This window comes from Chitinophaga sp. Ak27, assembly GCF_012726295.1.
In the GTDB taxonomy this organism is placed as follows: Bacteria; Bacteroidota; Bacteroidia; order Chitinophagales; family Chitinophagaceae; genus Chitinophaga.
This window is the reverse complement of record NZ_JABAOB010000007.1, coordinates 173014-230684: the sequence shown is the minus strand read 5'-3', so window position 1 is coordinate 230684 and position 57671 is coordinate 173014. Positions and strand designations below refer to the sequence as shown.

Sequence of the window (57671 nt, the reverse complement as noted above, 5' to 3'; positions counted from 1 at the left end):
CCGTTCAAAAAAAGATATCCAACACGATCGTAACGAAGTAAAGCAAGACAACCGCGATATTCAACACGATAAAAACGATGTTAACAACGATCGGAAAGACTTGCATCACGACTACAACGATGCCCGTAAAGACAGGCAAGATATCGCAAAAGACCGGAAAAAAGGAGATACCAAAGACCTGGCAAAAGATAAGGCAGACCTGAAAAACGATAACAACGATATTCACCACGATAGAAAAGACTTATCACATGACGGTAAAGATCTTGCGGCTGACAGGAAAGACAGAAATCGCGATAACAAAGACATTCAACAGGATAAACACCAATTGAACCGGGAAAGAAAAGATAAACAGCATGATGTAAAAGACCTGCAGCATGATAAGAAAGACTTGCAAAAGGATCTGAAAAATTCATAACAATACGCTGGCAAGCAATCACCATCCATTTCATCCCCTTTTTCTTAACATCCTGATGGCTGGCCCCAAATAAATGACAGGCGTCCCGAAAGCAATTTTGAGGCGCCTGTTCTATTTTATTCATTCCCTATATGGCATAAAAAAAGAGGGAGTTTCAATATGAAACTCCCTCTTTTTTATTTCGTGAAATGCTCTGCAGCACTATTCTTCTTCATCAAACTGGAACACTTCCTTAGAAGAGGCCAGAATATCGTATTCTTCCTTAGAACCTACGATCATATTTTCGAATTCACGTAAACCAGTACCGGCTGGGATCAGGTGACCTGTGATCACATTCTCCTTCAGACCCATCATATCATCGGTTTTACCGTTGATAGCTGCCTGAGACAGTACTTTGGTAGTTTCCTGGAAGGACGCAGCGGAGATCCAGCTACGGGTACCCAGTGACGCCTTGGTGATACCTTGCAGTAATGGACTGGAAGTAGCCGGCTGTGCATCGCGGAATTCTACCAGCTTCTTATCTGCACGACGCAGTAAGGAGTTTTCTTCGCGAACCTGACGGAGGGTTACTATCTGACCTGCTTTCAGGTTAGTAGATTCACCTGCTTCAGTTACAACCTTCTTATCGAAGATCATATCGTTTTCTTCGAAGAAATCGAACCTGTCTTCTGTATCGCCCTCGAGGAAGCGGGTATCACCCGGATCTTCGATGTTTACTTTACGCATCATCTGGCGAACAATCACCTCAATGTGTTTGTCGTTAATCTTCACACCCTGTAAACGGTATACTTCCTGGATTTCATTTACCAGGTATTCCTGTACAGCAAACGGTCCTTTGATAGACAGGATGTCGGCAGGAGTAGTAGAACCATCGGAGAGAGAAGTACCGGCCTTCACGAAGTCACCATCCTGTACCAGGATATGACGGGTTAATGGCACCAGGTATTTCTTGATCTGACTTTCACGGCTTTCGATGATAATTTCGCGGTTACCACGTTTGATGTTACCAAATGCTACTACACCATCAATTTCAGAAACGATAGCTGGGTTGCTTGGGTTACGGGCTTCAAAGAGCTCGGTTACACGTGGCAGACCACCCGTGATATCTCGCAGTTTACCGATAACACGTGGGATCTTCACAATTACCTGACCTGCTCTCACCTTGTCACCTTCTGAGATAACGATATGAGAACCTACTGGTAAGTTGTAAGACTTCACTTCCTTGTTACCTTCTACCAGGATAGACGGAATCTTATTCTTGTCTTTCGTTTCAATTACTACCTTCTCACGGTGTCCTGTTTGTTCATCCGCTTCTTCACGGAAGGTAATACCTTCTATGATGCTATCGAAACGAATGCTACCTGGTATTTCAGACACGATAACGGCGTTGAACGGATCCCATGTACAGATCATTTCACCTTTCGTTACTTTCTGTCCGTCTTTTACCAACAGGGTAGAACCATAAGGAATGTTGTTGGTTACCAGCAGACGATCGTTTTTCACATCCATGATACGCAACTCACCGGTACGACCGATAACCACCTGTACTTTTTCACCTTCGTTGTTTTCGTAGGTGGTAGTACGTAAGCCATCGAATTGTACAGTACCGTCAAACTTAGCTGGCATACCGGATTCAACGGAAGTAGAACCGGCCACACCACCCACGTGGAAGGTACGCAGTGTCAACTGTGTACCAGGCTCACCGATCGACTGGGCAGCGATGATACCTACTGCATCACCTCTCTGCGCAGTGTAACCACTGGCCAGGTTTTTACCATAACATTTTACGCATACCCCACGACGGCTTTCGCAAGTCAGTACGGAGCGGATTTCTACGGTTTCAATCGCACTTTCTTCAATTCTGTGTGCAATTTCTTCAGTGATTTCAGCACCAGCAGCAACGATCAGTTCCTCATCGTTATGAGGATCAAATACATCGTGCAGGGAAGTACGTCCCAGGATACGGTCGTACAGTGTTTCGATCACTTCCTCATTGTCTTTCAATGCAGAAGTAGCAATACCACGAAGTGTACCGCAATCCTCTTCATTGATAACTACATCCTGCGCAACGTCTACCAGACGACGGGTCAGGTAACCCGCATCCGCTGTTTTCAACGCCGTATCCGCAAGACCCTTACGGGCACCGTGCGTAGAGATGAAGTATTCCAATACGTTCAAACCATCTTTAAAGTTGGACAATACCGGGTTCTCGATGATCTCAGAACCAGTAGATCCACTCTTACGTGGCTTAGCCATCAGACCTCTGATACCAGCCAGCTGTTTAATCTGCTGTTTGGAACCACGCGCACCGGAATCCAACATCATGTATACAGAGTTGAATCCTTGCTTGTCTGTTGCCAGCTCACGGATCAGGGTTTCCGTCACCTTCGTATCCACACGTGACCAGATATCGATGATCTGGTTGTAACGTTCGTTGTTGGTGATCAGACCCATGTTATAGTTATCCCAAACTTCGTCCACTTCGCTGGAAGCACCATCAATCATGTCTTGCTTAACATCCGGGATGATCAGGTCATTAATGTTAAATGACAGACCACCGCGGAACGCCATGCGGAAACCTAATTGTTTGATGTCATCCAGGAACTTGGCAGTTGCAGGGATATTCGTTGCTTTAATGATATCACCGATGATTTCACGCAGTGATTTTTTAGTCAGCAGAGCGTTTACATAACCGGCAGCTTTCGGTACGAACTGATTGAACAGTACGCGGCCTACAGTGGTTTCGATCAGTTTTTTCTCCAGCTCACCATTTGCATTTCTTACATCAGCTTTAACACGGATGTGAGCATGCAGGTCGATGCGGTCTTCATTCAGCGCAATGATCACTTCTTCAGCAGAGTAGAAGGCTTTACCTTCTCCCCTTACCACTACATCACCCATTGTTTTCTTACCCTTGGTAATGTAATACAGACCAAGCACCATGTCCTGTGAAGGCAGGGTGATAGGCGTACCATTCTGCGGGTTGAGGATGTTGTGAGAAGACAGCATCAGCAGTTGGGCTTCCAGGATTGCAGCATTGCTCAAAGGCACGTGTACCGCCATCTGGTCACCATCAAAGTCAGCGTTGAACGCTGAACACACGAGCGGGTGCAACTGTATCGCTTTACCTTCTACCAGTTTAGGCTGGAACGCCTGGATAGACAAACGGTGCAGGGTCGGAGCACGGTTTAACATAACCGGGTGACCTTTCAGTACGTTTTCCAGGATATCCCAAACCACCGCTTCTTTACGATCAACCAGCTTCTTCGCTGATTTTACCGTTTTAACAATACCTCTTTCGATCAGCTTACGGATAATAAACGGTTTGAATAATTCAGCCGCCATATCCTTAGGCAAACCACACTCATGCAGCTTCAGTTCAGGACCTACCACGATTACAGAACGTCCGGAATAATCCACACGTTTACCGAGCAAGTTCTGACGGAAACGACCTTGTTTACCTTTCAGTACGTCTGACAGTGATTTCAGTGCACGACCACCTTCCGCTTTTACCGCGTTGGATTTACGGGAGTTGTCGAACAGGGAATCCACTGCTTCCTGTAACATACGTTTTTCGTTACGAAGGATCACCTCAGGCGCCTTAATTTCGATCAAACGTTTCAGACGGTTGTTACGGATAATTACCCTGCGGTAAAGATCGTTTAGGTCGGAAGACGCAAAACGGCCACCATCCAAAGGAACTAACGGACGCAGTTCTGGTGGTACCACAGGAATATATTGCATAACCATCCATTCAGGACGGTTTTCTACACGACCATTAGCTTCACGGAAAGCTTCCACCACACTCAAACGTTTCAGCGCTTCCGCTTTACGTTGCTGGGAAGTTTCAGTAGCTGCCTGGTTACGCAACTGGTAAGAAAGGCTGTCCAGGTCAATCCGGGCCAGCATCATTTCTACCGCTTCTGCTCCCATTTTGGCAATAAACTTGTTAGGATCTTCATCCGGTAACAACTGATTGTCTTTTGGTAACGTATCCAGGATATCCAGGTATTCTTCTTCTGTGAGCAAGTCACCGTAGTTCATACCCTTTTCCTGTTTCATACCTGCCTGGATGATCACATACCTTTCGTAGTACACGATAGTTTCCAGTTTCTTGGAAGACATACCGAGCAGGTAACCAATCTTGTTAGGCAGGGATTTGAAATACCATATATGTACAACGGGTACCACTAAACGAATGTGTCCCATTCTCTCACGACGTACTTTCTTCTCCGTTACCTCTACACCGCAGCGATCACACACAATACCTTTATAACGGATACGCTTATATTTTCCGCAATAGCACTCGTAATCCTTTACAGGACCGAATATTCTTTCGCAGAACAAACCATCACGTTCCGGCTTGTAAGTACGGTAGTTGATGGTTTCAGGTTTCAACACTTCACCGTATGAACGCTCCAGGATAACATCCGGAGAAGCCAGACTGATGGTAATGCTGTTAAAATTTGATTTAGGACGATTTTCTTTCTTGATAGCCATCTGTAATTAGCTTTTAGCTGTTAGCCGTTGGTGATAAGCCAGCGACAAAAATTTTATTCCTGCGAAATATCCAAGCTATCAGCCATTAGCAATGCTGCTAATGGCTGGTAGCTAAAAGCTCTTAGTCAAATTTCAGATCCAGACCCAGACCACGCAATTCATGAATCAATACGTTGAAGGATTCAGGTACACCCGCTTTCGGAATGTTGTCACCTTTCACAATAGACTCATATGCTTTGGCACGACCTACGATATCATCTGATTTAATAGTAAGCAGTTCCTGCAGGATGTTCGATGCACCGTATGCTTCCAGTGCCCACACCTCCATCTCACCAAAACGCTGACCACCAAACTGGGCTTTACCACCCAGCGGCTGTTGGGTAATGAGACTATACGGTCCGATAGAACGGGCGTGCATCTTATCATCCACCATGTGGCTCAGTTTAAGCATATAGATAACACCCACGGTTGCTTTCTGGTGGAAACGATCTCCCGTTTCACCATCATGCAGGTACGCGTGACCAAAGCTAGGTAATCCAGCTTCGCTGATATAAGCAGCAATTTCTTCGGTAGTAGCACCATCAAAAATCGGCGTAGCAAAACGTACTCCCAGTTTCAGACCTGCCCAACCTAATACGGTTTCATAGATCTGTCCAAGGTTCATACGGGAAGGTACCCCGAGTGGGTTCAGTACGATATCCAGTGGTGTACCATCTTCCAGGAATGGCATGTCTTCATCACGCACAATCTTGGCTACGATACCCTTGTTACCGTGACGTCCCGCCATCTTATCACCTACTTTCAACTTACGCTTGCTGGCCAGGTAAACCTTCGCCAGTTTCAGTACGCCTGCTGGCAGCTCATCACCGATAGAGATGTTGAACTTCTCGCGTTTGTAACGACCCAGCTCTTCGTTGAACTTGATGTTATAGTTGTGCAAGAGCGTATTGATTTGATCGTTCACCACTTCGTCTGTTGTCCAGCCCAGTGGGTTTACGTTCATGAAATCAATATTTACCAGGTTCTTCGGAGAGAACTTGGAACCCTTAGAGATCAATACTTCACCATAAGTGTTGGTAATACCCTGAGAGGTTTTATCCTTCAGTAATACCAGCAACTTGCTCATCAGCACTTCCAGCAGGTCTTCGGCGTTTTTCTGGTGAATTTTCTCCAGTTTCTCGATCGCAGCTTTCTCACGGGTTTTGGAATTCTTATCTTTCTTAGCGCGGCTAAACAGTTTCTTGTCGATTACCACACCTTCTGTTGATGGAGGTGCTTTCAGCGACGCATCTTTCGCATCAGACGCCTTATCACCGAAGATCGCTCTCAGGAGTTTTTCTTCAGGAGAAGGATCAGATTCACCACGCGGAGTGATTTTACCGATCAGGATATCACCTTCCTTGATGTGCGCACCAACACGGATAATACCGTTCTGGTCGAGGTCTTTGGTAGCCTCTTCACTCACGTTAGGAATATCCGGTGTCAGTTCCTCTTCACCCAGTTTGGTATCGCGAACTTCCAGCTCATATTCATCAATGTGGATGGAAGTAAAGAGATCTTCACGTGCAACACGCTCAGAAATTACGATCGCATCCTCAAAGTTGTAACCTTTCCATGGCATGAACGCTACCTTCAGGTTGCGTCCCAGCGCCAGTTCACCACCGCGGGTAGCGTAACCTTCTGTGAGGAAGTCGCCGTCTTTCACGCGCTGACCTTTCTTCACGCAAGGTCTGAGGTTGATACAGGTGCTTTGGTTGGTTTTAACGAATTTAGTCAGCGTGTAAACGATCAGATCGTCTTCAAAGCTCACCAGTTTCTGCATTTCATCACGCTCGTAACGAACATGAATTTCGTTTGCATCCACAAATTCTATCACCCCATTACCATCTGCGGTAATCTGCAAACGGGAGTCCCGTGCAGCCTTGCCTTCCAGACCGGTACCTACGATAGGTACTTCAGGATTCAGCAATGGTACTGCCTGACGTTGCATGTTTGATCCCATCAACGCACGGTTGGCATCATCATGTTCCAGGAACGGAATCAGGGAGGCGCTCAAACCTACGATCTGGTTAGGTGCCACGTCCATGAATTCCACTTCATCTCTGTCGAGAATCGGGAAGTCACCGGTTTCACGGGATTTCACCTTATCATTTACGAAATTACCTTTATCATCCAGTGGGGCGTTCGCCTGCGCAATCTTCACAGAATCTTCCTCTTCAGCGCTCAGGAACTCCACTTTATGCATATCTACTTTACCACTGTTTACTTTGCGGTAAGGCGTTTCAATGAAGCCCATTTCATTCACCTTCGCGTGTACGCAGAGGGTAGAAATCAGACCGATGTTTGGTCCTTCCGGTGTTTCAATGGTACACAAACGGCCGTAGTGGCTATAGTGAACGTCACGCACCTCAAAGCCTGCTCTTTCACGACTCAAACCACCGGGTCCGAGAGCGGAAATACGGCGTTTGTGGGTGATTTCAGACAGCGGGTTTGTTTGATCCAGGAACTGTGACAATTGGGAAGTACCAAAGAAGGAGTTGATAACAGAAGACAAAGTCCTCGCGTTAATCAGGTCTACCGGCGTAAATACCTCGTTATCACGAACGTTCATTCTTTCACGGATGGTACGGGCCATACGTGCCAGACCAACACCAAACTGAGCATATAACTGCTCGCCTACAGTACGCACACGACGGTTAGACAGGTGATCGATATCGTCGATTTCCGCCTTACCGTTAGTCAGCTGTACCAGGTACTTGATGATGGAGATGATGTCATCCTTCGTTAACACTTTCATGTCTAACGGAGTAGGAAGACCTAATTTTCTGTTGATCTTATAACGACCTACGTCGCCGAGATCGTAACGTTTGTCGGAGAAGAACAGTTTATCGATGATACCCCTTGCTGTTTCATCATCCGGCGCATCGGCACCACGCAATTGGCGGTAGATGTGCTGAACGGCTTCCAGCTCGGAGTTAGATGTATCCTTATTTAATGTATTGTAGATGATGGAGAAATCACCGCTCACCTCTTCCTTCTGAACGAAAACACTCTTCAGTCCCATGTCTACGATGGTCTCGATGTTCGCTTCATCCAGAATGCTATCACGCTCAAGCATAATTTCGTTACGCTCGATGCTCACCACTTCACCGGTATCTTCATCCACAAAGTCTTCCACCCAGCTTCTTAAAACACGGGCGGCCAGCTTTTTGCCGGCATATTTATCAAGACTCTTTTTGTCTGCTTTTACTTCATCTGCCATGCCAAACAGCTGCAGAATATCCTTATCTGTTTCATAGCCGATGGCACGTAACAGTGTGGTAACCGGGAATTTCTTCTTACGGTCGATGTAAGCGTACATCACGTTGTTGATGTCAGTTGCAAACTCCATCCACGCGCCCTTGAACGGAATCACCCTTGCGGAGTAGATTTTGGTACCGTTCGGATGTACAGATTGACCAAAGAAAACACCAGGTGAACGATGCAGTTGGGATACAACTACGCGTTCAGCACCATTAATAACGAAAGTACCTCTGGGAGTCATGTACGGAATGTTCCCAAGGAACACATCCTGCACAATTGTCTGGAAATCCACATGCTCCTCATCATTACAGCTGAGGCGGAGTTTCGCTTTCAACGGTACGGAATAAGTAAGCCCACGCTCAATACACTCCTCAATAGTATAACGTGGAGGATCCACGAAATAATCGAGGAATTCCAGATTAAAGATATTTCTGGTATCTGTAATCGGGAAGTTCTCTTTAAATACTTTAAAAAGGCCTTCGTTGTTTCGCTTGTCTGGTGTGGTTTCTAATTGGAAGAAATCCTTGAAAGATTGGATTTGGATAGCCAACAGATCCGGTGTCTCAGTAACTTGTTTGATCTTTCCAAAATTTACTCTTTCGTTTGTTTGGGCTTTTTTTAGAGACATATTCGAAGTTAGCAGTTATATGACTTGTAAGAATTAGGGAAATTAAGATTTCTTTGCCAATACCATCCCAATTTATTTATGCCTTCTGCACGTGGTCAAAGTCACTTAACGTGATTCCCCGTTTTGACTCTCTGAAAAAGACACTTTCCCAAAGGGAATAAGGCCAAAAGTGCAAAAGCACTTTTGACCTTTAAAAGATGTATACTTAAGCAAAGAATTACTGAATTTCAACTTCAGCACCAGCTTCAGTCAGCTTAGCTTTCAGGTCTTCAGCCTCAGCTTTGCTTACGCCTTCTTTCAGAGCTTTAGGCGCGCCGTCAACCAGTTCTTTCGCTTCTTTCAGACCTAAGCCGGTCAGGTCTTTAACGACCTTAACAACGTTCAGTTTGCTAGCACCTGCAGCTTTCAGGATTACGTTGAAAGCAGTTTTTTCTTCAACTGCTGCTGCTTCTCCACCACCTGCTGCAACTACTACTGCTGCTGCTGCTGGTTCGATACCGTAGTCAGCTTTCAGAACGTCTGCCAGTTCTTGTACTTCCTTAACAGTTAAACCTACTAATTGTTCAGCTAATGCTTTTACGTCTGCCATTTTATAATGTTTTAATGTAATGTTTGTAAAATGTTGTTAGTTATATTGTGACTTGGAAGCCAATGTTATATACGGATAGCTGGTAGCTATGCGTACTATTCTGCTGCTGGTGCTTCCACCGCAGCTCCTTCTTTGTTGCCTTTTTCCAGCAAAGCAGCGATAACGCGTTTTGCAGGAGATTGCAACAGACCAACGATTTCGCCGATGAGCTCGTTCTTGGTCTTGATGTTGGTCAGCGCTTTCAGCTGGTTGTCGCCTACGAATACTTCGTCAGCAACAAAAGCAGCTTTCAGTACTGGTTTTTCCAGTTTACCGTTAGCCTTACGGAAAGAAGAGATGATCAATGCCGGCTCTTTAGGGCTGTCAGAGAACATCAGGGCAGTTACGCCATGCAGACTGTCATAAACACCTGCATACTTTTCGCTGTCCAGAGATTCCAGTGCCTTACGGATCAGGGTGTTCTTAGCCACCTTCATTTCCACATTCTTGTCAAAGCAAACCTTCCTCAGATCATTTACCTGTGCAACCGTTAAGGACTCAGTGTTAGTGATATAGAAGTTGCTGTATTGAGAGAACTTGCCTTTCAGCAGTTCGATCACTTCATTTTTTTGATCTTTATTCATATTAAAACGTTTGTAGCAAGCCCCATCTTCACAGATAACGGCTACAACTCGTGATCAATTTAGTTTTGAACAGATTTAGTATCGATAACAATACCAGGACTCATGGTGCTTGCCATAGACAGCCCTTTCAGGTAAGTACCTTTTGCAGTAGCTGGTTTCAGCTTGATGATAGCATTGATCAGCTCCAGGGAGTTCTGCTCAATTTTATCAGATGCGAAAGATACACGACCGATAGAAGCGTGGATGATACCAGCTTTATCTACCTTAAAGGTGATTTTACCGCCTTTAACATCGTTTACTGCAGCTGCAACATCGTTAGTAACAGTACCGGTCTTAGGGTTCGGCATCAGGTTACGAGGACCTAAGATCTTACCCAGTTTACCGATTTTCGGCATTACAGCAGGAGTAGCTACGATTACATCTACATCAGTCCAACCAGCTTCGATCTTCTGGATAAATTCATCCAGACCTACGAAGTCAGCACCTGCTTCTTTTGCAGCAGCTTCTTTATCAGGTGTGCAAAGCACTAAAACCCTCTTGGTTTTACCGGTACCGTGTGGAAGCGTAACGGAACCACGGATAGCCTGGTCTGCTTTCTTAGGATCAACGCCTAAGCGGATATGTAAATCGACAGAGCTGTCGAATTTAGTACAGTTAATATCTTTAACTAAGCTGGAAGCTTCTTTCAGGCTATAAACCTTATTTTTTTCCAGCTTCGCGTCAGCTACTTTTCTCTTTTTAGTTGCCATTTGTCAAAATGATTTTAAGTCCTGCCTCAACAGGGTGAAACAATTAGTTTTCCCAAGGAGCTTTACCATCAACAGTAATACCCATGCTACGCGCAGTACCAGCTACCATTTTCATAGCGCTGTTCAGCGTAAAGCAGTTCAGATCAGGCATCTTGTCTTGTGCAATCGCCTCAATCTGAGCCCAGGAAACTTTACCCACCTTGTTACGGTTAGGTTCTTTAGAACCACTCTGTAATTTAGCAGCTTCCAGCAGCTGTACAGGTGCCGGAGGAGTTTTGATTACGAAGTCGAAAGATTTGTCAGTGTAAACAGTCAGCAACACAGGCAATACTTTACCCATTTTATCCTGGGTACGGGCATTGAACTGTTTGCAGAACTCCATGATGTTCACACCTTTGGAACCCAGTGCGGGACCAATTGGAGGTGCAGGGTTGGCCTGGCCGCCTTTAACCTGCAATTTCACGTACGTTGCGATCTCTTTTGCCATGTTTTTTGATTTAATTTGGTTAAACGTTCCCCGTCAAACAGAGAACTCCCAAAACTAAAAGGAACTTAAAATAACCTTTTAAAGGGGATGCAAAGGTATATATTATTGTGAAATTGTCAAAAAGTATTTGAAATTGGGCATCCTTTTTGCTCTGGTTCACATTTTTTTTACAAATCTATTGCATTCCCCGGAAAATTTCCTTATCATTCGAAGCCGCCAAAGTTACAACTTATCCGCCACTTGTACATAAAACAATTCCTTCCGCTTCTCCCTGGCCGTCTTTATGTATTTATTCACAAAAGCCTGTTCATTTACCACCTTCTCCCTCATCTCCCCTATCGCATCAGATAATTCCTTCATATTATGGTGCATGCTGTCATCCCCCGCAGAAAGCCCGGCAAGCGCCTTCTCTGCTCCCTGCAGCTTCGCTGAAATCCCCTCAATCATTCGCCTGATCGCCTCATCCTTCATTTCCGGCAGAAACTGGTGGTTTTTAAAGGCTACATACTCGTTATACTGTTTCACTACCTCCATATAATTCCTGTTAATTTCATTAAACTGGTCTATACGCTGGTTCCTCTCCTCTATTTGCCGGTTATCTGCCAGCACCTGGATGGTCTGATCCATCCACTCCAGCTCCGATACGATAAATGGATTGCTGGCTCCCCCATAACGCCGTATCCTGGCCGCGGCTCCCTGTAATCGTTCTAACCGCGACTGCCGCGCCCATACGTTCAGGGTATCATTAAAGACGAATACCGGGCGTTTGGCCGCCGCTGCAAAACCCTGAACATTCAACTCATCATGACGCAGCGGAAAAGCCAGCAGCTGCCACAACGGATCGTATGGAATATGCCTTTTTACGGCCAACTGCGGCGATAACTGGAACCAGGTCCAGTTAATACCTGGTACAAACCGTCCATTATCCACGGCGCCAGCTCCCCAGGTAGGATCTGTAATCGTCCAACGCCCGCCATCCTTTACAGCCACCCAATCATGTGATCCTGTAGGCGTCATCATATCAGGCAATAACCCGTAGCCGCTTACCATAACGGCATTAATGCCACCTGCCCGGCAAATCCAGGCATATAACACCGCATAGTCTGTACAAAGCCCTTTCCGGGTGCGTAAAGTCCTGGTCATCGCGACCAACGAGTCACGGTAGCTATTGGGCCTGTTCATATTTTCCACGTCATAGGCAATATGCGTGGATATCCAGTTGAATAAAGATTGTTGAAACGCCTGGCTGCCCCTGGTATGGGCTTTCAGCCAGTTGGCCATCTCCCCTGGCGTAACGGTTGCCGTTTCGGGTATCTGAACAATAGCGGCGGTAGCCACTTCTTTTGCCGGCTTTACCGGCTTACCTTTCTGCGCACCTGCTGATATAAACAATAATAATCCAAGCAGTACAGCAATAGCTGATTTCATATGTAATAAAGATATAGGGAGTATAAAAAAACTATTTGTGCTAAACTCAACATACTAAAATATAAAAATGCCGGCAGTAAAACTACTTCCAGCTCAACTTATAAAACAATCCTTTCCGGAATAATTTGCCTGTTTTGATATACTTGGTTACAAAGTCCTGTTCGGCTGTTATCCTCTGGCGCATGCCAGCCATCGCTGTACTGATTTCGACAATGTTATTCCTGATTGGCGCCTCATTGGAAGTAATGCTCTTCAGCAATTTGTCAATATCTTCCAGTTTTTTCGCCATTCCATCTACCCAGTCCCGGATTTCCTGGTCAGGCCTGTTGGGTGTAAATTGCTGATTTTTAAATACTACGTATTCGTTAAAGGAATTAGTCAGCTCATTATATTGGCTGCTGGCCCGGTTTACTACACTTACCTGTTGATTATACACAGCCACGTGTTCGTTTTGCTTAGTATAGGCTACGAGATTTTTCAAGTTGGTCAGCTCTACGGAGATCATCTGGTTGGTGATCCCGTAGCGTTCCATCCTGTTGATCGCATTTTGCGCCCGTTGACTTTCATTCATCCCTGCAAACGTCGCGAGCGTGTCGGCGTAGGCAAATACCGGATTGCCGGCTGCTGCGGTCCATTTACCGTCCCGGATTTCGTCGTGACGTAACGGATGGTCCAGGAACTGAAACAATGGATCAAATGGTACATGTGTGTGGATGTATTCGGCAGGTACTACGCCAAAGTGTTTCCAGTTAAGCGATGCGGTGTATTTATTGTTCTGTACATAGCCGGAGCCCCAGGTAGGGTCATAGAGCAGCCATTTATTGCCGGTAAATGCGGCTACCCAGGCATGACTGGCGTTATCCATTTTGCCGGCGGTGATGGTATATCCTGTCACCAGCCAGGCGGGAATACCAGCATGCCGGCAGATATCCACAAACAGGCTGGCATAGCCCTGGCATACTGCGGTGCGCGTTTCCAGGGTCTTTCGGACAGCATCGGCGGTATCTTTATAATAGTCGGGTTTGAATGTATTCACCATATCATAAGTGATATGCGAAGCCATCCAGCCGTATAGTGCTTTCAGCATATCCGGCTGACTGGTATGATGCGTGCGCAGGTATGTGCCCATAGCCGCTGAAGAGTTGGTAGCTGCGTCAGGAATGAGGGCATAGGTAATGGCTGTTCCGGGAGCTGGCTTGGCCGGTTGCTTAATGTTGACCTGTGCATAGGTGATGTTACTAAGCGCCATACAGGTGGCTATCGCCAGGTGTCGAATGGTCATAGTTGTGAGTATGGGTAAACAGAAAAAAGCGTCCCGAAATATCGGAACGCTTTTTCAATAAAGAGTTTATAAAAACTTACGCGAGTTTCTCTACCTGCATAAAGTTGAGTTCTACCGGAGTAGCACGGCCGAAGATCTTTACTGTTACTTTCAGTTTCTTCTTGTCTTCGATTACTTCTTCGATGACACCGTTAAAGTCGTTGAACGGACCATCGATGATCTTAATTGTTTCGCCAACGATGAAGGGTTCGCTCATGGTGAGTCCCTGATCGCTCAGTTCGTCTACCTTACCTAACATTTTATTTACTTCAGCTTTACGGAGTGCGATAGGTTTTTCCTTTCCGAGGAAGTGGATAACACCAGATACATTACGTATAGCTTGTATTACTTCATCGGTCATTTTACCATCTACCGCTTCGATCATCACATAACCGGGATAGAAGTTTTTTTCGCGCATTACTTTTTTACCAGCCTGCACTTTATAAACTTTTTCCACCGGCAGGAAAATCTGGCTGATAACGTTACCCCAATCGGAGCGGCGTACTTCAATATCCAGGTATTCCTTTACTTTTTTTTCCTTGCCACTAACAACGCGGAGTACATACCACTTTGTTTCCTGAGCAGGAAGATTGGCTGCATCCATTTATTTAGCTTTGAAAATTTCGTAATAGTGTGTTAACACAAAATTGGAAGCGGCATCCATACCCCAAACCAGCGCGGTAACAAATATTGTTGCTATCAGAACAATCATGGTAGATGACTGGAGTTCTTGCCAGGTAGGCCAGGACACCTTATAAACCAATTCATGATAAGACTCGCGGAAATAATTTCTGATCTTATTCATTATGTAAAGTTAACGATTTATGGTCAATTGTTTAAAGCCTAAAAAATGGTTGACTTGTTTTATTTTGTAATAACAACAATTCAACCATTTAATTATTTTATTAGACCTGGCACGGGTACTAGGATTCGAACCCAGATCAAAGGTTTTGGAGACCCGTATGCTACCGTTGCACCATACCCGTGTATAAAGCCATTAGCGTTGAGCTTTCAGCAGTCAGCAAATCTATATAAATTTTCTGACATTTAATCGCCGAAGCTAATGGCTTTTAATATTGTGAAATGCTTATTTCAGGATTTCAGTTACCTGACCAGCACCTACTGTACGACCACCTTCACGGATAGCGAATTTCAGACCTTTATCCATTGCGATTGGCTGAATCAGTTTCACAGTCAGTGTAACGTTATCACCAGGCATTACCATTTCAACACCAGCTGGTAATTCAACTTCACCTGTTACGTCAGTAGTACGGAAGTAGAACTGAGGACGGTATTTGTTGAAGAACGGAGTGTGACGGCCACCTTCTTCTTTGCTCAGTACGTATACTTCGCATTTGAATTCAGTGTGCGGAGTGATGGTACCTGGCTGGCAGATAACCATACCGCGACGGATTTGAGTTTTCTCAATACCGCGGAGCAACAGACCAGCGTTATCACCTGCTTCACCTTCGTCGAGGAGTTTTTTGAACATCTCAACACCAGTACAAGTAGATTTCAGTGGTTCTTCCTGCAGACCTACGATTTCAACGTTCTCACCAACTTTGATACGACCGCGTTCGATACGACCAGTAGCAACGGTACCACGACCGGTGATAGAGAATACGTCTTCAACAGACATCAGGAATGGTTGATCAACCGGACGAGGAGGCAGTGGGATGTAAGAATCTACAGCATCCATCAGTTGGTCGATAGCAGCAACCCATTTTTCGTCACCAGCGAGAGCGCCAGTTGCAGAACCCTGGATTACAGGAACGTTATCACCGTCGAAACCATTAGAAGACAGCAGATCACGAATTTCGATCTCTACCAGTTCCAGTAATTCTGGATCGTCTACCAGGTCAACTTTGTTCATGAAAACAACGATACGAGGTACACCTACCTGGCGAGCCAGCAGGATGTGCTCTCTGGTTTGTGGCATAGGACCATCGGTAGCAGCAACCACCAGGATAGCACCGTCCATCTGAGCAGCACCGGTAATCATATTCTTCACATAGTCAGCGTGACCAGGACAGTCAACGTGAGCATAGTGACGAGAAGCTGTCTGATACTCTACGTGAGCTGTATTGATAGTGATACCTCTTTCTTTTTCTTCAGGAGCAGCATCGATCTCATCATAACCTCTCTTCTCTGCCAGACCTTTATTTGCCAAAATCGTAGTAATGGCAGCAGTCAAAGTAGTTTTACCATGATCCACGTGGCCGATGGTACCAATGTTTACGTGGGGTTTATCCCGCTTGAAGGTTTCTTTTGCCATTGTATTTTCTTTTTAGATGGTTTGTAAAGATTGTATTGATAGTTGTTTTAAAAAAACGGTTTTACAAACTTGTACCGTTGATGAGAATTGAACTCATGGCCTCCCCTTTTTCTGTTGAAGATGGGTTGCTCTTCCATTGAGCTACAACGCTAAGTTTTAATTTCGGAGTGCGGAATTTACAAATTCGAATTCCGAAATTCGAATTTTATGGAGTTTGTTGAGGCGATTATTCACTCACTACAACTATTCTTCTAAAATTCAATTGAGCTGTTGAAGAGAATTGAACTCTCGACCTCTTCCTTACCAAGGAAGTGCTCTACCCCTGAGCTACAACAGCTTGAAAATTGCATTAATGCGAGCGGGAGACGAGGTTCGAACCCGCGACCTACAGCTTGGAAGGCTGTCGCTCTACCAACTGAGCTACTCCCGCATATGTAATTCACTAAGTTTCCAGCAACACATAGCAACTTTTCACTTATAGAATTATAGAATAAAAAAAAGAGCTTTAAAAGGCTGTTGTAGCACAAGGCCAGGGTAATCTTAGTATCTTAAATTACTCACCTTTCACTTAACAAGTATGTTCCGCCTCTGCGAAGGGCAAAAGCGGAACACGCTGTTTTGGTGGGCAGGATAGGATTCGAACCTATGAAGACGTAGTCAGCGGATTTACAGTCCGCCCCATTTGGCCGCTCTGGAACCTGCCCAAACATTCTTGGATTTTGTCGCTTGTCACATACTGTCAACAAGCAAAAATCGATGAGCCAGCAGAGGGATTCGAACCCCCGACCCACTGATTACAAATCAGTAGCTCTGGCCAACTGAGCTATGCTGGCATCTTTTCAAAAAACATTCTTTCAATTAAAGTATTTCCGTTCATTTAACTCGTTGAAAGAGAGCGCAAAATTAAGAGTTTTTTTCAATTCTCAAAATCTTTTTTTCAGTTTGTTATAAATATTTAAAAATTTATCTACTTCCCTGAAGATGCCCTGCTATAAAGAACTTTGCTACTTTTACCAACCCTCTTTTTGAATCGGGATGGCAAAGGTAGCAAAGAGATTAATATTTCCAAAATTATTTCAGAAAATTATTGAAATTTCTTTTCCTTAGTACGTTTTACCTGGTTAACAAGTGAATCATATGCTAAATCAAACGACTCTTCGAAAGACTTAGACTCGTGCTTGACAAATAGATCCTGACGGGGTATTCGAACTCGGATTTCAGCTATTTTATCTTTAACCTGATGTGCTATATTATCCAATTTTAAAAAAACATCCACGCTTACAATACGATCATAAAAGGTGTTCAACTTCTGAATTTTCTTGTTCACGTGGTCAATCAATTTAGCATCCGCATCAAAATGCACAGTTTGAATTTGTACGTTCATAGCACTAATTTTTTAAATATTTAACAATCTAGGTTCTAGTTAGTAAACCATGGTCATAGGCACTCTCGTTTAGTAGAAAAGAACTTCATTACTAATATAGTCACTTTATTAATGCAATGCTGCTATACCGCGTAATATTTTGTTAAAAGCTGAAAAAAATCTACGCCTTCGGGTGCGCCTGCCTATATACCTTCTTTAACTGCTCGATGGTATTATGCGTGTAAACCTGTGTGGCAGCGAGACTCGAGTGTCCAAGCAACTCTTTGATCGCATTCAGGTCCGCACCATTATTAGCCAGATGAGTAGCAAAAGTATGCCGCAGCATGTGCGGACTTTTCTTCTTTAAGGTAGTAATCTGGTGCTCTGTGAGGTATTTTCGCACCATCAGGTATACGTACTTGGGATACAATCGCTGTCCCGTATGTGGATGCACCAACAATACGCCGCTTTCAAACTCCTCCAGATGAACGCGCTTTTGCTCCATATATACCCCTATCTGCGACAACAGCCTTTCACTGATAGGTATAATGCGCTCTTTCCCTCCTTTCCCCATTACCTTCACCGACAAACTGCTGCGATCCACCCTGAATTCCGGTAAAGCAATCAACTCCGACAACCGCATACCCGTCTGGTAAAAGATCTCAAAAATGAGACGATGCGTCATCCCTTCAAAATCATCGGCGAAAATTTGTAGGGAACTCACAGACACCGGGCTGATATTATCTTCCAGGGCTCGCATTCCCTTTTCCTCAATATATCCCGGTAAACGGCGACTTATTTTGGGCGCGACTACTTTCACCATGGGCGACTGCTTGACAAGCCCCTGGCGAAGACAATATTTGAAAAAGGATTTAAGCGTGGAAATTTTCCGGTTAACGCTTTTAGCTGTCATAGCATCCTCCATCAGGTGGGCCAGCCAGCTACGGATCATTACATGACTGATATCACCCACCGGGGTGTTGCTATAACTGGCAGTAATGTAATCGAAAAACTGGAGGAGATCATTGCGATAAGCAATGCAGGTATGCGCGGAGTAACGCTTTTCGAGCTGGATATAGGAGATGAACCGCTCTGTTAATGAATATAATGGCTCGTTCAACACAAAAAGATTGATGATTGTAAAGTTATTAAATAACCTTACAATCATCAAATATTTTGAGTTGCAGTCAACCTATGGCTAACGCAATTAATTAAGCATCGAATTTACCGGTAGCCAGCTGTTGCTTGTAAACGGCTTTTAACACCTCGTTACGACGTTTAACAGATGGTTTAGTAAAAGACTGGCGCGATCTAAGCTGCAGTAAAATGCGAGCTTTCTCAAATTTCTTTTTATACTTTTTAAGCGCCTTGTCTATGTTTTCGCAATCTTTAGAATCAATGATCAACATAATTTTTGCCTCTTATTTTTAGGAACGCAAAGATAATATAAGATTTATTAAAAAACAAAAGATTGCTGAATTATTCTGATTCTCCGCCGTCCGGGCCGTAAAAGATCACCCACAACAGGATATCGGCTGTAAAATTCCGGAAGCGGTGCGAAGCCCCCGCAGGCACAAACAGGAAATCGCCCGCTCCTACCTGTACTACTTTATCTTCCAGCTCAAATTCGCCACTCCCCCGCATTACCAGGTAAATTTCGTCCTGGATATGTGGTTCTTGTCCATCTATTTCATCGGGGCCGAAAATAATTCCCCTCATAGAACCGTGTTCAAACAATACCGCGAAATCATCATCGCTTTTCTGCAATTGTCTTAAAGACTCGGCAAAAGAAACATGAAACCTCATGGGGTGGTTGATTTAACGTGTGCTGTGATACCCCGAATTTAAGAAAGAAATATGAAACAAAGCGGCATGCGTCTTCCTCCGGCAAGCCACAATTGCCCGGGGGAAATCGCCGTAGCGGCGCTGTTCCGGCAAACAGTGCAACGCGATAGCAGCCGGATCATATTAAACAGCAACAGGAAATAAGGGCACAGGGGGCGTGGTTTATAGTGGAGCAACAGCAGCTCACGGAGCTGGCCTTCTCTCCAGAAAATAGCCATACCCGTGGGGGTATTCAACACAGTCACCCGGGGAGAGCTGACTCTCCCCAATAACTGGTAATACGTTTGTTTTTAGTCTTTCAGCTTCTTTTTCAACAGGCTTACCTGGTCCTGTAACTGGCTGACCATATCGGCCAGGTGGTTAACGCTCATACGGCTTTGCTGGCCGGCTTTACTGATAACGGCATCTGATTGCCAAAGCTCCAGTACTTCTTCCATTTCTACCCCATATGGCTCAAACTGGGGATTGTCGGATACCAGGGTGATTTTTGACTTAGCACGGTTATTCTTCTGGATGCGCTTAAACACAATACCTTCCCGGGAAGTAACTACAATATATGTTTCATTGTTCTTGATCTCTTCCCAGCCATCTACCTTATGGCAAACGATGACAGAGCCGGAAGTAACCGGGAGCATAGAATCTCCGGCAATTTCGAAAGCGCGGTAATCACCTGCGCCCAGCATGGGCAAGGTAAAGGTGTTCAGCTCCTCGATGAATTCATCATCATTATAACCGGCAAGATAACCGGCGGCCGCTTTTACCGGCACAAACTGGATGGCCTGCCTGGAAGTCCCCATTTTGAGCTGGCGGCGCTTTTCCAGGAAGCTGTCTTTCTGGGAACCCAAATCCCTGCGGAGCAGATCATCGATGGATACCCGGAACATATCGCTAACCTGTTCCAGGATTTCCGTACGGGGCTCAGCACGTTCTTCCTCATATGCCCCCAGCAGGGAACGCTTGATACCGAGTTTATCGGCAAACTCTTGCTGCGTCCAGCCTTTTTGCTTACGCAGATATTTCAAATTCTGACATACTACGGACATAACCTAAATAATTTAGTACCTTGCTAACAAAATTAGCAAATATTTTTATGAATTACCAAATATATTCGACATTCATCGCTTATTTTTGCCCGGTAAAATCCAACTCGACATGTTAAATTATGTACACTCGTTCTTAAGATGGGCAATATTATTGGCTGGGATATGGGCAGTGATCCGCTCTCTCAGAGGTGTTACCGGTAAAACACCCTTTACCGCGGCAGACAGTAAAGCAGGCCTTTTTTTTATGATCTTCTGTGACCTGCAGTTATTGGTAGGGCTGATCCTTATGTTTGTGAGCCCGCTGGCCAAACAGGGTTTTGCAGATATGAGCGTGGCGATGAAAACACCAGTGTTAAGATTTTTTACCGTAGAGCATGAAGTCATGGCTGTTATCGCCATTGCACTGGTGCATATTGGTAAATCCAAAATAAAAAAAGCTGCTACGGATGCGCAGAAACACAAGCTGGGGCTGATTTTCTTCGGACTTGCACTGATCGTTATACTGGCGCTCATTCCATGGCCTTTCCGCGAAGCGCTGGGCAAAGGATGGTTCTAGTCAATAGCCTCTCTCTATAAAATGTTAAATGGCGTCCTTGTCAGGGACGCCATTTCTTTTTTGTATGAATTGACCACGGAATCACAAGCAGGCTTATATTATCTATTATCCTTTATCCTTATTATACAACCGGAAGGAATAAATATATGGCAGGGCTGCCAATACAATGGAGAGAAAGAAAAAGATAAACACTCCAGTTATCAATGACAGGAAAAATCCCGCGATGATGGTTACGATACCGGCGCTTGTCCACAGGTTACTCGCCATCAGGTGTGTTTCTTTCCATATCTGCGGGCTCTGCAGCGTCCAGGGTGTCCGGACGCCTATATAATTATTTGGTTTTAACCTGCGGAGATAAAGCCCTATTCCGGTGATCAATATCCCCACCCCGATGAATGCCCAACGCTCCATAACGAATGGGTTTCCCTGGCTTACCAGGAATATGATGACACAGGTAAAAACCGTCAGGCCGGTGTGAATTAAAAACCGGATGCGGTAGTAGTCCTTATGTACAGCTTCTCCTTTCGGCACAGACTGGCTTTCGTCCACAGCGGGGATATACCGGAACAGAAAGTAAAGCAGGCCGTTTGTAAAAAACAGGAAAATCATCAGCAACAGAAAGTCATTTTTTGACCTTATTTCCGGAGAACCCAACGGGCTTGCTGCAGCAGGTATGGCAGTGGGCAAATGATTCCAGATAATGGCGAGGTAAGCCATGGGGACCAGCAACAATGCGAGAATTAGTAATTCTTTGGTTAAATCCGGTTGTTTCATTGGAGATCAGTTTAAAGGTAAAACCATTCACATACTCCCTTTCTCCTTCATTTCCATTCGCTTACTCATTACATATTGAATGCCAGATATGCCATATTAAAGTTACGAAAAATAGCAGCGTTAGATTTTTGAATATTTTTTTGCTAATTTTATTAGTAAAACTAAAATTATTAGTAAATTGCAGGTCCAGATGAAAGTGATTCCGGCTGGCAGGCCTGTTGCCTTACTATCCTTCCCCATTGCCCGGTCCGCCATCCGTATCGCTTTTATACGGTGTACCCGATCTGTCCTTGTTTATCCCTTAAACCAACTTAGTTATGATTACTTTACAACAGCGCACCATTGCGCATTTCGACCTGGACTGTTTTTTTGTATCCGTCGAATGCCAGCGGGATAGCCGGTTAAGCGGGCAGCCATTACTAGTGGGTGGTAGCAGCGATCGGGCCGTAGTCGCAGCTTGTAGCTATGAAGCCCGGCGCTACGGTATTCATTCTGCAATGCCCATGAAAACTGCGCTGCGGCTATGTCCGCATGCTATTGTACGGAGTGGGGATATGGACCTATACAGTGCTAAATCGAGGGAAATCACGGAGATGATCGCAGAGAAAGCACCGCTTTATGAGAAATCATCTATCGATGAATTTTACCTGGATATTTCAGGGATGGATAAATTTTTCGGATCCCTGAAATGGACCACGGCCCTGCGAAGGAGCATCATGAAAGAATCAGGGCTTCCTATTTCCTTCGGGCTGGCATCCAACAAGTTGGTATCTAAAGTTGCAACAGATGAAGCAAAACCAAATGGTCAGCTCGAAATACTGTTTGGTGAAGAAAAAAATTTTCTGGCACCGCTGGCGGTAGAAAAGATCCCGATGGTAGGCCGTGAAACCGGCGCCCTGCTCAGGCGCCGGGGCGTGGAAACCGTGAAGACACTGAGCGAAGTGCCCATCTCCCTGCTGGAAGCATGGATGGGGAAAAACGGGATAGCCCTCTGGAAAAAAGCCAATGGGATCGATGAATCGCCGGTAGTGCCTTTCTATGAACAGAAATCTATCTCTACAGAAAGTACATTCCCTGCGGATACCATCGACCTGCAATTCCTGCATGCAGAACTGGTGAGGATGACAGAAAAAATTGCGTTCGAACTCCGGCAGCAACAAAAACTCACCGGCTGTATCACCCTGAAAATCCGCTACGCAGATTTTGAAACGGTGACCAAACAGATGAGTATCCCCTATTCCTGCGCCGATCATGTGCTGCTGGAAAAAGTAAAAGACCTGTTTAAAAAACTATACGACCGGCGCCTGCTGGTACGCCTGATAGGCGTACGTTTCAGTCACCTGGTACATGGAAATTATCAGATCAGTCTGTTCGATGACAAACAGGAAATGATTGCCCTCTACCAGGCTATAGATCAGATCAAAAACCGCTTCGGATGGGAATATCTGATGAAAGGTACCAATGTAAATGCTCCTGGGAAAAAAGACAGGACGACTCCTCCCAAAGACATTATGCCCTATTTCAAAGCCTAATCCCGGTTTATTGGTATGTATCTCAACTGCAAAACATTCTTTAGTCTCCGTTATGGCACCATGTCTGCCGCCATGCTGGTTAAAAAAGCGCATGAACTGGGCATTGTCAGCCTTGTACTTACCAATATCAACATAACCGCCGATGCATGGGAGTTTGTAGACCTTTGCCGCCAATACCTGATCAAACCTATACTGGGATTGGAATGCAGGAATGGGAACGAATTTAAATACCTGTTATTGGCACGTAACCAGGAAGGCTGGTATCATATCAACCACCTGTTGTCTGACCATCTCCAACAGGAAATTCCTTTTCCTGATATCGCTCCCCAGCTGCCTCATACCTTTGTTATTTATCCCTGGGGCAGCCGGTTGCCCGACAGCCTGGACACCCACGAACTAATAGGCATCCGTCCCTGGGAACGCAATAAACTTTTCAGAACCGATACGCTTGCCTGGAAAAAGAAGCTGGTGATTTTACAACCCGTTACCTTCCAGGACAACGAACACTACGAATTACATCGCCTGCTTCGCGCCATAGATCAGAACATGCTGATCACCCAACTCACACCCGCTATGACGGGACATCCGGCCGAACAGTTAACACATCCGGCGCAGCTGGTTGATCACTTCTCCGCTTACCCCCACATTGTACAAAATACCCTGGAAATAATGGATGCCTGCCAGGTGGAGATGACCATGAACACACCCGGCAATAAAAAACACTTTACCGGCAGCGTAACCGGCGACCGCAAAAAATTGCGGGAGCTGGCCATAGCCGGCATGTACCAGCGATATGGTGAAGATCATTCAGTGGCATTAACACGTATAGAAAAAGAACTGGACATCATAGCTCAACAAAACTTTGAAGCCTATTTCCTCATTACCTGGGATATTATCCGGTTTGCCCGGGAACAAGGATTTTTCTATGTAGGGCGCGGTAGCGGCGCTAATTCCATTATTGCCTACTGCATCCAAATTACGGATGTAGATCCTATTGAGCTGGACCTTTACTTTGAACGATTCCTGAATCCTTACCGCAAGTCGCCGCCCGACTTTGATATTGATTTTTCCTGGCGCGACCGCGACCGGGTGATCCGTTATATTTTTGATACCTATGGACGGGAACATACCGCGTTATTAGGCACGGTGACTACTTTTCAGACGAACGCCATTATCCGGGAACTGGGAAAAGTGTATGGACTGCCGAAAAAAGAAATTGACAAAATACTGGAAAATGGCTTTCAGATTCAGTTGGAGAATGATCCTATTCACCGGCAAATTGCCCGCTATTGTGAACTGATGAATACTACGCCGGCATTCCCCAATCACCTGAGTATTCATGCCGGTGGTATATTGATCAGTGAAGCGCCTATACATCACTACTGCACTACCTATTTACCGCCCAAAGGCTTTATAACGGCCCAACTGGATATGTGGCAGGCAGAACGTATTGGGTTACATAAGTTCGATATCCTCAGCCAGCGTGGGCTTGGCCATATCCGGGATGCTATTGATATTATCCGGGAAAACAGGCAGGTAGAAATTGATATCCATGATGTGAAAACATTTCAACAGGACCCCCGGGTAAAAAATAATCTTAAAACGGTAAATACGATTGGATGCTTTTATATCGAGTCACCGGGGATGCGTCAGCTATTACAGAAACTACAATGCGATAATTATCTCGCCCTGGTGGCCGCCAGCTCTATTATTCGCCCTGGCGTGGCACAATCAGGCATGATGAAGGCCTATGTAGAACGCTATCGTCATCCAGAAAAAGTCACCTATTTACACCCGGTAATTGAAGAACTGCTGAAAGAAACTTTTGGTATCATGGTATACCAGGAAGATGTAATTAAAGTAGCGCATCATTTTGCAGGGCTGGAGCTGGCCGACGCAGATACGCTACGGCGGGCTATGGGCGGGAAGTACCGGGAATCGAATGAGTTTAAAAACATTGAACAGCGTTTTTTTACCAACTGTGCCCAACGAGGACATTCCCCTGCTGTAACAGCGGAAGTATGGCGGCAGATCGCCAGCTTCGCTAACTTTTCTTTTTCCAAAGCGCATTCGGCCAGCTTTGCGGTAGAGAGTTATCAGAGCCTGTACCTGAAAACCTATTTCCCAGCGGAATTTATGGTAGCAGTAATCAATAACTTTGGCGGCTTCTATAACAGGGAACTTTACTTCCGGGAACTACAGAAAACCGGGGTAGACCTGCATCCTCCCTGCATTAATAACAGTAACTACTATACGAATATTAAAGGTCGCCAGGTGTATGTGGGATTCATTCATGTAGAGGGCCTGGAGCAGCAACTTGCAGAACGTATATTGGCAGACCGCCGGGAATATGGTCCTTTTGCTCACCTGGAAGATTTTACCAACCGCATTATGCCGGGGGAAGAACAGCTGGAAATACTGATCCGCATTGGTTGTTTCCAGTTCACCGGTTGTACGAAAAAAGAATTATTGTGGAAAAGTAGCCTGCTGGTGAATAGAAGAGACAACAGCCATACCCATGCACTGCCTTTGTTTGGGGCTGCGACGGTAAATTGTGAATTACCCACGCTGGCGTATCACGCCCATGAAGATGCCTTTGATGAAATAGATCTGCTGGGGTTTCCGCTGCAGTCACCTTTCCAGGTATTACAGCATGATCAACAATCGTATATGCCTGCACGTGAGTTTGACCAACATGTGGGCCTGTCGGTAACCACATTGGGCTACCTGGTTACCACCAAGAATTTACGCAGCGCCAAAGGCGAGCCTATGTGTTTTGGTACTTTCCTGGATAGAGAAGGGACGTTCGTGGATACTGTTCATTTTCCGGATAGTTTGCGGCAATATCCTTTTCAGAAGGGCGGTTTTTATGTATTGAAGGGCAAGGTGGTAAAGGAGCATGATGTGATTACCCTGGAAATCAATAAGATGTGGAAAATCGGTTATTTTGAAGACAAGCAATTGAAATAACGACAAATTGTTGTATTTTTGTGACAAATGTCGGGTATTATGAAACATATTAAAGGATACCAGGTGCAGGAAAATGCGTTGCTGATCGTAGAACAGCCAGGGGCTGCATATGTGGCCAGTAGTGGCTATTTTGATTTTATACAGCTTTCGCGCAGTGGGATTATCAAGCGGGCATTATTAAACCTGAGCAGGCAGATTTCATTTTCCTTATCTGAGCTGGCGCAGGTAGTCCATATTTCAGAGAGAACGCTGCAACGTTATGCCGATGACGCGAAACTGTCGGCCGACACGTCCGAGCGAGCTATCCTGCTTTCACAGCTTTATCAACGGGGCACCGAAGTATTTGGTCACCTGGAAAATTTCAAGGAGTGGATGCGTACGCCGCTACCCGCTTTCAATTATCAATCCCCTATTTCGTTGTTAGACACCACTTTCGGGTTTCAACTCATCCAGGATGAGCTGGGGCGTATTGAGCATGGCATCTTTGCGTAAATCAATGAAAACAACAGCATGGAAGTATACAGGATCAGTAAATGCGCTTACATTAACGACCTGAGTGGAACGGGTGCACGACTATATGGCGGAAGATGGAACAGCCCGGGGCATGCCGTGATGTACACAGCCGGTAGCAGGGCTTTATCGGCGCTGGAAGTGTTGGTACATATTCCGCTTAAAACCATTGTACAGGATTTCTGTATTGCCACCATTCATATCCCGGACAACATTGCCATCAAAGTATTGACCAAGCACGATTTACCTTCGGGCTGGCAATCGCTCGCTCCTTTCCCCGCGCTGCAGCAGATTGGGGACGAATGGATAGATACCGCCCGGTATGCCGTATTAAGAATTCCCTCAGTGGTGATTGCAGATGAATATAATTACCTGTTGAATCCTCTGCATCCCGATGCCACCAACATCACCATCCTGGATACCCAACCTTTTGTGTTTGACCAGCGGCTAAAAAAATAAAAAAAGCAGTGAAGACCTGCTCCACTGCCTTTATGAAAAACAGCATGGTCTTTTATTCCAGACCAAACAATCCTTTATTCAGCACTTGTAATGTTCTCTCTTTATACTGACCGTTGATCAGGATAGAGATGTTATGCCTGCTACCACCATAAGAGATCATGCGTAACGGAATTTCTTCCATCGCATCAAACAATTTAGTGATAATAGACGGCGTGGCGGCCACCTCGTTGCCTACAATAGATACGATGGTTTGGTGATAATCCAGTTCTACCGTACCAAATGGCTGCAATTCTTTCAAAATCTGATCGAGGTACTGGTCGTTGTCGATGGTGATAGATACGGCTACTTCAGAAGTAGTGATCATATCAATAGGCGTACGGTACTTTTCGAAAATTTCGAAGATCTTACGCAGGAAGCCGTATGCCAGCAGCATGCGGCTGGATTTGATTTTGATGGCGATGATACCATCTTTGGCGGCAATTGCTTTGGCACCGTTACCATTAGGTAACTCGGTGATGATAGTGCCTTTTGCTTCCGGCTGCATAGTGTTCAGCAATTTCACCGGGATGTTGAAATGCTGGGCAGGCCAGATAGAAGCCGGGTGGAGGATTTTAGCGCCAAAGTAGGCCAGTTCCGCCGCTTCATCGAAGGAGAGTTGTTCGATCGGGAAGGTTTTCTTCACTACGCGGGGATCGTTGTTGTGCATACCATCAATGTCTGTCCATATCTGTACTTCATCTGCCTGGATAGCAGCGCCGATCAGGGAAGCGGAATAATCGCTGCCTCCGCGTTTCAGGTTGTCTACTTCTCCCCTGGCATTGCGGCAGATATATCCCTGGGTAATAAAGATGGATTGATCTTTATGTTGGCGGATCAGGTCAGCCAGTTTATTTTTTATTTTCGGAATTTCCGGCTCTTCATATTCATCGATGCTCATGAAATCGAGTGCAGGCAACAGTACCGCCTGGATGCCGGCTTCTTCGAGATATACACAAAAGAGACGGGTAGATAATAATTCGCCCTGGGCGAGAATATCTTTATTCAGTGCCTCATTGAAAGATATCTTCAGGATGATATTCAGAAATTCGAAGTGTTCATCAACGATCGCCTTGGCTTTAGCGCGGCCGGCGTCCTGCTTCACTAAATCATTGCAAAAAGTACGGTAATGGCTTTCCAGCTTATCAATCTGCTGCTTCGCCAGTTCCTTTTTACCTCCTGACAATGACTGGCTGATTTCCACAAGAGAGTTTGTGGTGCCTGACAGCGCGGAAAGGACCACAATTTTCTGATCTTTATCTGCTGTGATCAGTTGTGATACCGACTGCATACGCTCTGGTTTTCCCACGGAGGTTCCACCAAATTTTAACACTTTCATCTGAATGTTTTGTTTTTGCTTTAGCAACCTGAAATCCAGCACGGGCTTTATTCCGGGTGTTTTTTATGAATGATGGTGATTTAAAAATTCAAGTTAAATTTCGCCGCTACTTCCTTCATATCTTTTACCACTGGCGCTACTACGGGAATACCGTTTTCCAGTCGCTCCTGGTGCATTTCTCTTTCAGGATCGCCTGGTATCAATACTTTTTTACCGGGGATTGCCTCAGCATTGCGGAAGCGGCCGATCCAGGTATCCATATTGGATTTAAATTCATCGGCTGGCCGGAAGGCGTCTACCCGCATGGCGCCGAAGAAATGACCGAGGCCTTCCCCTACCGGGTTGGGCGACAGCGGCAGAAAACTTACAAATGGCGGCGCCCAGGGCCCGTAGTTGGCTCCCGAAAGAACGGCCGAAAATATGTCAACAATTGCTCCCAAACAATACCCTTTATGGCTTCCGTGTTCCCGGTCGCCGCCGAGAGGCAGCAAAGCCCCGCCATCCTTGAGTTCATGCGGATTCTTGCTGGGATGACCGTTTTTATCCTGTATCCAGCCATAAGGGGCTTCTTCATTTTTACGTTGCAAGATTTCCAGTTTGCCATTGGCAGCGGTGGTGGTGGCAAAATCGGCTACAAAAGCCGGTTGGTCTTTTGCAGGAATGGCCACTGCGATAGGGTTAGTGCCCAGCATACGCTCTGTGGAAAAGGTAGGCGCTACGAGGGGACTGGCATTAGTCATCGCCATGCCGATCATATCTTGTTCCAACGCTTTCATAGCGTGGTAACCGGCAATACCGAAGTGATTGGAGTTTTTAACGCTGACCCAGCCGGTACCTACCGCTGCTGCTTTTTGCATGGCTATTTCCATGGCGTAGGGCGCCACTACCAGGCCCAGGCCGGCATCTCCATCCACCACGGCGGTACTGGGGGTTTCATGTACGATACGGATATTGGGACGGGGATTGATCCGCTTAGCTTCCCATAAACGCACATAGCCCGACAGGCGGGCTATGCCATGAGAATCTATGCCTCTCAAATCTGCTGATACCAGTACTTCACTGGCCAGCGCAGCGTGTTCCAGGCTACAACCTATGTGGATAAACACCTCCCTGGTGAATTCCCTCAAATGATGATAAGAAAAAATATGTTCCATCTGACTTACGAATTATGCCTGAGCGGTAGGTCCACCAAAATTTAAGGGTACAGACACCTGCTCCTGGTCCTGGATAGGCCCATGTATAGATTCGTATTTCTTAATATTATCCAGCATGGCCTTCATAAAGCGCTTGGCATGCTGAGGGGTGAGGATGATACGGGATTTCACTTTCGCCTTGGGTAAACCGGGCATCACATTAACAAAGTCCACTACGAACTCGGCGTTGGAATGGGTAATAATAGCAAGATTCGCATATTGCCCTTCGGCTATTTCTTCATTCAACTCAATATTAAGCTGATTCTGTTCTTCGTGCTGATTTTCCATGTTGTAAGATTTTGCCGTACAAAAATAGAAAAAGAGGGCTCAAATAAGCCCTCTTTTTTTTATTGACCAGTATATTGACCACTAATAATAGTCCTCTTCGTCAAATTTGCTATGCAATATTCCTGCTACTGGCATCAATTAACGCCTGTGCGGGTGTCCCAATACATTTGTGCACCCCAGTAGTTATCTTTTATTGAACCCACCGCTGCACCGCTATTAGCGCCGTTCAGGGTAGTTTCACTGTTAGGATAAGGCAGGCGGAAAGATGTACGGGTATGGCCTGGGTAAGGAGATCCTGAAGCAGCTGGCAATAAAGGCACATCTGTTCTTCTGCTTTCAGCCCATGCTTCATGACCGTCTTTAAACAGGGCAAGCCATTTCTGGATATATATCTTTTTCACGTCGCCATCCCATTTTACGCCGGCACTTGCTTTATATGCTGCATTGGATACCCCATTTTCTTCCAGGGACAGGTCGATACCAGCCTCGTAAGCATCTTTTGCACTTACGCCTACATTCCAGCCATTAGCGGCGGCTTCAGCCAGGATGAATTTCACTTCTGCAGCACGCATAAATGGTGTAAATCCTGTTCTGTTATCCCTGAAACGGGCGCCGATCCTGGAATATAAGGCAATAGAAGGCAGTTTTTCGCTATCCTTGATGCCAATTCCTACGCCACGGTATTTACCATCACCTGTAGCAGGTTTAGCATACACGGGGAGGCGGGGATCGTTTAACTCGAGGAGTTTATTAACCAGTACATCGCTGACAGCATGGTCGTCACGACCATCGTCGTATTTGTTGGAAGACCATGGTTCGTTATTAGGTTTACCACCGGGCCAGTTCAGGAACGCATTATCAGCGTTGCCTGTCATCACAGGGAATTTGGCCGGATTACCTGCAATTTCCTCGATATTTGCTTTGGCAGTTGCCGGATCTTTCTTGCTTAACCGGATAGCTACTCTTAACCGCAGGGAGTTACAGAACTGACGCCATTTGGTTACATCTGTTTGAAACAGCACATCCCCGTCGCCCAGTACATCGGCACTGTTCTTTGCAAAGAGATCATTGGCCGTTTTCAGATCTGCCAGTAAAGCCGCATAAATATCCTTCTGGCTATCATACTTAGGCGTAATTACACCACTGTTACCTTTTATAGCATCAGAGTAGGGAATGTCGCCCCAGGTATCAGTCGCTATTTGTGCTACATAACACTTGAATGTGAGCGCAACTGCCTGCTGGTTTATCTTATTAGTGGCGATAGCATCATTGATAGTGATCTGGAGGTTATTCAACACACTGTAGTGATAAGCCCAGAAATTCTCAATAGCCGCTGGTCTGAATACATTACGGGCTTCATCAATGTATTGTATTTTACCCAGGTGCCCCCCAAAACATTCAGGTTCATTCATGTCAGCTGTCGCATCAAAAAGGTTTTGTGCGTAATAGACAATGGAATATGCCAATGTATTATTACCGGGCACCTTCAATGGTCTATTGGGATCCGTATTTATTTTATCAAAGTTTTTGGTGCAACTCCCTCCAGTCATCATTATCAACGCCCCGACCAGGAAATATTTTGATAGTCTTCTATTATACAGTTTCATAATACTAATTTTAATTAAATCATTAATCTGCTTCTGCATTAGGTTAGAAATTCAGATTCAACTTCAAACCGATACTTCTATTTGAAGGAATTTGGTATTCTTCAAAACCTAGTTGGGCAACATCGTTTCCAAATCCGGTTTCCGGGTCGATATGCGCTTTGTTGCTTTTATCTGTATACAGGAGCGCTACGTTCTGTGCAAATACAGATACACCGGCGCTCTTCAACCAACCCCATCTGCTGATTAAATTAGCTGGAATGGTATAACCAAATTGTATGGTGCGGAGTTTTATGTAAGTACCGTCGATGATATCGAATTTCGTACCGGAGGAAGCACCATCATAAGAGAGATATTTAAAGGCATTGTCGGCTGCTACCACTTTGGTGTTCGGGTTGCCGCTTGCATCTACAAATTTATGGTCTGTCAGGATATCTTTACCCAGTACCACACCAGTTTCACGAATGTTGCCGGCTGCAGTAAAATCCAATACACCGGTATTGGCGCCAAACATATGCGTTACACTAAATATATCGCCGCCTTTTTTCATATCGATCAGGAAGCTGAGATTAAAGTTGCGGTATCTGAAGGAATTATTTACACCGCCAATCCAGTCTGGCATAATATTACCAATCACCTGGTCTTTCTTGAAGGAAGGTAATCCGTTAGCTCCCACTACGATAGCGCCTGATTTAGGATCTGTTACATAATCTGCTCCCCTGATGATACCGTAGGCTTCACCTGGGATAGCACCGATGGTAGTTCCCCAGTTACGTCCCAGCTGGAACCATGTCAGTTGTTGGCCAGTTCTTGGATCGGTATACAGGGTGGTTACCTTACTACTATTTTTTGCCCAGTTAACGGTCATATCCCAGTTAAAACCATTATCGTTACGTAGAATACCTAAATTCAATTGCAGCTCAACCCCCTTACTCCGGATTTCACCCGCATTGATGAAGGCCGTAGTAGCTCCCGATGCAGCAGAGATTGATATAGGCATAATCTGGTTAATAGTTTTCTTGTCATAATAAGTCGCATCCAGGTTCAGCCTATTATCAAGGAAATGAAGCTCCGCACCGATTTCAGCACTCTTGGCACGTTCGGGCTTCAGGTCCTGCGGTGACAGCCGATATGCCTCGTGATAGAGGGTTACCCCATTGAATGTACTTGCTTGTGGTACAAAGGATCTTGCGAGCATATAAGCACCTGTTCCATTACCCACCTCTGCATAGCTCACACGTAATTTACCATAGGTAAAGGCAGATGAATTGCTGATTTTCAATGCGTCGCTGAAAATCCAGCTTAAGCTCGCGGATGGGTAAAAGTAAGAACGATTGTTGGCCGGCAAGCTAGAGTTCCAGTCATTCCTTCCTGTCAGATCCAGGTACAACCAGTTGCGGAATCCCAGTGAAGCCTGCGCGAATACGCTATTAGAGCGGAGTTGGGAAACGAACATTGTATTAGATACCTGCCCTTTTGCATTACCGATGGTATACAAATCAGGAACAGTCAGATCGTTCGCGGTAGCAGAAACATTTTTAGTTTTTGCGTCCCGGTAGTTTCCGCCAGCGGTATACGACAGGGAAAAATCTTTACCCAGTTTTCCACTACCGGTTGCAATCAGGTCGGCATTCGTTTCATTTCCATAAATACTCCAGTCTGTAAATTGACCACCTACGCCGTATAAAAAGTTAGCAGTGGCAAGAGAAGAAGTATTTTGTTTCCTGCTTTCAGAATACCAATCGGTACCAACGCGGCCCATCAGGGTAAACCATTTGTCAAATTCATAAGAAACAGTGGCATAACCGAATAACCGGTTCTTGGTACGTCCATTTAAGTTTCTATATAAGCTCAGGTAGGGGTTATCATGATAGTTCAGGTTCCAGTTATATGGGACCCCTGTAGCAGGGAACGCCGGATTGGGCATCATTTTGTCCCAGTTATTTTTCAGGTCATTCATGTCTATCTGGCGTCCAAACCAGCTACCTATTGACTGCATAGGGTTGAATTCATTATAACCCTGCCCTACGAGGTTGTCGTTGAGCGTTTGTACGTAGTTAGCCGCGGCTTCTACTTTCAACTTATCTGTCAGGTTCTGGCTAGTGCTCAACATCGCCGAATACCTGGTTTGGTCGGTATTGGGAACGGTACCCATTTGGCGTTGATGGCTCAGTGAAAGCCTGGTACTACCCTTGGCGGTGTTACTGGTTAATGCGACGTTGTTATTAAGTGAAAATCCTGTTTTGAAGAAATTCTTCACGTTGTTAGGATGTGACACCCAGGGAGTAGCAGTTCTGTTTCCATTGGCATCCAGCGGGCTATTGTACTGAGGTAATTTCAGTCCTATATCCATTCTTGGACCCCAGCTTTCATCTACACCATCATTTACACCACCTCCTTGTCCATCAACATAGGCAAATCCATTTTGTAATGCCCAGTCCTGGTATGACAATGGGTTATTAGGCGTTTGCGCTTTATACAGGTTGTACCAGTATTCGCTGCTGGTGGAACCCTGTCCGTATTTATTCTGGTATTTAGGCAGTATGTATTGTTTTTCGAATGAAGCACCACCGGTGTAAGAAACCCCTATACCTTTGAAAGCGGATTTCCCATTTTTGGTGGTGATCAGGATTACCCCGTTACCGGCCCTGTAACCATACAAAGCGGCCGCATTGGCGCCTTTCAGGATAGAAACGGAAGCGATATTTTCCGGATCAATATCATTCATACCGTTACCATAATCCACGGCGGATTGCTGGTCTGTAGCGCCAGGCGTAAGGGCTCCTGGTATTACCACCGACTGTGGGTTATTGATAGGAATACCATCTACCACGATCAGCGGCGTATTGGCGGTGAAAGAGTTGTAACCACGCAATACAATGCTGGTACTGGATCCCACGGCGCCACCATTGTTGTTGATCTGTACACCTGCTGCCCTACCAGACAATGAGTTTAAAATATTCGTTTCATTTGTTTGGGTAAGCTCCGTTCCCTTTACTTCCTGCACCGCATATCCCAGTGCTTTCTTTTCTCTTTTAATACCCAATGCTGTTACCACAACCTCATTGATAGTTCTGTCTGATTTTGCCAGAACAATATTCAGTGTATTACCATTTACTGTAACTTCTTTTGTTTCGTAACCGAGGCCGGAAATAACCAGTACCTGGCCTTTTTCGGCTTCCAGTTTAAAAGCACCATTCGGATCGGACACCGTACCCTTTGCCTGTCCTTTAAATTGAATGGTAACACCAAGCACAGGATCGCCGGTTGCATCGGTGATTTTACCTGTGATAAGTTTTGCTTGTCCGATGACAGTGGCTATATATAGCACCAACATCGTTGTTAATAAAAACGATTTTCTCATATGCGGGCTGTTTTGTTTTATGTTATTTAATTGAATAATCCCGGCAGGTATAGCGACGGATTTCTTCTGAAAGCAAACCAACATTGTCTGTATCCGATTTTGGTTGAATACCGGATGCTCCTACTTGGGTAGGGGCATCGGGCGACAATGATGTCAGTATAAACCTTAGCTGTTGTTTTGACTAAATTCGCCGGGTGTTTTTAAATGGTTCGACTTGGTTGAATGTTAAGCATCCTGATTTCTTTTAAAATAATGTACGCAGGGACGTATATCCCAGTAACGCCATGTTACCGGAAGTATCGTTTGCAGTATAGGGCTTAAAAATACCTGGTTGAAATGCGTCAGTGCGTGCTGCAATGACCACCCTTACAACCGCCAGCGGCATGGCAAAAAGGAATGATGTCCTTTTCATAAAAGATTCAAATTTTGGTTGAAAAAGAAAAACTAGTTTACTACCGGCTCAATTACTTGCTTTAACTATGCTTTTGTAAATATTTTTCGTAAATTATAGGCATATGATTCCCCTATACCGTATATACTATCTACACGATTAAAACAATGATAAAAAACGTACTGATCTCCGATCTATAGGAAGCAGTAAGACCGTTCTTAAGCTTCATAGCGTAATGCTATGTAACAATGGAAACGCTGTTTTTCATTGATATCAGATTTTGGTTGTATTATTAACACTTATTCCGCAATTACATCCTATTGTTCATATATCATAGCAAAACGTTCTCTTCTGAGTTGGCACTCCTTCAGTTAGATTGTTGTTTCGTCGTGTGCAAATGATATCGGGTCAAGTCCAGCCGCTTGGTTTAGTATTGTGTTAGTTTTAGTACTCAATTTTTGGTAGAAGTCAATTGTAACAGTATTCTCAGTGTAACCTCTCCTGTCACAACCACAAGCAAATTAACTCGTAGATACAAACTCTCTCATAAAGCAAATTAGAATTTAGATTTTGGTTGACGTCCACAATTTAGAAAAAAAAAGAATTCAGTACTACATCCAGTTAACATTATTTTAACAGCAGATAAAAATATTCACATAAACATCTGAAAATCATTAAATTGTGTTGAAAAATATTTTAAAAACTTTTTTCTTACTTGCCGTTTATCAAATATTGCAACTGAAATTGAAGCATAGTCTTTTTGTTGCCGGCTATCCTATCATTGCCGCTACCCACCTGTTGTACGCCCTGGTAAATGGTTTGATGAAAACGCCCCCAGCAGGAACAGCGTGCATTTACCTTCCATTTCACATTCAGATAATACTGCCAGCCATGGCCATAAAGCTGAGAGACCGCATTTTCATATAACACGCTGTTTTCCGTTGCATAAATACGGATATCATAACTACTGGTTTTAAAACGGGCCAGGCGCCCACTCACCGTAACAGGCACGCGCAGTAACCGGTAGCTGCAATCCTGGTATATCATCCATCCCTGCTGCCCCTCCGCAACCGTCGCAGCCTGATAGCTGCTGTATTCTATCCTTGTTCGGATGCTTAACCGCCGCCCCTGTTGTATAGCTGACTGGAAACGTATATTCCTCGACGTTATATCCGTCAATACTGGGATGGGATTAGCCGGTTCGGGAATATTCTCCTCTGCTTGCCGGTAGTTGTATCGCAGCAACATCGTTATTTGCCTGCCCGGCGTATAAGTTCCCTGCAGAAAAAACTCCTTCCCTCCCGATGGACCACTGGCCCGGTATTTTAGCCAGGGAAAACGGAAGATATCTGCATAAGCATCCAGCTTAAACCGGGAATTCACTTTTACTGTGGTGGCTGTATACAATCCCTGCTCATTTACCGTGCGATAGCCATCTCCAAAACCATTAGCAAATAACGACTGGTATGCTTTATCATAATACCGGTAAACAAGGGATATGTCTACTGAAGGCGCCACACTGGTGAGTAAGCCCTGCACAAAGGCTGGCTGACCACTGCCAGCAGTTGCCAGCTCTCCAAACACATGCACATTTTTCCAGCTGCCCGCATAATCAATACTGGCAGCTGATAACTGTTTACCACTAAAATCGAATTGATTGTACGGCTTACGCTCTTTCTCCCAGGCAGGGTTAAAACGATGCAGGAGCAGGTTACCACCAACTCTCCACCGGGAGCTGTTATACCGGATATTACCTCCGGCACTGATTAGCTGTACCCGCCCCCGCTTCTCTATTTCTGTGGTAGTGCGATGGTAACCATTACTTACCAGGCTGGCAACGGTCATCTCTTCTTGGCTGGAATCGGGGCTGGAACTGGCATCGAGCTTTCGGTGCGAAGCAAAAGCAGTTACTTCCCATCGATGCCGCTGTAAGGTGATAGCTGCTCCCCTGAAGAAATAAAACTCTCCGGGCGAAGTGTACGGCCGGACCACCTCTCCTTCCCTTTTTATCTGCATCACAGCCGCTCCTTTACCAAAGGCATGCGATTGCCAGTTGAGCAACCCCTGCCCTAGGTTCACCGTATAGTCACCCAGCGCCAGTGCTTTTATCCCACGGTAATTCCGAAGAAAGAAATGAACACTGTAAAAATCAAAGCCCCGCTGCTGTGCACCCTTAAAAAAAGCCTCGCCTGCGTCTTTCTCCATTACCAGTCCCCAGCTGAGATACCGTGGAAAATTATACCGGTAGCGTAACAGCAGTTTGTCAGGACCGCCCATGTATGCAGCGGCAGTACTATCGGTATGCAGGTATCCCCTGGCTTTTTCCAGCGTACGTCCGTAGCGCATCAGCAACACGTGATCGCCTTTCCGCAGGTAGTCCTTCATTTCATAATGCGGCGACAAGTCATTACCTACCTCCACATAAGGCAGGATACGCCGGATGATTTCAGGCTCAAATCCCGGTATCGCCTGTAGTTCATAAATGCTTAACAGATCGCCCAGAAGCGATCGATATTGCAGGAAATTACTGATTTGCAAAGGGGTTAGGATCCCAAGCGCCTGGAGGCTGGCCTCATCGGCCGTATTCAGTTGTAGCTGGTGCCGGCGCCATGCATTCAACTGCTGCCATTGCTCATCGTCTTCCGACACTGTTTCAGTGCCCGCTGTCTGATACTCCAGGTTGTTTTCCACAGCGACAGGCATAACGTCTTCCTGTTGCTGCCCATAGGCGACAACATGCATACATGCCAGCGCCAGGCCTCCTATTATTCTGCTGATGGCAGCCATATCAATGCAGTTGAAGGGGTAATTCCTAACCTGGGGTGAAAACCGGCGCCAATATCTATTCTCAGGGAACGCAGGTAAAGAATGCAGGCGGCGGTATGATAAGCGGGGCGGGACGCAATGCCCATTTCCAGTGCCAACGCCCTGGCAATGCGATAATGAGCAGCCGCCTTCATACCCGTGTCCTTACCTGCATGCAGTACTTCGGCCGACAGCAAAAAATCGCCGGATGCTTCAAATCCCGCTCCTCCGATATATAGCCAATCTCCATTCACCAATTGTTGCACCTGCAACCCTGTATGCCATTGTTCACTGATATGCCACAATAGTCCACCTGATATCGTCAATTGGCCGACAGTCCCCAGCCCCTGCACAGTAGTGGTTTCATAGTTAAACTGTAGTCCCAGTCCCACCCTGCGCCCAAGGCGACGACCATATCCTCCGCTTAGCTGTTGCTGATGATAAGCAGTATTACCCAACCGGGTAATACTGCCTCCGAAAGCACCTGCATACACAGGAATAGCTATCATCGCTGCATACAGCGATGCCTCCTTCACCAGAAAGCGGTTTTCTGAATAAATGCCGGCCGTCAGGCGCTGTATACACGACAATGCCGCAGGATCGGACCAGGCAGTAATGATCTGCTGAAAATGGCGGCTGTAGGCACCCATACGTGTATTCTTACCTATGGGCATGAGGGCAGGTTGCGCAGATAGCCATCCTATCCACCCTATGAATAAAAGGGTCAACATCAGTTGTTTCATACGGAAACGAGGTTTAACAAACAGTTCGTCAACAGCAGTAATGCGGGGTTAACCAATGCTGTCGCGTATCATAAAGGTAGATCCTACATAAGGTAAAAGTGTTAATGAAATCTGAACAACGTAAAATAAAATGGGAGATAAAGCGCGGCTTTTATCTCCCATCTCTTTATAACCATATCCTGCGCCGGTTAAAACAAACCGTACAGCTGTGAATCGATCTTGGAAATAATTTCTCCCAGGTCTTCATCACTCTCAGGAAATTTATTTTTATCGATATCTATAATCAACAAAGGACCTTCTTTATATTTTTCGATCCAGTTGTTATAATATTCGTTCAGGCGTTTCAGGTAGTCGAGGCGTATATTTTCCTCATATTCTCTTCCTCTTTTCTGTATCTGGGCTACCAGCGTAGGCACCGATGCCTGCAGGTATATCAGCAGGTCCGGTGGTTTCACCATGCTCTTCAGCGTTTCAAAGAAGTTGAAATAATTATCAAAATCGCGCTTGGTCATCAGGCCCATTTCATAAAGATTAGGCGCAAAAATGTGCGCATCTTCATAGATAGTCCTGTCCTGTATCACGGTTTCTTTACCATTCTGTATTTCCAGCAATTGTTTCAATCTGCCGTTCAGGAAATATACCTGCAGGTTGAAAGACCAACGGGGCATATCTTCATAAAAATCATTCAGGTATGGGTTGTGCTCTACGTCTTCATACTGTGGATGCCACTTGTAGTGCCTGCAAAGCATTTCCGTGAGAGTAGTCTTACCAGCGCCGATGTTACCGGCTATGGCGATATGTTTAATCCTGTTTTGTTTTGCCATGCGATGAGAGGTGGTTAATATTGAAAATAGCTACAGTTGGCGACTTTTTCAATAATAATTTAAACCAATAAGTTTTCTCGCCTGTTGCAAAGTTTGTGCCGCATTCGCTCTGGCCTTTTCTGCACCGGCTTTCATAATTTTTCTTAAATAGTCGGTGTCCTGTTGCAGATCTTTTGCCTTTTCGCGGATAGGTGCAATAAAGTTCACCATATCTTCTCCCAGCTGTTTTTTCATATCACCAAAACGGATAGTTTGATTATCCCAGGCTGCCTCATAGAACTGCACTACATCTGGGGCGGACACTAATTTCATCAGGTCTACCAGGTTCTGTACAGATTCGGGCATAGGCGTACCCGGTGTAACTGCTGCGCTATCCGTTTTCGCTTTCTTTATCTTGTTGCGGATTTTATCATCATCATCTGCCAGGTACAGGGTGGCCATTTCATTTTCACTCTTACTCATCTTACCGGAACCGTCAAGGCTGGGGATACGCACCAGGCTATCGCCGTAGTTAAAGGCTTCCGGTTCAGGGAACAAGTCTGTATCATAACGGTGATTGAAGCGCTGCGCAAAATTGCGGGCCATTTCCAGGTGTTGTCCCTGGTCTTTACCCACCGGTACTTTTACAGCACGCTGAATTAAGATATCTACGCTCATCAACACCGGGTAAGTAAGCAGCCCGGCGTTTACGTTCTGTGGCTGTAAACGAACCTTGTCTTTGAAAGTGGGCACTTTCTCGAGTTCTCCTACATAGGCCAGCATATTCATGAGGAGATACAGCTCAGCAATTTCAGGGACGTCGCTCTGCGCATATAACGTAACCTTTTCCGGATCAAGGCCGGAGGCAATATTTTCCGCCAGCACCCGCATTACATTGCCTGGTAAATCTTTAGGATTGGGATGGGTAGTCAGCGAATGCCAGTCTGCTACAAAGAAGTAACAGTTAAAATCTTCCTGCATCCGGATATAATTACGGATCGCACCAAAATAGTTGCCTAAATGCAAATAACCGGTAGGGCGTATGCCGCTTACCACAATTTCTTTTTCTGTAGCCATAACAGGGCGCAATTTAAGGAAAAAGCTCAAAGCTTTAAGCGGAAAGCAAAAAGCTATTGTAGCGAATGCGGCGCAATTTGAAAATCCGCAAAGAGGACCCGCTATAATAGCTTTTTGCTTTCCGCTTAAAGCTTTCCGCTTTTTCTGGCCGTTTATCATTAATTTTGAAACGCTATCCTTTTTGGGCGCAATAATTTATTATCTTTTGATTTAATTTGATTATGGAAGTGAATGAAGTGCTAGTACAACAACTGGCCGATTTGGCAAGACTGGAATTTAACGACCAGGAAAAAGTGGAGATTCGCGGAGAACTACAGCGGATGATCACTTTCGTGGAAAAGCTCAACGAACTGGACACCACTCACGTGAAGCCCCTGCTTCATCTTACAGATGATTATAATGTTTTCCGGGAAGACAGGGTCATTCCGTCTATTACCCGTGAAGAAGCTCTGCAGAACGCGCCTGCGGCTACTGAAGCATACTTCAAAGTACCGAAAATCATAAAGAAATAACCCACATGCAAAAGTCCGTCATCCATTTGGAAGGAATCAGGAAAAGCTATTTTCTCGGGAAAAATGAACTCCCTGTACTCAAAGGAGTGTCATTAGACATTTACAAGAATGAATACGTAGCACTGATGGGGCCGTCCGGCTCCGGGAAGTCAACCCTGATGAATATACTCGGATGCCTCGATACGCCTACCGATGGAAAGTACGTACTCAGCGGACATGATGTGAGTAAAATGGAAGACAACGACCTTGCCACCGTACGTGGCAAGGAAATAGGCTTTGTGTTTCAACAGTTTAACCTCATGCCCAGACTTACCGCCCTCGAAAATGTAGCCATTCCACTGGTATATGCCGGCGTGGGCAAAAAAGAAAGGGAAGAACGAGCCATTTCCATGTTGAAAAAAGTAGGATTGGGAGAACGTTATAAACACAAGCCCAATGAGCTTTCCGGCGGACAATGCCAACGTGTGGCCATCGCCAGGGCACTTGTCAATAACCCGTCGCTCATCCTCGCCGATGAACCTACTGGTAACCTCGACTCAAAAACTTCCGTGGAAATCATGGAAATCTTCGGCCATATTCACGCCTCCGGTAATACCGTGGTGCTGGTAACCCACGAAGAAGATATTGCAGAACACGCCCGCCGCGTAATCCGCCTCCGCGATGGCGTGATAGAATCCGACCGTATCAACGAAAAAGTAGCCGTACACTAATCCCACCGTGACTGCCCCCGATAACGCCGTAATTCGTAATTTGCAGGACAACAATACCCATCAGACATGTCCTTCAAAATATATACTAAAACAGGCGACAAGGGGAAAACATCACTCATAGGCGGTACCAAAGTACCCAAAAGCGATGTACGCATCGATGCCTATGGCACTGTGGATGAACTCAACTCCTACATCGGGCTGGTGAATGACTATATCGCAGATCCAGATACCAAAAATCTCCTCCGCGAAATACAGGACCGCCTCTTTACTATAGGCTCCGCCCTGGCCTGCGACCCCGATAAAGAAACCAAACTGAAAATACCAGACCTGCACGAGGCCGATATTACCCTGCTGGAAAAAAGTATCGACCAGATGAATGAGGAACTGCCTGTCATGAAATCATTCATCCTGCCCGGAGGCCACGTAGCCGTATCTACCTGCCATATTGCCCGCTGCGTTTGCCGCCGTACCGAACGACTCTGTGTAGGCATGCAGGAACACGATATGTTCATAGAACCCCTGGTATTGAAATATATCAACCGCCTCAGCGACTACCTGTTCGTACTCGCCAGATGGGTAGGATTCAGACTGGGCGTAGATGAAATTCCCTGGAAGCCCCGGGTATAGAAAAATCCTTAAATTCGCTTCATGTTTACAGGAATCATAGAAACACTAGCAGAAGTGGTATCCACTAAAAAAGAAGGTGGAAATCTCTTAATCACCATACAAACACCGCTGGCAGGAGAACTAAAAATAGATCAGAGCGTAGCTCACAACGGCGTTTGCCTTACTGTTACCAGTATACAGGGCAATACCTACGAAACAGTAGCCGTAGCCGAAACCTTGCAAAAAACTAACCTCGGACAACTCGCACCTACCCAGTTCGTTAACCTGGAAAGAGCTATGGTATTTAACGGCCGAATTGACGGGCACCTGGTACAAGGCCACGTGGACAGTGTAGGCGAATGTATATCCGTAAAAGAACAGGATGGCAGCTGGCTCTATCGCTTTCGTTATCCGAAGGAATTTGCCGCCCTCATCGTAGAGAAAGGGAGTATCTGCATGAATGGCGTCAGTCTCACCGTTTTTGATGTATCCAACGATGAGTTTTCCGTAGCCATTATTCCATACACTTACGAACATACGAACGTATCTAAAATAAAACCCGGACACCTGGTAAACCTGGAATTTGACATTCTCGGAAAATATGTTGCCAGGCAATTAGCCGTAAGAAACTAATGCCCGGCCTTTTACAGGATCCGTTACACTTATTCAAACACAAAAGCCGACAGCAGAATGCTAAAATCTTTCCTGCTCTGCTTTGTATGCACCCTATCCCTGCTGGCAAATGCCCAACAGGCACAAGTAGTGCGGATTACAGGCAGCTACGATCCTAATGCAGTAACAGAACTCTATAACGTTACGCCCATTGGTATTCAATTTTTTATGAGCGACAGCAGTAGCCGGCAAACCGCCGGCTACCTGCAGGGCAACTACCGCTGGAACAAGCTGAATATCAGCAGCAGCAACGGCAGCATCCGCAATGGTGTCCTATATTTTAACAGACCCCAGCTAATAAAAGACAATTATCGTATTACCCTCACCGTTAGTACCGACGATCATTCAACCCTCCAAACTTCCCTTATATTACCACATATCGTCGGGATACGCTTTAACCACTATGCCGACAGTGTTAAACGCGATATCCGTTTCTATCTCAACGTAGAAGGAAAATTCAGCAGTGGCAAAGTATTACCCCTGGACACCTCCGCCCTCAGGTTTGCCTCCTCTACAGGCACCATCATCGGGCAGGATCTATTACTCGAAAAAAATGACTCTGCTAAAACAGTTACGGTAGAAGCCTGGTACAAACACAACAATCAAATGTACCTACGGTCGGTTATCCCCGTTAAACAGGCGCCAGATAATGATGCAGGCATTATCAAAAGCCTGCCGGAACTAAATAATAACCGAAAGAGGAAAAGACAATAATTAAATCAACATACGGGATTTCAGCTCCAGGTATTTATTCACTACGTTCAGGGTTAAATGTTCGGGCGTACTTAACAACGACATAATCCCATACTTCGCCAGCTCTTTTACAATGAGCTTCTTATCATAGGCAAATTTCTGGGCAATGGTTTGTTTATAAATATCTTCCATATCGTGCGCCTGCATCTCTGTCACCTTCTTTATCTCTGTATTCTCAAAAAACACCACCAGTAAAAGATGATAGCGGGCCAACCGGCGAAGATATGGCAACTGCCGCTGCAGGCTCGACATAGATTCAAAGTTGGTATATAACATTAACAGAGAACGGGTAGATAAATTACTGCGCAGCTGCACACTTAATGCCTCGTAATCGCTCTCCTGCCAATGTGTTTCCTGCGAATAAAGCGTTTCCAGGATCTTATTTACCTGTACCCTCTTGTTACTGGCAGCCAACGTTTCTACCTTGTTTTCTGTAAAGGTGATCACCCCGGCCTTATCTCCTTTATTAATCGCCACATTGCTGAATACCAGGGAAGCATTAATCGCATAATCCAGCAAGGATAAGCCATTAAAAGGCATCTTCATGGTACGTCCTTTATCAATAACGGAATATACCTGTTGGGATCTTTCTTCTACATAATTATTCACCATCAGGTTGCCACTGCGGGCAGATGCTTTCCAGTTAAGCATCCGCACATCATCACCCTTGGCATATGGTTTAATATGGTCAAACTCCATACTATGCCCTATTACCCGCCGTTTATGGACGCCCAGTTCATTCAACCGGTTCATATAACCATACAATTCAAAATGCCGCAACTGGTGGAAACTGGGATACACACGGACCATTTGCTCATTATTAAAAACAAAACGCCTGGTCACCATCCCCAATGCGCTCCTGACAAATACATTGGTGTACCCAAAATTATACACGCCTCTTTCCACCGGCCTGAGTACATACCGGAAAGTATAGTGTTCACCAGCGCTAACCTTCGCCTTCTGTAAAAAGTTACGGTCCTGGAACTGGAAAGGCAATTCTTCTATCACCGATACAAACACCGGGTAAGGATACCGGTTATGAAATTCCAATAACACTTCATTATCGTCGCCATTGCTGAAACGCGCACTGGCAATACGCTCCATCGAAACGATATCAGCAGGCCGAAACACCAGTAAGATCATATCCAGCAAAAGCAATCCCGCCAGCACAATGACTGCCTCAATGGCAATATTGTACAATTGCGGAATAAAAAACGCAATGATAAATAACAGGATATTTCCTCCTAACAACAGGTATAACCGGTTAGTAAAAAAAAGTACCTGGTATAAATTATTTTTTACGGTGGCTGACATATTTCTCTTCAATGTTTGGCTTATCTGGGTATTTCTATCATCTTCAATATCTGCGCAATGACATCATCTGTTTTAATGCCTTCCATTTCCTTTTCCGGTGTTAATATGATACGGTGACGCAATACATGCGGCACCATCTCCACCACATCATCCGGGATAACAAAATCCCTGTTCTTCATGGCTGCCGAAGCTTTTGCGCAGTTCATAACAGCAATGGATGCACGTGGAGAAGCTCCCAGGTACAGGGAAGAATTCATGCGCGTTTCATTGATAATAGCAGCGATATAATGAAACAGCTTATCATCGACCACCACCTGTCTCACCATGTTCTGGTATTCGATGACCTGGGTAGTAGTAACCACCTTACTGATAATTTTGGTAAGATCTGTTTGGCCATTGAACTGATGCATACTACGCAACACCGCAACTTCCTCCTCCAGGTTGGGATACTTTACTTCTATCTTGAAAAGAAAACGATCCAACTGGGCTTCCGGTAAGCGGTAAGTCCCTTCCTGTTCAATGGGGTTTTGGGTAGCTATTACCATAAATGGCCGGTCCAATGCCCAGGTAGCGCCATCATTGGTAATTTGTCTTTCTTCCATCACCTCGAACAAGGCTGACTGCGTTTTGGCGGGAGCCCGGTTGATCTCATCGATCAAAACGAGATTCCCAAATATGGGACCTTTCTTATATTCAAACTCCCGGGTTTGCGGGTTGAATACTGAGGTACCCAACACATCTGCCGGCATCAGATCCGGTGTAAACTGAATACGGCTAAAATCAGCATCCACACACTGCGCCAGTAGTTTGGCCGTCATCGTTTTAGCTACGCCCGGAACACCTTCTATCAACACATGTCCCTGTGTAAGCAATCCTGCAATCAGCAGATCTACCATTTGATGCTGCCCTACTATTACTTTCCCTATTTGCTCCCGGATAGCCTCCACACCTTCATGCAAGGCAGAAAAATCAGTCCTGGGTTGGAATGTATTGATATCCATTATTTTGTATTTAAATAAAACTGTTGAATGCATTTATAAAATTCCTGCAGGTATTCATCACTTACGTGTTGTTCCAGTTGTATGTGACTGATCATCTGCAATAACAGCCGGACGTCCGATTCAGCAATAGCCGACTTTTTCGACAAGGTTGTTATAAACTCCTCGTTGAGCACGTTGGTATCCATATAGTAACGGGAACGTATATACTCTAACAGGTGAACAATCATCTTGTGGGCCAGGTTATAGTTGTCGCGCCGTTGATAATACAGCTGACCAATGGCATCTACAAACTCCAGCGAAGTATTACTCAGCACCGGTTTATCAGGAATAATCCTTTGCCGGCGTTTGCTTTCAAACACTACATATAACAGCAACAACAGGATGCTTAACCATAATGCCCAGCGCATAGTTGGATAACGCATCAGCACCTGCCATTCGCTGAAATCGCCCGACTGGGCACTACGCTGATGGCTATAAAAGTCGTCCCAGTAAACATTGTCGGCGTAGTCCTTCAGGTAAGACAACTGCGTTTCCAGTGCGTTTATATTCTGCTGATGCAGTAAAAAATAATTGGTAAAAGTATACGGATTTAGCAACAGGTAGATATAACCATGACTGTAGGCAACACGTATAAAGTTAGGTTTGTTTTTGTAGTTGGTGCCCAGCACGGTGGTAGTACTGCTGTCGATAGCCGAAAAATAATTACCGGCCACCATTCCTTTATAGGTAAAGCTGGTATCTAATGGAATAGATGCGTCTGTATAGCGCTGTACCCATCCTACCTGTTGTTGGAAACTGCTGCTTTCCGCTATTGCAAACTTCAATTGCCGGGCCAGGACCGTGTCCGGATTATTGACAGCGATAAACAACTCATTACCTGGAGCTACATATTGCAACATCGCATCAATGTCTTTTTCCGTAGTAAACATATTATCCGACACCAGGATATACACATTACCAGCATGTGCCAGTTCTTTCTCTTTGTTATAAGTGCGTGCAAAAGACTTGGTAACTACCTGTACGGAATGATAGGCAAACAACTGTGGCAATAGCTTAAATGCTGCATAAGCCCCCCCGGCTTTTTTGTCCTTGCTCGAAAAAGAAGACCAGCTCATATCGGTCGATTGTTCTACCGACCGCTTTTTGCGGCTCCCTCCAGCAAAAAGCAGCACTGCTGCCAGTAGTACCACTATGCCTACGATAATATAAATAGGTTTATTCTTCACCAGCTTTTTCCAATTGCGTTATTAAAATCCCTAAACTCCTGGTTCATGCTCCTGAAATTTGCTTCACTCACGTTAAAGCCGCCATACCAGACATACTCATAATCGAGCGTGAGCGCCGCAAACTTTTTGTAATGCGTAGAGTTTCTCATCTCACGCAGGTAATCGTTGTTTGTTTTATCGCGTAGCAGCACCAGTAATTGTTTTTCTGATAGCTGAAATAAGGTATAGAGATACCACCAGCGTATAGCCTGCCTGGTATCGCCGACGGCAATGGCCGCCTTTATTTTCCCTTCATATTCAGCGGCATCCTGCAGCGACTCATCGGCAACATCCGGCAATCCGCCCTTGGGTGCAGGCTTCCGGAATATACTCAGGCCATTGCTTTGCATAAAGCGGAAAATAACATAGGCCAGCCCCAATAGCAATAGGCCCATAATAATATACCTGCCCGCAGATATTACGTGAAACAGCGCTTCCAGTATCCGTATAAACCAGGGAGCCTCCTTAGGAGGTGCTGCCTGGGAATCGTGGTACTGGAGCCATTCATCCGCCTTTAATTCGTTGACAGAAGATGCCGCTACTCTTCTACGCTGATAAACCGGCAGTTCATCTGCATTTTGCTCCGCGGCTGTATCACTCATTATTGAAGGATCGACCGTATCCGGCATTTCCGCGCGCACCGAATTAACAGTACTATCGTATTGTGCTTTGCCCTGCAATGGCAAACAAAGCACGAACAGCAAACAGCTTTTAATCAGGAAATGCTTACTCATAATACCGGCGGGATTACTTTTCCTTCTGTACTTAATCGATATCCCTGTTTATGCAGATATATAGGGTAAAAAATAAAATAGCCCAATATAAAAGCCAGTGAGCCTATGAGGATAGAAAGACTTAACACTAAAGGCATGGACGTATGGCGGGTTACAAAACTTTCCAGGAATGCAGCCACAATAAATACAGGTACTAATGTTACCATGGTCTTTATACCATCTTTCGCTCCTTTTCGTAAGGAATCCAATCTTTTCCTGGTACCGGGGAATAATATACTTTTTGCGAGAATCATTCCCGCACAACCCGCAATTACGATACTCGATATTTCCAGCGTACCATGAATCCATATTACCAGCACCGACTTCCAGCCAAGGCCATGGGCAAAAAACAGGTATTGAAAAACCCCCAGCATCACGCCATTTGTTAACAGCAGGTATAAAGTATATACACCTAAAAAAATGCCTCCCACAAAACAGGAAAAGGCCACGTAAATATTATTAAAGGCAATACTGAGAAACATTACTACCGGGTTGTTGTCTTTATATACGCCAAACGGATCGTTGTTCGCAATATTTCGCTCCGTCATATTTACATATTCATCGCCCAGTACGCCGCGGACAAAAGTTTCATCGTGCGCGGATGAAAAAGCGCCTATGGCCGCAAAAAGTACAAAGAAGCATAAGGTGAATAATAATAAGCGATGATACCGTCGAAATAACAGCGGCAGCTCATATTTAAAGAATAGCTGGAATCGGCCTACATCTTCACGGCGATGGCGGTAAATACCCTGGTAAATAGCTGCTGCGAGCCCATTGATATAACGGGTTACTTTACTAAAACTATAAAAAGTTTTGGCATAAGACAGGTCATCCAATACAGACACAAATCTTTCTGCCATTTCATCAGGGTCATCTGTGGGCTCCTCCTGGTATTGTTTCCATCGGGACAAATTTTTTTTGATAAACAGCGATTCTCTCATAATGAGTTTTCTTCACTTTAAATACAGATATTACCTACAATAATGGGCTACTAATGGGGAATACCAGCAAACATACTAAATCGTTCAACAAAATATAAACAAATATGTAAATTTGAATATGGCCGATATAAAAATACCAACTTCCTTTAATATAGACCTTGAATTTGAGTCGGCAGACATCATGAAAAGGTTTTTAGCCTGGCTGATCGATTTTGCCATACGCGCGGGTTATATACTGGTAGTATATATGGCGTTGCTGTCTTTCCGCCCTAACTGGTCGGGCTTTGACATACTCTTTTTCCTGCTGGTGCTCATCCCGGTAGTGCTCTATTTTCCTATTATGGAAATCAGTATGCATGGGAAAACACCGGGAAAAAAGATCACCCAGTTACAGGTAGTCAGTATGATGGGCAATCCCCCCAGCGTAAGCCAACACCTGATCAGGTGGATATTCCGGTTGGTAGAATCGCCCCTGGGTGCTTTCGCGTTGGTACCAGTAATTGTACCTACTGTAGCCATTGTGCGTACCCCTTACAATCAGCGGTTGGGAGATATTGTAGCGGGTACCATTGTGATTAGTACCAAGAGAAAAGGGAGTATTGAGGACACCATTTTCCGGGATATGTCAAATACAGATTATCAACCGCAGTTTCCACAGATTATGAAGTTGAGCGACCGGGATATGAACAAAGTGAAGGACTTGCTGGATCGCGCGTTGAAAGCGAATGATGAAGTGCTGGCCTCCAGGGTGGCGCACCGGGTAAAGGAGGTATTACACATAGAAACAGGACTCTCTGATACACATTTCCTGGAAACGGTATTAAACGACTATAACTATTATACTACAAAGGAACACTAATAAGAAAGCGAATGATATTAGTCATTCGCTTTCTTATTAGCAGTATTACCTATTGCAGCTTTTGACCAATGGAACTGAGGTCGCCTGTTATACTGCGGGTAGGATCACCAGCAGGGCCTTTATAGGTGATGGTGCGATCGAATGCCAGGATGGGGTAAAAAACAATGCCCAGGAAGATCAGGCCGATAGTAAACCCTTCCGATTTCCCAAAGCTCTTACTGAGCAGGTTGGTTAGCCAGATACCAATTACGATGTTGACAAAAGGAATACAGCAAAGGAGCAGCCACCACCATGGTTTTCCTACAATTTGTGTCAATACATACAGATTGTAGATGGGGATAATTGCTTTCCATCCTTCCTGCCCTGCTTTGGTAAAGATTTTCCACATACAGACAATCATAAATACGCTGACTATCAGCCAGAACATGAGAAAAGCGCCACCGAAAATTGCTCCGAATGCACTTTGGCTTTCATACGTTGTTTCCATAAAATGTTAAATTGTTTTAGGATTAAAAAATATTGAATCAGGGGTCCGCTTGCTACTTATATGGTATAAAATTTAAATTAATAAATAAAACGGATTTAACAAGAAAAGAAATAGCGAATACACCCTTTTTAAAAAAAATTAAACTTTCTACCCGCTAATATTTGGAGATTCAACACATTATATTACCTTTGCAACCGGCAAGTCTTATACGACCAGCTCCTACTGAACTCCCCCAGGACAGGAATGTAGCAAGGGTAGGTGGTTGTAGCGGTGCGATATAAGTAACTTGCCTTTTTTTTCTTTTTTTATTGTCATTAGTTGCTCGTCAATAGTCTCTGGTTGCTATTTTCTCCACTTCCTTCACTAATGACAGCATACTCCGCAAAAGGTTCATTTCCTGACAACTAATTTATCATAGTATGAAATTCTTTATCGATACGGCTAACCTGGCGCAAATAAAGGAAGCCCACGATCTTGGCGTTCTGGATGGTGTAACCACCAACCCTTCTCTGATGGCTAAAGAAGGCATCAAAGGCGAAGCTGCTATTATCAAACATTACGAAGATATCTGTGAAATAGTAGATGGTGATGTAAGTGCAGAAGTATTTTCTACAGACTTTCAATCAATCATTGAAGAAGGTAAAAAACTGGCAGCTATTCACCCCAATATCGTGGTGAAAGTGCCTATGATAAAAGATGGCGTAAAAGCTATCAAATGGTTTACCGACAACGGAATCAGAACTAACTGTACCCTGGTATTCTCTGCCGGTCAGGCTATCCTGGCGGCTAAAGCGGGTGCTGCTTATGTATCTCCTTTCATTGGTCGTATCGACGATACCAACTGGGATGGTGTGGAACTGATTGCTCAGATTGCACAGATCTACAGCTTACAGGGTTACAAAACAGAAATCCTCGCTGCTTCCATCCGTAGCGCACTCCACATTGTAAAATGTGCAGAAGTAGGTGCAGACGTTTGTACTTGTCCGTTAGACTCTATCCTGGGCTTACTGAAACACCCGTTAACTGATATCGGGCTGGCTAAGTTCCTGGAAGATGCCAAGAAAATGTAATTTTTACGATATTTTTTAGATGGTGTATCCCCGGTGCAGTAATTGCGCCGGGGATTTTTTTTTACTTAAAGTTTTTAAATATATTTTTTAAATTCAGCAAATAATATATCCACGTACAAGCATATACAACAGAAAGCCTTATGGGAAAATATATCCTTTCGCTCGACCAGGGAACCACCAGCTCCCGCGCCATTATTTTTGACCACGATGGCAGTATCAAAGCCGTTGCCCAGAAAGAGTTCAAACAGATATTCCCCCAGCCCGGCTGGGTGGAACACGATGCGATGGAAATATGGACTACCCAGGCCAGCGTGGCTGCCGAAGTAATTCTAAAAGCCCGGTTAACCGGCGAAAACATTGCCGCCATAGGGATCACCAACCAACGGGAAACCACCATTGTATGGGACCGCAAAACCGGCAAACCCATTCATAATGCCATTGTATGGCAGGATCGTCGTACCGCCGACTACTGCGACGCGCTAATAAAGGAAGGAAAAGAGCAGCTGGTGAAAGACAAAACGGGCCTTCGTCTCGACGCCTATTTTTCCGGCACCAAAATAAAATGGATACTCGACAATGTGCCCGACGCCCGCCGGAAAGCAGAAAACGGTGAACTGGCCTTCGGTACCGTGGATAGTTGGCTGGTATGGAATTTCTCCAATGGCAAGCTGCATATTACCGACGTAAGCAACGCCTCCCGTACGCTTTTGTTTAATATCCATGATATGAAGTGGGATGCGGAACTGTTGGCACTCTTTGACATTCCTGCCGCTATGCTCCCGGAAGTTAAACAATCCAGCGAAGTATACGGCTATTCTGAAGCTACGCTTACCCCCTACCGTATTCCTATTGCCGGTATCGCCGGCGATCAGCAGGCTGCCCTGTTCGGACAGCTATGTACGCAACCCGGTATGATTAAAAACACCTATGGTACCGGTTGTTTTATGGTGTTAAACACCGGCGACCAGCCTATTCCGTCGAAAAATAATCTCCTCACCACTGTTGCCTGGCAAATTAATGGTAAAACCAGTTACGCCCTGGAAGGAAGCATCTTCATCGGAGGGGCTGTAGTACAGTGGCTCCGCGATGGATTGGGCATCATCCGGCACTCCGCCGATGTGGAAAACCTCGCTGCCACAGTACCTCACAGCGACGGGGTTTACCTGGTGCCAGCCTTTGCAGGACTGGGAGCTCCATACTGGAACCAATACGCCAGAGGTACCATGGTAGGGCTTACCCGTGGCTCCACGGCTGCACATATTGCCCGGGCCGCGCTCGACAGCATCGCCTTTCAAACCATGGATGTATTAAGGGCCATGGAAGCGGATGCGGGCATGCCCATTACCGAAATACGCGTAGATGGCGGCGCTACAAAGAATAACCTCCTTATGCAATTCCAGGCAGATATCGTTCATGTGCGCGTAGTACGCCCTACCATTACTGAAACTACTGCACTGGGCGCAGCTTACCTGGCAGGTTTGGCTGTTGGCTACTGGGACAGCATTGAAACCATCGCCAAACAATGGAAGGTCGACGCTACCTTCGATGCCACTATGGAAACAGCAGAAAGCAACCGGTTATGTGGCGAATGGAAACGGGCTATTCGCGCCGCCCAGGCATGGACAGAAGAATAATTATTTTCCACGTTTATAAACACCTTTTTACAACATATGTCACCTTACTTAGCTGAAATTATAGGCACCGCATTTTTAATTGTTTTGGGAGATGGAGTGGTAGCGAGTGTCATACTTAACAAATCAAAAGGCAATCAGGGCGGATGGATTGTGATTACGCTGGGATGGGCCATGGCCGTATTTGTAGGCGTATATGCCACTGCCAAATACAGTGGAGCACACCTGAACCCGGCGGTTACTTTTTCGCAAGCGCTACAAGGAAAATTCCCCTGGGAACAGGTACCCGGATATATAGCTGCACAGGTAGCTGGCGCCATGCTGGGTGCACTGCTGGTATGGTTTTGCTATAAACAGCATTTTGATGCCACCACTGATGCAGATACCAAGCTGGCAGTATTTTGTACCATTCCTGCCATCCGCAACAGTAAATACAATTTCCTCACAGAATTCCTGGCTACCCTGGTATTTATTCTCGCCATCTGCTTTATCACCGGGCCCACAGTAGGTCTTGGCTCCCTGGATGCCTTGCCGGTGGCGCTGTTGGTGCTGGCTATTGGTATGTCGCTCGGCGGCCCTACCGGCTATGCCATTAACCCGGCAAGAGATTTCGGCCCCCGGTTGATGCACTTTTTCCTCCCCATTCCGGGGAAACGCGACAGCGATTGGAGTTACGCCTGGATTCCCATCCTGGGGCCACTCGCCGGTGCAGCTGCCGCTGCCTTTCTATATAAGTACTGCCTGCAATAGATACACGCAAAAGATAAAAGAAGCAAAGACGCAAAGGATATATATTCTTTGCGTCTTTGCTTTTTTTATAGCTCTCTACACAAATATCTTTCATTTTTTTCTGAAAGTTTTGTAACTTTGAGAACATTTAGCACTGGTATGGCGTTTGTCGAACGCTATAATGGAATGTGTTAAATGAAGCCCGGAAGAGAACATTATTGCATTGCTGCAAAATCTAAAAAGACGAATTATGATTCAGCCCAACATCCCGGAAACAACTCAACCGCGAATCGTCATAGTAGGCGGCGGATTTGGTGGCGTAAACCTGGCCAAACAATTAAGAAACGCCCCCGTACAGGTAGTACTATTAGACAGGAATAACTATCACTTGTTTCAGCCACTGCTCTACCAGGTGTCTACCGCTGGCCTGGAACCCGATAGCATCGCCTTCCCCCTTCGAGGCATATTCAGAAAACAGAAGAACCTGGTGTTTCGCATGGCGGAAGTCACCGGTGTAAGAAATACCGAAAATATACTGGAAACCGGCATTGGCGAAATTCGTTACGACTACCTGGTTTTCGCTACCGGCAGCAATACCAACTTCTTCGGAAATAAAAATATTGAAGATAATGCCATCGGTATGAAATCGCTGATTGAAGCGGTTCAAATCAGGAACTACGTAGTAAAACAATTTGAGGAAAGCCTCTTGCTGAAAGACACAGCCGAAATAAAATCTAAACTCAATTTCGTGATGGTGGGTGGCGGACCTACCGGCGTGGAACTGGCCGGAGCCTTTGCCGAACTACGCAAATACATCATGCCGAAAGATTATCCGTCTCTACCCCAGGACCTGATGAACGTATACCTCATTGAGGCCGGCCCCAAGCTACTGGCCTCCTTCAGTGAAAAAACCTCCCAAAAAACCCTGGAAGCCCTGCAACATATTGGCGTACGCGTAATGACCAACACCGGCGTAAAGGAATATGACGGCAAAACAGTTACACTTAGCACCGGCGAGCAAATCCATACCCAATCACTCCTTTGGTCTGCGGGCGTGAAAGGTATCCCGGTAAAAGGAATTCCGGCAGATATTGTACTTCCTAACGGACGCATTCTTGTAAACGAACTGAATCAGATAAAAGGCTATACGAATATATATGCCATAGGTGATATCGCCCAGATGACCAACGATTCCCGCTTCCCCAAAGGTTATCCCATGGTAGCCCAGGTGGCGATACAGCAGGGAAAAAATGTTGCCCATAACATTCGCCTTTCCCTGGAAAATAAACCGATGAGAGGCTTTACCTATAAAGATCTTGGTAGCATGGCCACCATCGGAAGAAACCGGGCTGTTGCCGAATTTGCCGGCATGCGCCTCAGTGGCTACTTCGCCTGGATTGTTTGGATGGTGGTACACCTCATGAGCTTACTCGGATTTAGAAATAAACTCGTGGTATTTATCAACTGGTTTTACCGCTACTTTACCTACGAACGCGGCACCCGTATTATCATTAAACGTGGAGCTGCTAACATCGTGAAACTAAGACAAAGTATCAATAACTGACAATAAAGAAGGGAGATGACAAAATTCATCTCCCTTCTTTATTGTCAAATATCGATTACTTCCTGTTCAGAATAGAATTTAAGGTAATAGAGGATACCAGCTCATCAGACCTTGCCCCCAATGCCCGGTAATACAGGAGAATGGTATAGTTATTCTCCGTTTCCCACCAGTTGCCCTCTGTTAACTCAGTATCTAACCTTGGATTGGCCTTTCTCTTATCCACCAAACCATAGATGTAGTTATAATATCCCTGCTTCAAAAACAGGGTTCCTTCATAGGCACGGGTTTCCCCATTATAAGTAAGTTTGTTTTTGTCGTTGCATTCGTAATTAGTCAACTCTCCATACAGATACATATCATATCCTGCATAGGGTTCCGGCGCAGCAAAGGAAAAATGCACGGATGCATAATCACCTTCGAAATTAGGGTCATAATCATCCAGTGTGGCCAGGTAATACCTACCGTTAATATCTTTGATAAACTGGTATATCATATTAGACCGCTCTTTATCCGCTACTGCATAAATATCGGTGCTGGTGTTATGATATTCCGAATGCTTCACCCTTTCTGTTTGCAGGCGGAAGCTGCGCAAGTCGATCCACCGGTATTCCTTTCCACCCGGCATAATACAATCTTGTTCAGCATTGTACTTCAATACATTCCCGTTAATAAACTGGGGCTTAAGACCGGTAAGTGCATTGTCCCAACGATAATTCTGCAGTATCACTATTTTTATCTGGTCAAATGGGTTCTGGATATTCAGCGCGCCAGTGTTCACCTCGAAATTGATCTTCTGAAATGTGCGGAACAATTTTGGCGCAATAGGTTGCTGTATAAAGCCAGATATGCCTGCCTTATTTTCTACTACAAACATCCGGCGCGTAAATGCCAACTGAGATGTATCACTGTCCAGGTATACTTTTAGCAGGTAGTTGCCCGATTTCACAGGATAGCTATTGGTCCCCGGCAGCTGCACACTATAATGTGTATACCTTGCCAGGGAAACACTGGATAACTTATAGTTCAGGATCCTCGTTTCTGAAAAGCCCCGCATATAATCGAACTGATTTACCGGGGCGGGTGTCCAATCGGCATTACATAATACAAAGGAGTAATAGTAATTCTTTACATCATTGTCCATATCATCAAAAGACAGTTCCAGCTTATCGCCTGAACCGATAGTATACATGGGCATACTGAGTGGATCGCCAGCCTGGCTGAACTTTACAGACTTGATATTATTGTAGAAGACGTGGTCCGGAGTAATAGCATTCACCTGCGCTACTATACTGTTGCTGAACAGGCAGGAAGCAAGGGCCATTAAAAAAAAAGCTGCTGTACGCATACAAGGTAATTGATGGCTTAAGGTACGACTAAAAGCCGAAAGCTTACATATGCTTTCCGCTTTTCCCTATATTTGCCCATGCGTTTATCATTTTTTATCGCCAGACGGATTGCCTTTAATAAAGGTTCCTCCTTTTCAAAATTTATCATCAATATCGCCGTAGCTGCTACTGCGGTGAGCGTGGCGGTAATGATACTGGCAACTGCATTGGTAAACGGCTTCCAGGAAGTTATCCAGGAAAAGATCTTCAGCTTCTGGGGACATCTGCACATTAATCAATACCAACCCAATGCCGGCCCCCTCACAGAGGAAATTCCCTTTACCAGCAGAACCAGCCTGATAGACAGCATTAAATTAGCCCCCGGTATTAAAACAATCAGCAACTACGCTACCAAATCTGCTATCATTAAATCTGATAAAGAGATA

Annotated in this window: 52 protein-coding genes, 6 tRNA genes and 1 other RNA gene (2 of these 59 only partly in view); 18 read left to right on the top strand and 41 right to left on the bottom strand. The window is 45.3% G+C overall.

The features are described from left to right. Positions 1 to 415: the 3' portion of a hypothetical protein gene (locus HGH90_RS23050; RefSeq protein ID WP_168765889.1), read on the top strand. It extends 146 nt beyond the left edge of the window; 415 of the gene's 561 nt are visible here — the last part of the coding sequence; the start codon falls outside the window, past its left edge; it ends in the stop codon at positions 413 to 415. Positions 416 to 616: 201 nt separating this feature from the next. On the opposite strand, the gene rpoC is transcribed toward HGH90_RS23050, so the two are convergent. The 23 genes from rpoC to HGH90_RS22935 form a co-directional block, all read right to left on the bottom strand. Next, positions 617 to 4915: a DNA-directed RNA polymerase subunit beta' gene (gene rpoC, locus HGH90_RS23045; RefSeq protein ID WP_168765890.1), complete on the bottom strand. Its 4299-nt coding sequence runs from the start codon at positions 4913 to 4915 to the stop codon at positions 617 to 619. Positions 4916 to 5036: 121 nt separating this feature from the next. Next, positions 5037 to 8846 (bottom strand): DNA-directed RNA polymerase subunit beta, encoded by a 3810-nt coding sequence (rpoB, locus tag HGH90_RS23040; protein ID WP_168765891.1) that lies wholly within the window; start codon positions 8844 to 8846, stop codon positions 5037 to 5039. A gap of 217 nt (positions 8847 to 9063) precedes the next feature. Continuing rightward, the gene (gene rplL / locus HGH90_RS23035; RefSeq protein ID WP_168765892.1) at positions 9064 to 9435 is read right to left on the bottom strand and encodes a 50S ribosomal protein L7/L12; all 372 of its coding nucleotides are present in this window, start codon (positions 9433 to 9435) and stop codon (positions 9064 to 9066) included. A gap of 95 nt (positions 9436 to 9530) precedes the next feature. Beyond that, the gene (gene rplJ, locus HGH90_RS23030; RefSeq protein ID WP_168765893.1) at positions 9531 to 10058 is read right to left on the bottom strand and encodes a 50S ribosomal protein L10; all 528 of its coding nucleotides are present in this window, start codon (positions 10056 to 10058) and stop codon (positions 9531 to 9533) included. A gap of 59 nt (positions 10059 to 10117) precedes the next feature. Then, complete coding sequence (gene rplA, locus HGH90_RS23025; protein WP_168765894.1) at positions 10118 to 10807, bottom strand: 50S ribosomal protein L1; 690 nt, start codon at positions 10805 to 10807, stop codon at positions 10118 to 10120. A 43-nt stretch (positions 10808 to 10850) separates the two neighbouring features. Then, positions 10851 to 11294, bottom strand: coding sequence for a 50S ribosomal protein L11 (gene rplK / locus HGH90_RS23020; protein ID WP_145672404.1), 444 nt, complete (start codon positions 11292 to 11294; stop codon positions 10851 to 10853). Between the two features lie 222 nt (positions 11295 to 11516). After that, entirely contained in the window at positions 11517 to 12722 is a 1206-nt protein-coding gene (locus HGH90_RS23015; protein ID WP_169191939.1) for a transglutaminase domain-containing protein, read from the bottom strand. 82 nt (positions 12723 to 12804) lie between these two features. Then, a complete protein-coding gene (locus tag HGH90_RS23010) occupies positions 12805 to 14004 on the bottom strand; it encodes a transglutaminase domain-containing protein (protein ID WP_168765896.1) in 1200 nt (399 codons plus the stop codon). Positions 14005 to 14080: 76 nt separating this feature from the next. After that, positions 14081 to 14647, bottom strand: a complete 567-nt coding sequence (gene nusG, locus HGH90_RS23005) for a transcription termination/antitermination protein NusG (RefSeq protein ID WP_145672408.1) — start codon at positions 14645 to 14647, stop codon at positions 14081 to 14083. Next, positions 14648 to 14848, bottom strand: coding sequence for a preprotein translocase subunit SecE (gene secE, locus HGH90_RS23000; protein ID WP_106527941.1), 201 nt, complete (start codon positions 14846 to 14848; stop codon positions 14648 to 14650). Positions 14849 to 14955: 107 nt separating this feature from the next. After that, a tRNA-Trp gene (locus tag HGH90_RS22995) sits at positions 14956 to 15029 on the bottom strand. A 101-nt stretch (positions 15030 to 15130) separates the two neighbouring features. After that, positions 15131 to 16318, bottom strand: coding sequence for an elongation factor Tu (gene tuf, locus HGH90_RS22990; RefSeq protein ID WP_145672410.1), 1188 nt, complete (start codon positions 16316 to 16318; stop codon positions 15131 to 15133). Positions 16319 to 16390: 72 nt separating this feature from the next. Next, a tRNA-OTHER gene (locus HGH90_RS22985) sits at positions 16391 to 16469 on the bottom strand. Positions 16470 to 16583: 114 nt separating this feature from the next. Further along, a tRNA-Thr gene (locus tag HGH90_RS22980) sits at positions 16584 to 16655 on the bottom strand. A 20-nt stretch (positions 16656 to 16675) separates the two neighbouring features. Further along, positions 16676 to 16748 (bottom strand) — tRNA-Gly (locus tag HGH90_RS22975). A 189-nt stretch (positions 16749 to 16937) separates the two neighbouring features. Continuing rightward, positions 16938 to 17022: transfer RNA gene (locus HGH90_RS22970), tRNA-Tyr, on the bottom strand. A 55-nt stretch (positions 17023 to 17077) separates the two neighbouring features. Further along, positions 17078 to 17151 (bottom strand) — tRNA-Thr (locus HGH90_RS22965). Between the two features lie 251 nt (positions 17152 to 17402). Further along, positions 17403 to 17702, bottom strand: a complete 300-nt coding sequence (locus HGH90_RS22960; protein ID WP_145672412.1) for an HPF/RaiA family ribosome-associated protein — start codon at positions 17700 to 17702, stop codon at positions 17403 to 17405. 160 nt (positions 17703 to 17862) lie between these two features. Next, the gene (locus HGH90_RS22955) at positions 17863 to 18804 is read right to left on the bottom strand and encodes a tyrosine-type recombinase/integrase (RefSeq protein WP_410493699.1); all 942 of its coding nucleotides are present in this window, start codon (positions 18802 to 18804) and stop codon (positions 17863 to 17865) included. An 88-nt stretch (positions 18805 to 18892) separates the two neighbouring features. Continuing rightward, positions 18893 to 19090: a 30S ribosomal protein S21 gene (gene rpsU, locus HGH90_RS22950; protein ID WP_145672416.1), complete on the bottom strand. Its 198-nt coding sequence runs from the start codon at positions 19088 to 19090 to the stop codon at positions 18893 to 18895. 70 nt (positions 19091 to 19160) lie between these two features. Beyond that, complete coding sequence (locus tag HGH90_RS22945; protein ID WP_168765898.1) at positions 19161 to 19487, bottom strand: cupin domain-containing protein; 327 nt, start codon at positions 19485 to 19487, stop codon at positions 19161 to 19163. A gap of 38 nt (positions 19488 to 19525) precedes the next feature. Next, the gene (locus HGH90_RS22940) at positions 19526 to 19795 is read right to left on the bottom strand and encodes a hypothetical protein (RefSeq protein WP_168765899.1); all 270 of its coding nucleotides are present in this window, start codon (positions 19793 to 19795) and stop codon (positions 19526 to 19528) included. A gap of 21 nt (positions 19796 to 19816) precedes the next feature. Further along, positions 19817 to 20569 carry an XRE family transcriptional regulator gene (locus HGH90_RS22935; RefSeq protein WP_145672419.1) on the bottom strand — a complete coding sequence of 251 codons (753 nt, stop codon included), beginning with the start codon at positions 20567 to 20569 and terminating at the stop codon, positions 19817 to 19819. Between the two features lie 109 nt (positions 20570 to 20678). Between HGH90_RS22935 and HGH90_RS22930 the strand changes: the two genes are divergently transcribed. Continuing rightward, entirely contained in the window at positions 20679 to 21125 is a 447-nt protein-coding gene (locus HGH90_RS22930; RefSeq protein ID WP_211092415.1) for a hypothetical protein, read from the top strand. A 105-nt stretch (positions 21126 to 21230) separates the two neighbouring features. On the opposite strand, the gene HGH90_RS22925 is transcribed toward HGH90_RS22930, so the two are convergent. Beyond that, a complete protein-coding gene (locus tag HGH90_RS22925) occupies positions 21231 to 21899 on the bottom strand; it encodes an SdpI family protein (RefSeq protein ID WP_168765901.1) in 669 nt (222 codons plus the stop codon). A gap of 317 nt (positions 21900 to 22216) precedes the next feature. Between HGH90_RS22925 and dinB the strand changes: the two genes are divergently transcribed. The 4 genes from dinB to HGH90_RS22905 are packed head-to-tail and all read left to right on the top strand — an operon-like array spanning position 22217 to position 27370. Beyond that, on the top strand, positions 22217 to 23431 hold the full coding sequence (gene dinB / locus HGH90_RS22920) for a DNA polymerase IV (protein WP_168765902.1): 1215 nt from the start codon (positions 22217 to 22219) through the stop codon (positions 23429 to 23431). Between the two features lie 15 nt (positions 23432 to 23446). After that, on the top strand, positions 23447 to 26401 hold the full coding sequence (locus tag HGH90_RS22915) for a DNA polymerase III subunit alpha (RefSeq protein ID WP_169191938.1): 2955 nt from the start codon (positions 23447 to 23449) through the stop codon (positions 26399 to 26401). A 39-nt stretch (positions 26402 to 26440) separates the two neighbouring features. After that, positions 26441 to 26893, top strand: coding sequence for an antitoxin Xre/MbcA/ParS toxin-binding domain-containing protein (locus HGH90_RS22910; RefSeq protein ID WP_168765904.1), 453 nt, complete (start codon positions 26441 to 26443; stop codon positions 26891 to 26893). An 18-nt stretch (positions 26894 to 26911) separates the two neighbouring features. Next, positions 26912 to 27370 (top strand): RES family NAD+ phosphorylase, encoded by a 459-nt coding sequence (locus HGH90_RS22905; RefSeq protein WP_168765905.1) that lies wholly within the window; start codon positions 26912 to 26914, stop codon positions 27368 to 27370. A gap of 52 nt (positions 27371 to 27422) precedes the next feature. On the opposite strand, the gene HGH90_RS22900 is transcribed toward HGH90_RS22905, so the two are convergent. The 10 genes from HGH90_RS22900 to trpS form a co-directional block, all read right to left on the bottom strand. Further along, positions 27423 to 28745 (bottom strand): aspartate kinase, encoded by a 1323-nt coding sequence (locus tag HGH90_RS22900; RefSeq protein WP_169191937.1) that lies wholly within the window; start codon positions 28743 to 28745, stop codon positions 27423 to 27425. 80 nt (positions 28746 to 28825) lie between these two features. Beyond that, positions 28826 to 29899: an Ldh family oxidoreductase gene (locus tag HGH90_RS22895; RefSeq protein ID WP_169191936.1), complete on the bottom strand. Its 1074-nt coding sequence runs from the start codon at positions 29897 to 29899 to the stop codon at positions 28826 to 28828. A gap of 12 nt (positions 29900 to 29911) precedes the next feature. Further along, the gene (locus HGH90_RS22890; protein WP_145672432.1) at positions 29912 to 30226 is read right to left on the bottom strand and encodes a DUF3467 domain-containing protein; all 315 of its coding nucleotides are present in this window, start codon (positions 30224 to 30226) and stop codon (positions 29912 to 29914) included. A 134-nt stretch (positions 30227 to 30360) separates the two neighbouring features. Further along, positions 30361 to 31833, bottom strand: a complete 1473-nt coding sequence (locus HGH90_RS22885; protein ID WP_169191935.1) for a SusD/RagB family nutrient-binding outer membrane lipoprotein — start codon at positions 31831 to 31833, stop codon at positions 30361 to 30363. 43 nt (positions 31834 to 31876) lie between these two features. Next, positions 31877 to 35194: a SusC/RagA family TonB-linked outer membrane protein gene (locus tag HGH90_RS22880; RefSeq protein WP_169191934.1), complete on the bottom strand. Its 3318-nt coding sequence runs from the start codon at positions 35192 to 35194 to the stop codon at positions 31877 to 31879. Between the two features lie 244 nt (positions 35195 to 35438). Then, complete coding sequence (locus tag HGH90_RS22875) at positions 35439 to 35606, bottom strand: hypothetical protein (RefSeq protein ID WP_168765910.1); 168 nt, start codon at positions 35604 to 35606, stop codon at positions 35439 to 35441. A gap of 690 nt (positions 35607 to 36296) precedes the next feature. Beyond that, on the bottom strand, positions 36297 to 38372 hold the full coding sequence (locus tag HGH90_RS22870; protein ID WP_169191933.1) for a ComEA family DNA-binding protein: 2076 nt from the start codon (positions 38370 to 38372) through the stop codon (positions 36297 to 36299). Next, a complete protein-coding gene (locus tag HGH90_RS22865) occupies positions 38351 to 39133 on the bottom strand; it encodes a hypothetical protein (RefSeq protein ID WP_168765912.1) in 783 nt (260 codons plus the stop codon). The genes HGH90_RS22870 and HGH90_RS22865 overlap by 22 nt, the downstream gene beginning before the upstream one ends. A 188-nt stretch (positions 39134 to 39321) precedes the next feature. Next, a complete protein-coding gene (locus HGH90_RS22860) occupies positions 39322 to 39957 on the bottom strand; it encodes a deoxynucleoside kinase (RefSeq protein ID WP_145672445.1) in 636 nt (211 codons plus the stop codon). A gap of 48 nt (positions 39958 to 40005) precedes the next feature. Continuing rightward, the gene (gene trpS / locus HGH90_RS22855; protein ID WP_145672447.1) at positions 40006 to 41013 is read right to left on the bottom strand and encodes a tryptophan--tRNA ligase; all 1008 of its coding nucleotides are present in this window, start codon (positions 41011 to 41013) and stop codon (positions 40006 to 40008) included. Between the two features lie 221 nt (positions 41014 to 41234). Here trpS and gatC point away from each other — a divergent pair, with 221 nt between their 5' ends. The 5 genes from gatC (at position 41235) to HGH90_RS22830 (ending at position 44227) form a co-directional block, all read left to right on the top strand. Further along, positions 41235 to 41525: an Asp-tRNA(Asn)/Glu-tRNA(Gln) amidotransferase subunit GatC gene (gene gatC, locus HGH90_RS22850; protein ID WP_168765914.1), complete on the top strand. Its 291-nt coding sequence runs from the start codon at positions 41235 to 41237 to the stop codon at positions 41523 to 41525. A gap of 5 nt (positions 41526 to 41530) precedes the next feature. Continuing rightward, complete coding sequence (locus HGH90_RS22845; RefSeq protein WP_168765915.1) at positions 41531 to 42235, top strand: ABC transporter ATP-binding protein; 705 nt, start codon at positions 41531 to 41533, stop codon at positions 42233 to 42235. 66 nt (positions 42236 to 42301) lie between these two features. Then, the gene (locus tag HGH90_RS22840) at positions 42302 to 42862 is read left to right on the top strand and encodes a cob(I)yrinic acid a,c-diamide adenosyltransferase (protein ID WP_168765916.1); all 561 of its coding nucleotides are present in this window, start codon (positions 42302 to 42304) and stop codon (positions 42860 to 42862) included. A 21-nt stretch (positions 42863 to 42883) separates the two neighbouring features. Next, entirely contained in the window at positions 42884 to 43474 is a 591-nt protein-coding gene (locus HGH90_RS22835; RefSeq protein WP_168765917.1) for a riboflavin synthase, read from the top strand. 57 nt (positions 43475 to 43531) lie between these two features. Next, positions 43532 to 44227, top strand: a complete 696-nt coding sequence (locus HGH90_RS22830; protein ID WP_169191932.1) for a hypothetical protein — start codon at positions 43532 to 43534, stop codon at positions 44225 to 44227. Here the strand turns inward: HGH90_RS22830 and HGH90_RS22825 are convergent, their stop codons facing one another. Genes HGH90_RS22825 through HGH90_RS22805 form a run of 5 tightly spaced genes read right to left on the bottom strand, consistent with a single transcriptional unit; the run spans position 44228 to position 49560 of the window. Then, positions 44228 to 45580: a DUF58 domain-containing protein gene (locus HGH90_RS22825; RefSeq protein WP_168765919.1), complete on the bottom strand. Its 1353-nt coding sequence runs from the start codon at positions 45578 to 45580 to the stop codon at positions 44228 to 44230. Positions 45581 to 45600: 20 nt separating this feature from the next. Further along, positions 45601 to 46581: an AAA family ATPase gene (locus HGH90_RS22820; RefSeq protein ID WP_168765920.1), complete on the bottom strand. Its 981-nt coding sequence runs from the start codon at positions 46579 to 46581 to the stop codon at positions 45601 to 45603. Further along, the gene (locus HGH90_RS22815) at positions 46581 to 47807 is read right to left on the bottom strand and encodes a DUF4350 domain-containing protein (RefSeq protein WP_169191931.1); all 1227 of its coding nucleotides are present in this window, start codon (positions 47805 to 47807) and stop codon (positions 46581 to 46583) included. Before HGH90_RS22815 ends, HGH90_RS22820 begins: the two co-directional genes overlap by 1 nt. Beyond that, complete coding sequence (locus HGH90_RS22810) at positions 47804 to 48580, bottom strand: DUF4129 domain-containing protein (RefSeq protein WP_168765922.1); 777 nt, start codon at positions 48578 to 48580, stop codon at positions 47804 to 47806. The genes HGH90_RS22815 and HGH90_RS22810 overlap by 4 nt, the downstream gene beginning before the upstream one ends. Beyond that, a complete protein-coding gene (locus HGH90_RS22805; RefSeq protein ID WP_168765923.1) occupies positions 48577 to 49560 on the bottom strand; it encodes a stage II sporulation protein M in 984 nt (327 codons plus the stop codon). Before HGH90_RS22805 ends, HGH90_RS22810 begins: the two co-directional genes overlap by 4 nt. A 118-nt stretch (positions 49561 to 49678) precedes the next feature. Between HGH90_RS22805 and HGH90_RS22800 the strand changes: the two genes are divergently transcribed. Next, the gene (locus HGH90_RS22800) at positions 49679 to 50419 is read left to right on the top strand and encodes an RDD family protein (protein ID WP_169191930.1); all 741 of its coding nucleotides are present in this window, start codon (positions 49679 to 49681) and stop codon (positions 50417 to 50419) included. Between the two features lie 49 nt (positions 50420 to 50468). On the opposite strand, the gene HGH90_RS22795 is transcribed toward HGH90_RS22800, so the two are convergent. Further along, complete coding sequence (locus HGH90_RS22795; protein ID WP_247679974.1) at positions 50469 to 50906, bottom strand: DUF5684 domain-containing protein; 438 nt, start codon at positions 50904 to 50906, stop codon at positions 50469 to 50471. A gap of 195 nt (positions 50907 to 51101) precedes the next feature. On the opposite strand from HGH90_RS22795, the gene ffs reads away from it, so the two are divergent. From ffs to HGH90_RS22770, 5 genes are all read left to right on the top strand, one after another. Then, positions 51102 to 51201: signal recognition particle sRNA small type (gene ffs, locus HGH90_RS22790), an RNA gene on the top strand. Between the two features lie 124 nt (positions 51202 to 51325). Next, a complete protein-coding gene (fsa, locus tag HGH90_RS22785) occupies positions 51326 to 51976 on the top strand; it encodes a fructose-6-phosphate aldolase (RefSeq protein WP_145672475.1) in 651 nt (216 codons plus the stop codon). 140 nt (positions 51977 to 52116) lie between these two features. Beyond that, entirely contained in the window at positions 52117 to 53610 is a 1494-nt protein-coding gene (glpK, locus tag HGH90_RS22780) for a glycerol kinase GlpK (RefSeq protein ID WP_168765925.1), read from the top strand. A gap of 36 nt (positions 53611 to 53646) precedes the next feature. Continuing rightward, positions 53647 to 54357: an MIP/aquaporin family protein gene (locus HGH90_RS22775; RefSeq protein WP_168765926.1), complete on the top strand. Its 711-nt coding sequence runs from the start codon at positions 53647 to 53649 to the stop codon at positions 54355 to 54357. Between the two features lie 229 nt (positions 54358 to 54586). Further along, the gene (locus HGH90_RS22770; protein ID WP_168765927.1) at positions 54587 to 55900 is read left to right on the top strand and encodes an NAD(P)/FAD-dependent oxidoreductase; all 1314 of its coding nucleotides are present in this window, start codon (positions 54587 to 54589) and stop codon (positions 55898 to 55900) included. Between the two features lie 55 nt (positions 55901 to 55955). Here HGH90_RS22770 and HGH90_RS22765 read toward each other — a convergent pair whose 3' ends face one another. Further along, a complete protein-coding gene (locus tag HGH90_RS22765; RefSeq protein ID WP_169191929.1) occupies positions 55956 to 57245 on the bottom strand; it encodes a DUF5103 domain-containing protein in 1290 nt (429 codons plus the stop codon). Between the two features lie 78 nt (positions 57246 to 57323). Between HGH90_RS22765 and HGH90_RS22760 the strand changes: the two genes are divergently transcribed. Next, positions 57324 to 57671, top strand: the 5' end (the start) of a protein-coding gene (locus tag HGH90_RS22760; RefSeq protein WP_168765929.1) for an ABC transporter permease. Its footprint extends 888 nt past the window's final position; only the first 348 of its 1236 coding nucleotides appear in the window; its start codon is at positions 57324 to 57326; the stop codon falls past the right edge of the window.

Coding starts and splice junctions, on each gene's coding strand:
- HGH90_RS22905 (WP_168765905.1), top strand. CDS start 26,912: ATGGAAGTATACAGGATCAGTAAATGCGCTTACATTAACGACCTGAGT.
- HGH90_RS22795 (WP_247679974.1), bottom strand. CDS start 50,906: ATGGAAACAACGTATGAAAGCCAAAGTGCATTCGGAGCAATTTTCGGT.
- HGH90_RS22900 (WP_169191937.1), bottom strand. CDS start 28,745: ATGAAAGTGTTAAAATTTGGTGGAACCTCCGTGGGAAAACCAGAGCGT.
- HGH90_RS22885 (WP_169191935.1), bottom strand. CDS start 31,833: ATGAAACTGTATAATAGAAGACTATCAAAATATTTCCTGGTCGGGGCG.
- HGH90_RS22800 (WP_169191930.1), top strand. CDS start 49,679: ATGGCCGATATAAAAATACCAACTTCCTTTAATATAGACCTTGAATTT.
- HGH90_RS22770 (WP_168765927.1), top strand. CDS start 54,587: ATGATTCAGCCCAACATCCCGGAAACAACTCAACCGCGAATCGTCATA.
- HGH90_RS22830 (WP_169191932.1), top strand. CDS start 43,532: ATGCTAAAATCTTTCCTGCTCTGCTTTGTATGCACCCTATCCCTGCTG.
- HGH90_RS22935 (WP_145672419.1), bottom strand. CDS start 20,569: ATGTCCGTAGTATGTCAGAATTTGAAATATCTGCGTAAGCAAAAAGGC.
- HGH90_RS22895 (WP_169191936.1), bottom strand. CDS start 29,899: ATGGAACATATTTTTTCTTATCATCATTTGAGGGAATTCACCAGGGAG.
- HGH90_RS22860 (WP_145672445.1), bottom strand. CDS start 39,957: ATGGCAAAACAAAACAGGATTAAACATATCGCCATAGCCGGTAACATC.
- HGH90_RS22775 (WP_168765926.1), top strand. CDS start 53,647: ATGTCACCTTACTTAGCTGAAATTATAGGCACCGCATTTTTAATTGTT.
- gatC (WP_168765914.1), top strand. CDS start 41,235: ATGGAAGTGAATGAAGTGCTAGTACAACAACTGGCCGATTTGGCAAGA.
- rplK (WP_145672404.1), bottom strand. CDS start 11,294: ATGGCAAAAGAGATCGCAACGTACGTGAAATTGCAGGTTAAAGGCGGC.
- rpsU (WP_145672416.1), bottom strand. CDS start 19,090: ATGTTGATCATTGATTCTAAAGATTGCGAAAACATAGACAAGGCGCTT.
- rplL (WP_168765892.1), bottom strand. CDS start 9,435: ATGGCAGACGTAAAAGCATTAGCTGAACAATTAGTAGGTTTAACTGTT.
- dinB (WP_168765902.1), top strand. CDS start 22,217: ATGATTACTTTACAACAGCGCACCATTGCGCATTTCGACCTGGACTGT.
- HGH90_RS22880 (WP_169191934.1), bottom strand. CDS start 35,194: ATGAGAAAATCGTTTTTATTAACAACGATGTTGGTGCTATATATAGCC.
- HGH90_RS23015 (WP_169191939.1), bottom strand. CDS start 12,722: ATGAAATCAGCTATTGCTGTACTGCTTGGATTATTATTGTTTATATCA.
- HGH90_RS22870 (WP_169191933.1), bottom strand. CDS start 38,372: ATGGCTGCCATCAGCAGAATAATAGGAGGCCTGGCGCTGGCATGTATG.
- HGH90_RS22845 (WP_168765915.1), top strand. CDS start 41,531: ATGCAAAAGTCCGTCATCCATTTGGAAGGAATCAGGAAAAGCTATTTT.
- HGH90_RS22765 (WP_169191929.1), bottom strand. CDS start 57,245: ATGCGTACAGCAGCTTTTTTTTTAATGGCCCTTGCTTCCTGCCTGTTC.
- HGH90_RS22875 (WP_168765910.1), bottom strand. CDS start 35,606: ATGAAAAGGACATCATTCCTTTTTGCCATGCCGCTGGCGGTTGTAAGG.
- HGH90_RS22915 (WP_169191938.1), top strand. CDS start 23,447: ATGTATCTCAACTGCAAAACATTCTTTAGTCTCCGTTATGGCACCATG.
- nusG (WP_145672408.1), bottom strand. CDS start 14,647: ATGGATGCAGCCAATCTTCCTGCTCAGGAAACAAAGTGGTATGTACTC.
- HGH90_RS23010 (WP_168765896.1), bottom strand. CDS start 14,004: ATGACCATTCGACACCTGGCGATAGCCACCTGTATGGCGCTTAGTAAC.
- HGH90_RS22925 (WP_168765901.1), bottom strand. CDS start 21,899: ATGAAACAACCGGATTTAACCAAAGAATTACTAATTCTCGCATTGTTG.
- HGH90_RS22805 (WP_168765923.1), bottom strand. CDS start 49,560: ATGAGAGAATCGCTGTTTATCAAAAAAAATTTGTCCCGATGGAAACAA.
- rplA (WP_168765894.1), bottom strand. CDS start 10,807: ATGGCAACTAAAAAGAGAAAAGTAGCTGACGCGAAGCTGGAAAAAAAT.
- HGH90_RS22865 (WP_168765912.1), bottom strand. CDS start 39,133: ATGAAACAACTGATGTTGACCCTTTTATTCATAGGGTGGATAGGATGG.
- HGH90_RS22890 (WP_145672432.1), bottom strand. CDS start 30,226: ATGGAAAATCAGCACGAAGAACAGAATCAGCTTAATATTGAGTTGAAT.
- trpS (WP_145672447.1), bottom strand. CDS start 41,013: ATGGCTACAGAAAAAGAAATTGTGGTAAGCGGCATACGCCCTACCGGT.
- HGH90_RS22810 (WP_168765922.1), bottom strand. CDS start 48,580: ATGAGTAAGCATTTCCTGATTAAAAGCTGTTTGCTGTTCGTGCTTTGT.
- HGH90_RS22840 (WP_168765916.1), top strand. CDS start 42,302: ATGTCCTTCAAAATATATACTAAAACAGGCGACAAGGGGAAAACATCA.
- rpoB (WP_168765891.1), bottom strand. CDS start 8,846: ATGTCTCTAAAAAAAGCCCAAACAAACGAAAGAGTAAATTTTGGAAAG.
- HGH90_RS22820 (WP_168765920.1), bottom strand. CDS start 46,581: ATGGATATCAATACATTCCAACCCAGGACTGATTTTTCTGCCTTGCAT.
- rpoC (WP_168765890.1), bottom strand. CDS start 4,915: ATGGCTATCAAGAAAGAAAATCGTCCTAAATCAAATTTTAACAGCATT.
- HGH90_RS22960 (WP_145672412.1), bottom strand. CDS start 17,702: ATGAACGTACAAATTCAAACTGTGCATTTTGATGCGGATGCTAAATTG.
- HGH90_RS22910 (WP_168765904.1), top strand. CDS start 26,441: ATGAAACATATTAAAGGATACCAGGTGCAGGAAAATGCGTTGCTGATC.
- HGH90_RS22930 (WP_211092415.1), top strand. CDS start 20,679: ATGTTAAATTATGTACACTCGTTCTTAAGATGGGCAATATTATTGGCT.
- secE (WP_106527941.1), bottom strand. CDS start 14,848: ATGAATAAGATCAGAAATTATTTCCGCGAGTCTTATCATGAATTGGTT.
- fsa (WP_145672475.1), top strand. CDS start 51,326: ATGAAATTCTTTATCGATACGGCTAACCTGGCGCAAATAAAGGAAGCC.
- HGH90_RS22825 (WP_168765919.1), bottom strand. CDS start 45,580: ATGTCAGCCACCGTAAAAAATAATTTATACCAGGTACTTTTTTTTACT.
- HGH90_RS22945 (WP_168765898.1), bottom strand. CDS start 19,487: ATGAGGTTTCATGTTTCTTTTGCCGAGTCTTTAAGACAATTGCAGAAA.
- rplJ (WP_168765893.1), bottom strand. CDS start 10,058: ATGAATAAAGATCAAAAAAATGAAGTGATCGAACTGCTGAAAGGCAAG.
- glpK (WP_168765925.1), top strand. CDS start 52,117: ATGGGAAAATATATCCTTTCGCTCGACCAGGGAACCACCAGCTCCCGC.
- tuf (WP_145672410.1), bottom strand. CDS start 16,318: ATGGCAAAAGAAACCTTCAAGCGGGATAAACCCCACGTAAACATTGGT.
- HGH90_RS22835 (WP_168765917.1), top strand. CDS start 42,884: ATGTTTACAGGAATCATAGAAACACTAGCAGAAGTGGTATCCACTAAA.